Origin of the sequence: Streptomyces sp. NBRC 110035, from assembly GCF_000829695.1 — a bacterium.
In the GTDB taxonomy this organism is placed as follows: Bacteria; Actinomycetota; Actinomycetes; order Streptomycetales; family Streptomycetaceae; genus Streptomyces.
This window is the reverse complement of the sequence record NZ_BBNN01000035.1, coordinates 1-41,110: the sequence shown is the minus strand read 5'-3', so window position 1 is coordinate 41,110 and position 41,110 is coordinate 1. Positions and strand designations below refer to the sequence as shown.

32 protein-coding genes are annotated in these 41,110 nt (G+C 73.1%); 14 read left to right on the top strand and 18 right to left on the bottom strand.

The genetic code is table 11. The features are described 5' to 3' along the window. Positions 1-162 precede the first annotated feature (162 nt). The gene (locus TU30_RS24010; protein WP_042173468.1) at positions 163-1,065 is read right to left on the bottom strand and encodes a TIGR01777 family oxidoreductase; all 903 of its coding nucleotides are present in this window, start codon (positions 1,063-1,065) and stop codon (positions 163-165) included. Positions 1,066-1,112: 47 nt separating this feature from the next. After that, a complete protein-coding gene (locus tag TU30_RS24005; RefSeq protein ID WP_042173466.1) occupies positions 1,113-2,297 on the bottom strand; it encodes a MarP family serine protease in 1,185 nt (394 codons plus the stop codon). Positions 2,298-2,485: 188 nt separating this feature from the next. Here TU30_RS24005 and TU30_RS24000 point away from each other — a divergent pair, with 188 nt between their 5' ends. Continuing rightward, complete coding sequence (locus TU30_RS24000) at positions 2,486-3,415, top strand: peptidoglycan recognition protein (RefSeq protein WP_078878473.1); 930 nt, start codon at positions 2,486-2,488, stop codon at positions 3,413-3,415. Here the strand turns inward: TU30_RS24000 and TU30_RS23995 are convergent. The 7 genes from TU30_RS23995 to TU30_RS23965 form a co-directional block, all read right to left on the bottom strand. After that, positions 3,382-3,900 carry a DUF4240 domain-containing protein gene (locus TU30_RS23995; protein ID WP_042173464.1) on the bottom strand — a complete coding sequence of 173 codons (519 nt, stop codon included), beginning with the start codon at positions 3,898-3,900 and terminating at the stop codon, positions 3,382-3,384. The genes TU30_RS24000 and TU30_RS23995 overlap by 34 nt on opposite strands. A gap of 44 nt (positions 3,901-3,944) precedes the next feature. Further along, positions 3,945-4,943, bottom strand: a complete 999-nt coding sequence (locus TU30_RS23990; RefSeq protein WP_042173612.1) for a YafY family protein — start codon at positions 4,941-4,943, stop codon at positions 3,945-3,947. 103 nt (positions 4,944-5,046) lie between these two features. Then, positions 5,047-7,749, bottom strand: a complete 2,703-nt coding sequence (aceE, locus tag TU30_RS23985) for a pyruvate dehydrogenase (acetyl-transferring), homodimeric type (RefSeq protein ID WP_042173462.1) — start codon at positions 7,747-7,749, stop codon at positions 5,047-5,049. A gap of 269 nt (positions 7,750-8,018) precedes the next feature. Further along, the gene (locus TU30_RS23980; protein WP_042173460.1) at positions 8,019-8,642 is read right to left on the bottom strand and encodes a GntR family transcriptional regulator; all 624 of its coding nucleotides are present in this window, start codon (positions 8,640-8,642) and stop codon (positions 8,019-8,021) included. A gap of 505 nt (positions 8,643-9,147) precedes the next feature. Further along, positions 9,148-10,953 carry a 2-oxoglutarate dehydrogenase, E2 component, dihydrolipoamide succinyltransferase gene (sucB, locus tag TU30_RS23975; protein ID WP_042173458.1) on the bottom strand — a complete coding sequence of 602 codons (1,806 nt, stop codon included), beginning with the start codon at positions 10,951-10,953 and terminating at the stop codon, positions 9,148-9,150. A gap of 60 nt (positions 10,954-11,013) precedes the next feature. Beyond that, positions 11,014-12,402, bottom strand: coding sequence for a dihydrolipoyl dehydrogenase (lpdA, locus tag TU30_RS23970; protein ID WP_042173456.1), 1,389 nt, complete (start codon positions 12,400-12,402; stop codon positions 11,014-11,016). A gap of 510 nt (positions 12,403-12,912) precedes the next feature. Then, complete coding sequence (locus TU30_RS23965; protein ID WP_042173454.1) at positions 12,913-14,460, bottom strand: leucyl aminopeptidase; 1,548 nt, start codon at positions 14,458-14,460, stop codon at positions 12,913-12,915. A gap of 294 nt (positions 14,461-14,754) precedes the next feature. On the opposite strand from TU30_RS23965, the gene TU30_RS23960 reads away from it, so the two are divergent. Then, positions 14,755-15,597: an endo alpha-1,4 polygalactosaminidase gene (locus tag TU30_RS23960; RefSeq protein WP_042173452.1), complete on the top strand. Its 843-nt coding sequence runs from the start codon at positions 14,755-14,757 to the stop codon at positions 15,595-15,597. 39 nt (positions 15,598-15,636) lie between these two features. Here TU30_RS23960 and TU30_RS23955 read toward each other — a convergent pair whose 3' ends face one another. Next, positions 15,637-16,497, bottom strand: a complete 861-nt coding sequence (locus TU30_RS23955) for an adenosylcobinamide-GDP ribazoletransferase (RefSeq protein ID WP_042173609.1) — start codon at positions 16,495-16,497, stop codon at positions 15,637-15,639. Here TU30_RS23955 and TU30_RS23950 point away from each other — a divergent pair. After that, the gene (locus TU30_RS23950) at positions 16,489-17,253 is read left to right on the top strand and encodes a hypothetical protein (RefSeq protein ID WP_042173450.1); all 765 of its coding nucleotides are present in this window, start codon (positions 16,489-16,491) and stop codon (positions 17,251-17,253) included. The two genes, TU30_RS23955 and TU30_RS23950, sit on opposite strands and share 9 nt — an antisense overlap. Before the next feature lie 290 nt (positions 17,254-17,543). On the opposite strand, the gene cobT is transcribed toward TU30_RS23950, so the two are convergent. Beyond that, entirely contained in the window at positions 17,544-18,788 is a 1,245-nt protein-coding gene (gene cobT, locus TU30_RS23945; protein ID WP_042173448.1) for a nicotinate-nucleotide--dimethylbenzimidazole phosphoribosyltransferase, read from the bottom strand. Positions 18,789-19,045: 257 nt separating this feature from the next. On the opposite strand from cobT, the gene TU30_RS23940 reads away from it, so the two are divergent. Continuing rightward, positions 19,046-20,179, top strand: a complete 1,134-nt coding sequence (locus TU30_RS23940; RefSeq protein ID WP_063837656.1) for a class I SAM-dependent methyltransferase — start codon at positions 19,046-19,048, stop codon at positions 20,177-20,179. A 39-nt stretch (positions 20,180-20,218) separates the two neighbouring features. Here the strand turns inward: TU30_RS23940 and TU30_RS23935 are convergent, their stop codons facing one another. Continuing rightward, the gene (locus tag TU30_RS23935; RefSeq protein ID WP_042173446.1) at positions 20,219-21,418 is read right to left on the bottom strand and encodes a bifunctional adenosylcobinamide kinase/adenosylcobinamide-phosphate guanylyltransferase; all 1,200 of its coding nucleotides are present in this window, start codon (positions 21,416-21,418) and stop codon (positions 20,219-20,221) included. A gap of 162 nt (positions 21,419-21,580) precedes the next feature. On the opposite strand from TU30_RS23935, the gene TU30_RS23930 reads away from it, so the two are divergent. Beyond that, the gene (locus TU30_RS23930; RefSeq protein ID WP_042173605.1) at positions 21,581-21,793 is read left to right on the top strand and encodes a hypothetical protein; all 213 of its coding nucleotides are present in this window, start codon (positions 21,581-21,583) and stop codon (positions 21,791-21,793) included. A 57-nt stretch (positions 21,794-21,850) separates the two neighbouring features. On the opposite strand, the gene TU30_RS23925 is transcribed toward TU30_RS23930, so the two are convergent. Continuing rightward, positions 21,851-22,570: a bifunctional 2-polyprenyl-6-hydroxyphenol methylase/3-demethylubiquinol 3-O-methyltransferase UbiG gene (locus tag TU30_RS23925; protein WP_042173603.1), complete on the bottom strand. Its 720-nt coding sequence runs from the start codon at positions 22,568-22,570 to the stop codon at positions 21,851-21,853. A 128-nt stretch (positions 22,571-22,698) separates the two neighbouring features. Further along, entirely contained in the window at positions 22,699-23,373 is a 675-nt protein-coding gene (locus TU30_RS23920; RefSeq protein WP_078878472.1) for a DUF3043 domain-containing protein, read from the bottom strand. Positions 23,374-23,588: 215 nt separating this feature from the next. On the opposite strand from TU30_RS23920, the gene TU30_RS23915 reads away from it, so the two are divergent. From TU30_RS23915 to TU30_RS23895, 5 genes are all read left to right on the top strand, one after another. After that, the gene (locus TU30_RS23915) at positions 23,589-24,383 is read left to right on the top strand and encodes a PspA/IM30 family protein (RefSeq protein ID WP_078878471.1); all 795 of its coding nucleotides are present in this window, start codon (positions 23,589-23,591) and stop codon (positions 24,381-24,383) included. A gap of 69 nt (positions 24,384-24,452) precedes the next feature. Further along, positions 24,453-24,740, top strand: coding sequence for a hypothetical protein (locus TU30_RS23910; RefSeq protein ID WP_042173439.1), 288 nt, complete (start codon positions 24,453-24,455; stop codon positions 24,738-24,740). 73 nt (positions 24,741-24,813) lie between these two features. Next, positions 24,814-26,082, top strand: a complete 1,269-nt coding sequence (locus tag TU30_RS23905) for a sensor histidine kinase (protein ID WP_042173436.1) — start codon at positions 24,814-24,816, stop codon at positions 26,080-26,082. 52 nt (positions 26,083-26,134) lie between these two features. Continuing rightward, positions 26,135-26,821 carry a response regulator transcription factor gene (locus tag TU30_RS23900; RefSeq protein ID WP_042173434.1) on the top strand — a complete coding sequence of 229 codons (687 nt, stop codon included), beginning with the start codon at positions 26,135-26,137 and terminating at the stop codon, positions 26,819-26,821. A 208-nt stretch (positions 26,822-27,029) separates the two neighbouring features. Continuing rightward, entirely contained in the window at positions 27,030-30,188 is a 3,159-nt protein-coding gene (locus tag TU30_RS23895) for an efflux RND transporter permease subunit (protein WP_042173433.1), read from the top strand. Between the two features lie 81 nt (positions 30,189-30,269). Here TU30_RS23895 and nadA read toward each other — a convergent pair whose 3' ends face one another. Further along, positions 30,270-31,454 (bottom strand): quinolinate synthase NadA, encoded by a 1,185-nt coding sequence (gene nadA / locus TU30_RS23890; protein WP_042173431.1) that lies wholly within the window; start codon positions 31,452-31,454, stop codon positions 30,270-30,272. 327 nt (positions 31,455-31,781) lie between these two features. Between nadA and TU30_RS23885 the strand changes: the two genes are divergently transcribed. After that, positions 31,782-32,138 carry an iron-sulfur cluster assembly accessory protein gene (locus TU30_RS23885; RefSeq protein ID WP_042173429.1) on the top strand — a complete coding sequence of 119 codons (357 nt, stop codon included), beginning with the start codon at positions 31,782-31,784 and terminating at the stop codon, positions 32,136-32,138. Between the two features lie 113 nt (positions 32,139-32,251). Here the strand turns inward: TU30_RS23885 and TU30_RS23880 are convergent, their stop codons facing one another. Then, positions 32,252-33,769 carry a hypothetical protein gene (locus tag TU30_RS23880; protein WP_234307976.1) on the bottom strand — a complete coding sequence of 506 codons (1,518 nt, stop codon included), beginning with the start codon at positions 33,767-33,769 and terminating at the stop codon, positions 32,252-32,254. Between the two features lie 1,245 nt (positions 33,770-35,014). Continuing rightward, the gene (locus TU30_RS23875; RefSeq protein WP_042173427.1) at positions 35,015-35,224 is read right to left on the bottom strand and encodes a hypothetical protein; all 210 of its coding nucleotides are present in this window, start codon (positions 35,222-35,224) and stop codon (positions 35,015-35,017) included. Positions 35,225-35,354: 130 nt separating this feature from the next. Between TU30_RS23875 and TU30_RS23870 the strand changes: the two genes are divergently transcribed. Next, on the top strand, positions 35,355-36,329 hold the full coding sequence (locus tag TU30_RS23870) for a carbohydrate kinase family protein (protein ID WP_042173425.1): 975 nt from the start codon (positions 35,355-35,357) through the stop codon (positions 36,327-36,329). Positions 36,330-36,623: 294 nt separating this feature from the next. On the opposite strand, the gene TU30_RS23865 is transcribed toward TU30_RS23870, so the two are convergent. Further along, the gene (locus TU30_RS23865) at positions 36,624-38,069 is read right to left on the bottom strand and encodes a cysteine desulfurase/sulfurtransferase TusA family protein (RefSeq protein WP_042173423.1); all 1,446 of its coding nucleotides are present in this window, start codon (positions 38,067-38,069) and stop codon (positions 36,624-36,626) included. Positions 38,070-38,418: 349 nt separating this feature from the next. On the opposite strand from TU30_RS23865, the gene coxB reads away from it, so the two are divergent. Both coxB and ctaD read left to right on the top strand, forming a co-directional pair. Continuing rightward, a complete protein-coding gene (coxB, locus tag TU30_RS23860; RefSeq protein WP_042173421.1) occupies positions 38,419-39,411 on the top strand; it encodes a cytochrome c oxidase subunit II in 993 nt (330 codons plus the stop codon). Beyond that, a partial coding sequence (ctaD, locus tag TU30_RS23855) for a cytochrome c oxidase subunit I (RefSeq protein ID WP_042173600.1) occupies positions 39,408-41,110 on the top strand: 1,703 nt, incomplete at its 3' end. The genes coxB and ctaD, both read left to right, overlap by 4 nt.

Sequence of the window (41,110 nt, the reverse complement as noted above, 5' to 3'; positions counted from 1 at the left end):
GGCGATCGGCGTTCTTCATCCTCCGTCCGGCGTCCGGTGTCCTCAGCCCGGTGCTCGGCGTCCGGTGCCCGGCGTCCGGTTGCCGATGGCCTCCGCACGGCTGCCCGGCGCTGTCTCCCTTTGAAGGGCGTCGACGCCGGCACCCGCCGGGCCCCCGCCCCGTCACAGGGCCGCGCGGATCGACCCCTCGATGTCCGGGAACGCGAACCGGAACCCCGACTCCAGCAGCCGCGTCGGCAGCACCCGAGCGCTGCCCAGCACGTCCTGGGCCATCTCGCCGAGCACCTTCCGCAGCACCGGCGCCGGTACCGCGAACACCGTCGGCCGGCGCAGCACGCGCCCCATCGCCTCGGTGATCTCACGGTTGGTCGCCGGGTGCGGCGCGCTCAGGTTGAACGGCCCGGACAGCCCGTCGGTGTCGAGCAGATGGCGCAGGGCGGCCACCTCGTCGTGCAGGGCGATGTACGACCAGTACTGGCGCCCGTCGCCCAGCCGCCCGCCCAGCCCGGCCCGGAACAGGGGGAAGAGCCTGCCCCACGCACCGCCCCCGCGGGCCACCACGAGCCCCGTCCGGGCGAACACCGTCCGCACGCCCGCCTCCTGGGCCGGTGCTGCGGCGGCCTCCCACTCGACGCACAGCTCCGGCAGGAAACCCGAGCCCGCCGGCGCGCTCTCGTCGACCGCCCGGTCACCGGTCTCGCCGTAGTAGCCGATGGCGCTGCCGTTGACGAACACCCGCGGCCGTACGTCCCGCTCCAGACCGGCGACCGCCTCGGCGAGCGCCGCCGTGCCCCGCACCCGGCCGGTGCGGATCCGCTCCTTGTACTCGGGTGTCCAGCGGCGGTCGCCCACCCCGGCACCGGCGAGATTGACCACGGCGTCGCACCCGGCGAGCCCGGCCGCGTCCACGGACCCCTGTTCCGGGTCCCACCGCACCTCGTCCTCGGTGCGGGGTGTCCTGCGCACCAGGCGCACCACCGTGTGCCCGTCGGCGGTCAGGGACCGTACGAGTGCGCCGCCGATGAGGCCGGACGCACCGGCCACCGCGATTCGGGAAGGTTCCATGGGTCCATCCTGCCCCGCGGCCCGGACATCACGGCGGACCCGCCGCCCTACGACGTCACGAGCTCCCCGGTGCCCACCGGTGCCGTCGCGCCGGCCGCGCGCTCCGCGTCCTCGGCGACCTCGGCCGCGGTCAGGACGTAGCCGGTCTCCGTGTCCGAGGTGGACCGGGCGAACACCACGCCGAAGACCCGGCCGTCGGTGGTCAGCAGCGGTCCGCCGGAGTTGCCGGGGCGCACGGTGGAGCGGATGGAGTAGATCTCGCGGGTGACGACCCGGTCGCCGTAGATGTTCTGCCCCCTCGCCTGCACCCGGTTCGCGACCGTCGCCGCCTGGAGGTTCAGGTCGCCGTCCTGCGGGTAGCCCGCGACGACCGCCGAGTCGCCGCGGCCGGCGTCCTCGACGAACCGCAGGACGGGCGCCCGCAGTTCGGGCACGTACAGCACGGCCACGTCCTTCTGCGGGTCGAACAGCACCACCCGGGCCTCGTACGCCCGCCCGACGCCGCCGACCCGCACGGTCGGCTCGTCGATGCCGGCGACCACATGGGCGTTGGTCATCACGCGCTCCGCCGCGTACACGAAGCCGCTGCCCTCGCGGCCCTGGAGACCCGCGACGCCCTCGACCTTCACCGTGCTCCGCTGGGCGGCCCGGGTGGCGGCCGCGGTGACACTGTCGCCGGAGGGCTCGGCGACCTCGGCCGTCGACTCGTTCTCGAACGGGTTGAAGACCTGGGGGAAGCCCGCCTCGGTCAGCGCCGAGGTGGCCCGCGAGAACCACGCGGGGGTGGTGTCCGGCATCACCTCGTGGACCGCGCCGAGCAGTCGCGAGTCCCGGATCGCGGAGGTGATCAGCGGGGACGAGGAGGCGCCGAGGACGGACGCGAGCACCCAGGCCACGATCAGCACGGCCACCGAGTTGGCCGCCGCCCCGCCGACCCCGTCCACCACCCGCAGCGGCCCCCGGTCCAGCTCCCGCCGCAGCCTGAGCGCCAGCCGGCCCGCCACTTCATGGCCCACGGCCGCCGGCAGCAGCACCGTGAGCAGGGCCGTCACCGTCGCCCCGGTCGTCCCCGGGGTCACCAGATCCATCACCCAGGGCAGAATCCACACGCCGACGACCGCACCGCCCACGAAACCGGCCAGCGACACGCAGCCGGCCAGCAGGCCGCGCCGGTAGCCGGACGCCGCGTAGGCCAGGACGACCAGCAACAGCAGGATGTCGAGCAGGTCCACGCACGCCGCCTTTCTCTCGGGCCCTCTCCTACGTGGGGGAGGGGCCCGGTGATCAGCCACGCGCGAGTGACCACCGGGAAGCGGCCGCGCGCGCGTGTACCCGGAAGAACGCCGGAGACCCGGACGATGGTTCCACCGGTCGGCACGGCCACGTCGCGGGGCGGCCCGATCCGACCCACAGTGAAGCCATGCGTGCCCTCACGAGACCGAGGGGAGCGCGGCTGCGCCGTGCTCCCCGGATACCCGGCGGAGCCGGCCGCACGGGCCTGCCCCAAGCCGTCAAAGTGCTGCTCGGCTGTCTGCCGGGCGTCGCCGCGGCGGTCGCCCTGGTGCTGTGCGCGTACGGCGTCGAACGGGCCGCGGAGCCCTCGTCCGCCGCGGTCACCGCCCGCGAGGCGGCCGCCCACACGGCGCCCAGGCCGCCCATCGTGTCGAGAGCGGCCTGGGTGGGCGACGCCGGCCGCGAACAGCCGCCCCCGCGCTACGACGACGAGGTCGTCGCCGTCTTCGTCCACCACACCGACTCGCCCAACGACTACGACTGCGCCGAGGCCCCCATCCACATCCGCAACGTCTACGAAGGGCAGACCAGCGCCCGGGAGTGGGACGACATCGGCTACAACTTCGTCGTCGACCGGTGCGGCACCATCTACGAAGGCCGCGCCGGCGGCACCGACCGCCCCGTCACCGGCGCCCACACGCAGGGCTTCAACCACCGCACCACGGGCATCGCCGCGCTCGGCACCTTCACCGCCGGGGTGCCCGTGCCGCACGCGATGGAGCGCGCGATCGCCGAGCTGGCCGCCTGGAAGCTCGGCCTGTCCGGCACCGACCCGCGATCCGACGTCCGGCTGGTCTCCAGCAACGGCCGCAGCAGGTACGCGGCGGGCACCACCGCCATGCTGCCCGCCCTCGCGGGCCACACCGACGGCTTCATGACCAGTTGTCCGGGCGCCGCCCTGCAGGCCCGCCTGCCGAAGATCAGGGAGATGGCGGCGGAGCTCCAGAGCCGCGGGCCGGACGCCGGACACCGGCAGGAGAAGCAGCAGCAGGAGGAGGCGCAGGAGAAGGCGCAGGACCGGGCTCAGGGCCGGAACCGGTCCCAGAGCCGGGGATAGCGTTCGGCGAGCCGGGAGTCGTCCTCGAAGTCGACCGGCGTGCCCTCGGGCTCGACCGGGCCGGCGGGGAGATCCAGGTCGGGGGCCACGATGCCGGTGAGCTGCTCGTACGCCTCGTCCGCCGCGTAGCCGAGCTCCTCGCCGTCGCCGTCGATCTCCTCGTCGAAGTCGTCCAGCAGACCGGCCAGGGAGTCCGGGTCGTGCAGCGCGCCCTCGAAGACCTCACGGCCCTGGCCGATCAGCCAGCACCGGAAGAAGTCGAAGGCGTCGTCGCTCGCCCCGTCGAGGAGCACCCAGGCGGCGCCCCACAGGTCCCAGCGGTAGGCGCGGTGGTAGCGGGACTCGAAGTGCCGGGCGAAGTCGAGGACCGCCTCCGGGTCCAGCCGCGCGAGCCGCTCCACGAGCAGGTCGGCCTGCTCCTCCGGATCACCCTCGGCGTCCTCGCGAGTGGTGTCGACCAGCTCCCAGAACTCCGTCTCGTCCATCACGCGTCAAGCATCGGCCCTGGAACCACCGGACGCACCCCGGATCACGCGGATCGCCCCGGTCCGTACAGCAGGGCCAGCCGTACGGCCTGGGCGGCGAACCACTCCCGCAGCGACGCCGGCGCCAGCACCTCCGCCTCGGGGCCCAGCGCCGTGAGCTGGGTGCGGGCGACCTCCTCGGACTCCACCGGCAGGGTCACCGTCACCCATCCGTCGCCGTCCCCCTCGCCGTCGGCTCCGGCCGCCTCGGCCAGCGCCTCCCGGGCGGCCACCGGGTCCACGGCGTGCGGCAGCGCGCGCCTCCCCTCGGGCGACAGCCGCACCACCACCTCCGTCCGCAGGATCGAGCGCGAGAACTGCTCCGCCCGCTCCTCCCAGAACGCGGGCAGATCGAACTCCGGGTCGCGCTCGAAGCGTTCCGTGCCCGCCCCGACCAGCGCGAACCGGTCGACGCGGTACACCCGGAAGGCCCCGTGTCCCGGCACCCGCGCGCACAGGTACCAGACACCCGCCTTGAGCACGAGCCCGTACGGCTCCAGCTCCCGCTCCACCTCGGTGGCCCCGCGCCGGTAGCGCGCGACGACCCGGCGGTCGTCCCACACCGCGTCCGCCACGGCCGGCAGCAGCTCGGGCGCCGGCGCCTCGCGGAACCAGTTCGGGGCGTCCAGATGGAAGCGCTGGGCCGCCGTCCGCGGAGCGTCCCGCAAGGACGGCAGCAGCGCCGCCGACACCTTCAGCCGGGCCGCGGAGGCCGTGTCCTCCAGCCCCATCTCGCGCAGCGCGCCCGGCACCCCGGACAGGAACAGCGCCTCCGCCTCACCGCGGGCCAGCCCCGTCAGCCTGGTCCGGTAGCCGCCGACCAGCCTGTACCCGCCGACCCGTCCCCGGTCCGCGTACACCGGCACCCCGGCCTCGGACAGGGCCTGCGCGTCCCGGGTGACGGTCCGCTCCGACACCTCCAGCTCGCGCGCCAGCTCGGCGGCGGTCATGGAGGGCCGGGACTGGAGCAGCAGCACCATCTTGATCAGCCGGGCAGCGCGCATGGCGCCCATGATGCAGCAGGAGGCCCCCGCCGCGGCGGGGGCCTCCTGCCGTCGAACCCGAGGCCCCCCCCGGTCCCACGGGGTCCTGCAGGTCCCGCGATTCCTACAGGCCGTACTTCTCGCGTGCTTCCTTCACGGCCGTCACCTGTACCTCGCCGCGCCGGGCCAGCTGTGCCAGCGCCGCGACGACGACGGACTCGGCGTCGATCCCGAAGTGGCGGCGGGCCGCCTCGCGGGTCTCGGAGAGGCCGAAGCCGTCGGCGCCCAGCGAGGTGTAGTCCTGCTCGACCCACTGCGCGATCTGGTCGGGGACCTGGCGCATGTAGTCGGACACCGCCAGCACCGGACCCTCGGCGCCCTGGAGCGTCTGCCGGACGTACGGCACCCGCTCCTCGCCGCGCAGCAACGCCTCGTCCGCCTCCATGGCGTCCCGGCGCAGCTCGGTCCACGACGTCGCCGACCACACGTCGGCCGCCACGCCCCACTCCTCGGCGAGCATCCGCTGGGCCTTCAGCGCCCAGTGGATCGCCGTACCGGAACCGAGCAGCTGGATCCGCGCCGCGTTGGCCGCGGGGGTGAGCCCGGCCGACTCCGCCGTGTTGAAGCGGTACAGGCCCTTGAGGATGCCCTCGTCGATCCCGGCGGCCGACGGCTTGGCCGGCTGCGGGAGGGGCTCGTTGTAGACCGTCAGGTAGTAGAAGACGTTCTGGTCCTCGCCCGGGGCCGCCTCGCCGTACATCCGGCGCAGACCGTCCTTGACGATGGTGGCGATCTCGTACGCGAAGGCCGGGTCGTAGCTCAGCGCGGCCGGGTTGGTCGCCGCGATGACCGGCGAGTGGCCGTCGGCGTGCTGCAGGCCCTCACCGGTGAGCGTGGTGCGGCCGGCGGTGGCACCGACGAGGAAACCGCGGCCGAGCTGGTCGCCGAGCTGCCACATCTGGTCGGCCGTGCGCTGCCAGCCGAACATCGAGTAGAAGATGTAGAACGGGATCATCGCCTCGCCGTGCGTCGCGTACGACGTGGAGGCGGCGATGAAGTCGGCCATGGAACCGGCTTCGGTGATCCCCTCGTTGAGGATCTGGCCGTTCTCGGCCTCCTTGTAGTACATCAGCTGGTCGCGGTCGACCGGCTCGTACGTCTGGCCCTTGGGCGAGTAGATGCCGAGCGACGGGAAGAGCGACTCCATGCCGAAGGTGCGCGCCTCGTCGGGGACGATCGGCACCCAGCGTCTGCCGGTCTCCTTGTCGCGGACCAGGTCCTTGACCAGGCGGACGAAGGCCATGGTGGTGGCCACGTTCTGCGAGCCGGAGCCCTTGTCGAAGGCGGCGAACGCCTTGTCCGCCGGGGCCGGCAGCGGGGCGACGGGGTGCACACGGCGGGCCGGGGCCGGACCGCCGAGGGCCGCGCGCCGCTCCTGGAGGTAACGGACCTCGGGGGAGCCGGCGCCCGGGTGGCCGTAGGGGACCACGCCGTCGACGAAGTCGCTGTCCTTGATCGGCAGTTCGAGGCGGTCGCGCATCGCCTTGAACTCGTCCACCGACAGCTTCTTCATCTGGTGGTTGGCGTTCTTCGACGCGAAGCCCTCGCCGAGCGTGTGGCCCTTGACCGTCTGGGCCAGGATCACGGTCGGCGCGCCCGTGTGGGAGAGTGCGGCGCGGTAGGCGGCGTAGACCTTGCGGGCCTCGTGGCCGCCGCGCGAGAGGTGGAAGCACTCGACGATCTTGTCGTCGCTCAGCAGCTTCGCCATCTCGACGAGCGCCGGGTCCTTGCCGAAGAAGTCCTCGCGGATGTAGGCGGCGTCGCGGGTCTGGTACGTCTGGACCTGCGCGTCGGGTACCTCGCGCAGGCGGCGGACCAGCGCGCCGGTGGTGTCCAGCCGGAACAGCTCGTCCCAGGCGGTGCCCCACAGGCTCTTGACCACGTTCCAGCCGGCGCCGCGGAACTGGGCCTCCAGCTCCTGCACGATCTTGAAGTTGGCGCGGACCGGGCCGTCGAGCCGCTGCAGGTTGCAGTTGATGACGAAGGTCAGGTTGTCCAGGCCCTCGCGGGAGGCGAGGGTGAGCGCGGTGGTGGACTCCGGCTCGTCCATCTCGCCGTCGCCGAGGAACGCCCACACGTGGGAGTTCGACAGGTCCTTGATGCCGCGGCTGGTCAGATAGCGGTTGAACCGCGCCTGGTAGATCGCGGAGATCGGGCCGAGGCCCATCGACACCGTGGGGAACTCCCACAGCCACGGCAGGCGCCGCGGGTGCGGGTAGGACGGCAGTCCGTCGCCGCCGGCCTCGCGGCGGAAGTTGTCGAGGTGCGCCTCGGTCAGCCTGCCGTCGAGGAAGGCGCGGGCGTAGATGCCGGGGGAGGCGTGGCCCTGGATGTAGAGCTGGTCGCCGGAGCCGTCACCCTCCTTGCCGCGGAAGAAGTGGTTGAAGCCGGTCTCGTAGAGCCAGGCCGCGGAGGCGAAGGTGGCGATGTGGCCGCCGACGCCGTACTTGCTGCCGCGGGTCACCATCGCCGCCGCGTTCCAGCGGTTCCACGCGGTGATGCGGGACTCCATCGCCTCGTCGCCGTCCACGGCGGGCTCGGCGGCGGTGGGGATGGTGTTGACGTAGTCGGTCTCGAGAAGCTGCGGCAGCGCCACGCCGGCGCCCTCGGCGCGCTCCAGCGTACGGCGCATCAGGTACGCGGCCCGGTGCGGTCCGGCGGCCTTGGCGACGGCGTCGAGGGAGGCCTGCCATTCGGCGGTCTCCTCGGGGTCGCGGTCCGGGAGCTGGTCCAGCTCGCTCGGCTGGATGGCCTTGGGGTCGGTCATGTCGCCGCCTTCCTCAGTCGAAGGGGGTTCCCTCATCGGTAAGGGTTCGGGGGTGCCCTTGGTCTTTGGCAGGACAGGGCGGGGGGCTCTGGTGGAGAGCCCGCAGGCGACCATAACCCGCTGATCGATGATCGATCAAAGGGTTCGGGTGAAAATCTCTTGATTTCAAGAAAGTCGGCACGCGGTGCCCGGGCAAGTGGCACCGAGTGACGCGAAGGAGAGGATGTTCTCGCAGGTGAGCAAGGGTCTCCGCAGCTCCCTCGACGGGCTCACGCCCGGGGCGCGCACCCCAGCACGTGGGCCTTCACGATCTCCGGGATCCGGGGGTCACGGCGGCGGAACGCGGCCACCAGGTCCTGGTGCTCCTCCGCGTACGACTGCTGGACCGTGCCCAGCCAGCGGATGGACAGGGCGGTGAAGACCTCGATGCCCAGACCCTCCCAGGTGTGCAGCAGCACCGAGTTGCCGGCCGCGCGGACCAGCTCGCGGTGGAAGGCGACCGTGTGCCGCACCTGGCCCGTGCCGTCGGCGACGCGGTCGGCCTCGTACAGCGCGGCGACGTGCGGCTCCAGCGCCGAGCAGTCCTCCGCCAGCCGCTCCGCGGCCAGTTCCGCGGCGATCGCCTCGAGACCGGCCCGCACCGGGTAGCTCTCCTCCAGGTCGGTGGCCGAGAGGTTCCGCACCCGGACACCCTTGTTGGGCGCCGACTCGATCAGTCGCAGCGACTCCAGCTCGCGCAGCGCCTCCCGCACCGGCGTCTGGCTGACCTCGAGCTCCGTCGCGATCCGTCGCTCCACGATCCGCTCGCCCGGCTGCCAGCGCCCGCTGATGATCCCTTCCAGGATGTGCTCGCGGATCTGCTCGCGCAGCGAGTGGACGACGGGCGCGGTCATGAGGGCTCCTTGAACAGGACTCGTGAATCCGAGACAGCCGCCCGACGAGCCCCGTCGAGGGGCGGCGGACGGGCGACGGACAGGACCCTTGAGGGCGATTGACCCTTAGACAATACGGCTGTGACGCCGTCCGGGAGGGGCGCACAGGGCGCTTTCGAGCAGGTGAGACGAGGCTTACACAGCGCACACGCTCCAGCCCGCTACGGATGCGCCCGGACCCGCCCGGCCCGCACGACAGGGCCCGCCGATCCGGCCCTGCGGAGCCCGCCCGGCCTGCGCGAACCGGCCCGCCCGCCCGGTTCGCGGCACCGGACCCGCCTGCCGGACCGCTGCCCCCAGGGGCCGGGGCGGCGTGACCCGAGCTCCCACGGCTCGAGCCGCCCGGACGCGAAGCCGCGTACCGGGTACCGCCCACCGAGCCCCGCACACGACGGTGCCCCCGCCCGGAGACTTCCGGACGGGGGCACCGGTGACCGGGGTCGGCGCCCCGGTCAGCGGCCGTGGATCACAGGCCGAGCTCGACCTCGAACTCGCCCGCCTCCAGGATCGCCTTGACCGAGTTCAGGTAACGGGCCGCGTCGGCACCGTCCACCAGACGGTGGTCGTAGGAGAGGGTCAGGTACGTCATGTCGCGGACGCCGATGACCGTGCCCTCCTCCGTCTCGATGACGGCCGGGCGCTTGACCGTGGCACCGATGCCGAGGATCGCGACCTGGCCCGGAGGCACGATGATCGTGTCGAACAGCGCGCCGCGCGAACCGGTGTTGCTGATGGTGAAGGTCCCGCCGGACAGCTCGTCCGGAGTGATCTTGCTCGCCCGGACCTTGCCCGCGAGGTCGGCCGTGGCCTTGGAGATACCGGCGATGTTGAGGTCACCGGCGTTCTTGATGACCGGGGTCATCAGGCCCTTCTCGGAGTCCACCGCGATACCGATGTGCTCGGTGTCGAAGTAGGTGATGGTCCCCTCGGCCTCGTTGATCCGGGCGTTGACGGCCGGGTGGGCCTTCAGCGCCTGGGCCGCGGCCTTGACGAAGAACGGCATCGGGGAGAGCTTGACGCCCTCACGGGCCGCGAACGCGTCCTTGGCCCGCGTACGCAGCTTCATCAGCCGCGTGACGTCGACCTCGACGACCGAGGACAGCTGCGCCTGCTCGCGCAGCGCCTTGACCATGTTGTCGCCGATGACCTTGCGGATCCGCGGCATCTTCACGGTCTGACCGCGCAGCGGCGACGCCTCGAGGACCGGGCCCCGCTTGGCGGCCGGGGCGGCCTGCGGCGCGGGAGCCGCCGCCGGGACGGCCTGCGCGGCCTCGGCCGCGGCGACCACGTCCTGCTTGCGGATCCGGCCGCCGACGCCGGTGCCCTTGACCGTGGACAGGTCGACGCCGTGCTCGGCGGCGAGCTTGCGCACCAGCGGGGTCACGTAGGCGCCCTCGTCGGTCGGCTGGGCGGCGGCGGGAGCCGCGGCCGGAGCGGGGGCCGGGGCAGCCTGCTGCGGAGCCGGAGCGGCCTGCTGCGGGGCGGGGGCAGGCGCCGGAGCGGCCTGCTGCGGCGCCGGAGCCGGGGCGGGAGCCGGGGTGGGCTCGGGCTCCGGCTCGGGCTGCGCCGGGGCGGCCGGAGCCTGCTCGGCAGCCGCCGGAGCGGCTCCCGGAGCGCCGATGACGGCGAGCTTGGCGCCCACCTCGGCGGTCTCGTCCTCGCCGACCGTGATCTCCAGCAGCACACCCGAGGTGGGCGCCGGGATCTCGGTGTCGACCTTGTCGGTGGAGACCTCGAGCAGCGGCTCGTCGGCCTCGACGCTGTCACCGACCGACTTCAGCCAGCGGGTGACGGTGCCCTCGGTGACGGACTCGCCGAGCGCGGGCAGGACCACGTCGGTGCCCTCGGCGGAGCCGCCGCCGGCGGCGGCCTCGGGGGTGGGAGCGGGCGCCGGGGCGGTCTGCTCGGTGGACGGGGCGGCCTGGGCCGGCTCGGGAGCCGGTGCGGCGGGCTGTTCGGCCTGCGGGGCCGGCTCGGCGGGCTGCTCGGCGGCGGGCGCCTCGGCCGCCGCCGGGGTGGCGTCGGCCGTGCCGGTGCCGTCGTCGATCAGGGCCAGCTCGGCACCGACCTCGACGGTCTCGTCCTCGGCGACCTTGATGGAGGACAGCACGCCGGCGGCCGGAGAGGGGATCTCGGTGTCGACCTTGTCGGTGGAGACCTCGAGCAGAGGCTCGTCGGCCTCGACGCGCTCGCCCTCGGCCTTCAGCCAGCGGGTGACAGTGCCCTCGGTGACGCTCTCGCCGAGCGCCGGAAGGGTTACGGAAACCGCCATGGTTTCGGTTGCTCCTTAGAAGTGCGGAAGTCTGTGTCGTCGCGCCCGTGACCGAAGACGTCAGTCGTGGGAGTGGAGGGGCTTGCCCGCGAGGGCAAGGTGAGCCTCGCCGAGCGCCTCGTTCTGCGTCGGGTGGGCGTGGACCAGCTGGGCGACCTCGGCAGGCAGCGCCTCCCAGTTGTAGATCAGCTGCGCTTCGCCGACCTGCTCGCCCATACGGTCGCCCACCATGTGGACGCCGACCACCGCACCGTCCTTGACCTGGACGAGCTTGATCTCGCCCGTGGTCTTGAGGATCTTGCTCTTGCCGTTGCCCGCCAGGTTGTACTTCAGGGCGACGACCTTGTCCGCACCGTAGATCTCCTTGGCCTTGGCCTCGGTGATGCCGACGGAGGCGACCTCGGGGTGGCAGTACGTCACCCGGGGCACGCCGTCGTAGTCGACCGGGACGGTCTTCAGACCGGCCAGCCGCTCCGCCACCAGCATGCCCTCGGCGAAGCCGACGTGCGCGAGCTGGAGCGTCGGGACGAGGTCACCGACCGCGGAAACGGTCGGGACGTTGGTCCGCATGTACTCGTCGACCAGGACGTAACCGCGGTCCATGGCGACCCCGGCCTCCTCGTAGCCGAGGCCCTGCGAGACCGGGCCGCGGCCGATGGCGACGAGCAGGACCTCGGCCTCGAACTCCTTGCCGTCGGCGAGGGTGACCTTCACGCCGTCCTGGGTGTACTCGGCCTTCTCGAAGAAGGTGCCCAGGTTGAACTTGATGCCCCGCTTGCGGAACGCCCGCTCCAGCAGCTTCGAGCTGTTCTCGTCCTCGACCGGGACGAGGTGCTTGAGGCCCTCGACGATGGTCACGTCGGTGCCGAAGGACTTCCACGCGGAGGCGAACTCGACGCCGATGACGCCGCCGCCCAGCACGATCGCGGACTTCGGCACACGGTCCAGGACGAGGGCGTGGTCGGAGGAGATGATCCGGTTGCCGTCGATCTCCAGGCCCGGCAGCGACTTCGGCACGGAGCCGGTCGCCAGCAGGACGTGGCGGCCCTGGACCCGCTGACCGTTCACGTCGACGGAGGTCGGCGAGGAGAGCCGGCCCTCACCCTCGATGTAGGTCACCTTGCGGGAGGCGATGAGACCCTGCAGGCCCTTGTACAGGCCCGAGATCACGTCGTCCTTGTACTTGTTGACGGCCGCCATGTCGATGCCCTCGAAGGTGGCCTTCACACCGAACTGCTCGCTCCCGCGGGCCTGGTCGGCGATCTCGCCCGCGTGCAGCAGGGCCTTGGTGGGAATGCACCCGTTGTGCAGGCAGGTACCGCCGACCTTGTCCTTCTCGATCAGGGCGACGTCCAGGCCCAGCTGCGCCCCGCGCAGGGCCGCGGCATAACCACCGCTGCCACCGCCGAGGATCACTAGGTCGAAAACAGTGCTGGCGTCGTTCGCCACGTCACGTCCTCCATGCATGTGCGCCACGCCGGTCTCCAGTGACCGGTCGGCGGCTGGTGTCCGGCCGCTCTTTTGCCTTCGGCCCTTCGGTGGGGCCCTGTCCTGCCGAGCCCTATCCTCGCACTTGTCGACGCGGAACGAGACGCGGGGCGGCGGTGTGAGACGTCCCACGTTCGAACGTCCGCCCGCCGCAGGTGTGGTGAGCACGTGCGAGGCCCGGCACGACACGCCCCGAAGCGCCCGGGCCGGCCTGGAGGGGCCGGCCCGGGCGCCGGTCCGGGGGACCCGCGCGTGACGGCGGGGCCCCGTCCCGCTCGGGACGCTGCCTGCGCGTTCCGTGACGGGCCACGAGGGGCGCGCTCGTCCCACCGGAACGCCGCCCGGGCGGCGTGCCGCCGGGACGGACGTCCCCGTCGTGTCCTCGGGGCCGGCCGATGCCGGCCGGTCCGCCCAGAGCGTCCGCGCGGGCACGGGGCCCGCCGGCGACCGGACCGGCGACGGAGCGCCGGCTCAGCCCAGTTCGCCGGCCGCCGTCTGCTCCGCGAGGCGGACCAGCGTCCGTACCGCCGAGCCCGTACCGCCCTTGGGCGTGTACCCGAAGGGGCCGCCCTCGTTGAAGGCCGGCCCCGCGATGTCGAGGTGGGCCCAGGTGATGCCCTCGCCGACGAACTCGCGCAGGAAGAGACCGGCGACGAGCCCGCCGCCCATCCGCTCGCCCATGTTCGCGATGTCGGCGGTGGCCGAATCCATCCCCTTGCGCAGGTGCTCCGGCAGCGGCATCGGCCAGGCGGGCTCGCCGACCTCCTCGGCGGCCTCCAGCACCGCGGCGCGGAAGGTGTCGTCGTTCGCCATGATGCCGAAGGTGCGGTTGCCCAGTGCCAGGACCATCGCACCGGTCAGCGTCGCCACGTCCACGATCGCGTCCGGCTCGTCCTCCGAGGCGGCCCACAGCGCGTCCGCGAGGACCAGACGGCCCTCGGCGTCGGTGTTGAGCACCTCGACCGTCTTGCCGCTGTACATGCGCAGCACGTCACCCGGGCGGGTGGCGGAACCCGACGGCATGTTCTCGGCCAGCGCCAGCCAGCCGGTGACGTTGACCGCGAGGCCGAGGCGGGCGGCGGCGACGACCGCCGCGAACACGGCGGCGGCACCGCTCATGTCGCACTTCATCGTCTCGTTGTGCCCGGCCGGCTTCAGCGAGATGCCGCCCGAGTCGTACGTGATGCCCTTGCCGACGAAGGCGAGGTGCTTCTTCGCCTTCGCGGAGGTGTACGACAGCTTCACCAGCCGCGGACCCGACGCCGAGCCGGCGCCCACCCCGAGGATGCCGCCGTGGCCGCCCTTGGCCAGCGCCTTCTCGTCGAGCACCTGCACCTTGATGCCGTGCTCCTTGGCCGCGGCCTGGGCGACGGCGGCGAAGGCCTCGGGGTCGAGGTCGTTGGGCGGGGTGTTGACCAGGTCACGGGCCCGGTTGAGTTCCTCGGCCACCGTGGTGGCACGTGCGACGGCCGCCTTGAAGGCCTTGTCGCGGGACGGCACGCCGGCCAGCACGACCTCGGCGAGCGGCGCCTTGCGGGCCTTCTTCCTGCCCTTGCCGCCGTTGTCGGCGGTGTTCTTGTAGGCGTCGAAGGAGTACGCGCCGAGCAGCGCGCCCTCGGCGACCGCGCCGGCGTCGGCGGCGTCCGTCATCGGGAGGGCGAAGACGGCCTTCTTGGAGCCGGACAGGGCGCGGGCGGCCACGCCGGCCGCCCGGCGCAGTGCCTCGGTGTCGGGGGCGGCGTCCTTCTCGGGCCGGGTGCCCAGGCCCACCGCGACCACGAGCGGCGTCTTGAAGCCGGTCGGCGCGGGGAGCTTCGTCACCTCACCCTCGGCGCCGGACGCGCCGAGGGTCTCCAGGACGCCGGCGAGCCTGCCGTCGTAGGCCTTGTCCACGGCTTCGGCGCCCGGTACGACGACCGGGCCACCGGCCGCGGACGCAGTGCCCTTGGCGACACCGATCACGATCGCGTCGGCCCGCAGGCCGGGCAACGCGGCGGTGCTGAGAGTGAGAGCAGTCACGGTGGTGATTTCTCGCTTCCGATGTGAAGTTGCTGTGGCCGAAAGGTGTGGGTCGACCGAACCCGGCGCCGACCCTAACGGCGACCTGACGGTACGGTCTCGGCGGGGCCTTCCCCGGTACGGCGACACTCCGGACGAGACTACGCGCGTCTGCGTGTCCACTCCCTCACGCGGGTCTTTATCGATCGGTGATGTGCCGGCCGTCTCCGGGACCCGGCCGCGGACCGCCGGACGGCGGCGACGGCGGAACACCCCGAGACGCAGCCCCGTGACACGACCTCTGAGACGAGACCCATGAGACGACACGCAGGACCGCTCGGCACGCCCTTCGCTCTCACCCTCGCTCTCGCTCTGTGCGCGCTGCTGCTCGCGGGCTGCACCGGCTCCGGAGCCCCCGCCGGCTCCGGCGGGGGCTCCGGGCGGACCGGGGACCCCGGTCCGCGCTGGCAGCCGCGTCCCGGTACCGACTGGCAGTGGCAGCTCAGCGGGCGCCTCGACACCTCGGTCGACGTGCCGGTCTACGACATCGACGGGTTCGACCACTCCGGGGACACGGTCGCGCGGCTGCACCGCGACGGCCGGAAGGTCATCTGCTACCTGTCCACGGGGGCCTGGGAGGACTTCCGCCCCGACGCCGGGGACTTCCCCGACGAGGTGATCGGCCGCGGCAACGGCTGGGAGGGCGAGCGCTGGCTCGACATCCGGCGTACCGACGTCCTGGAACCGATCATGGCCGAGCGGTTCGACATGTGCCGCGACAAGGGCTTCGACGCGGTGGAGCCGGACAACATGGACGGTTACCGCAACCGCACCGGGTTCCCGCTCACCGCAGCCCACCAGCTCCGCTACAACCGCCTGATCGCCCGGCTCGCCCACGAACGCGGCCTGGCCGTCGGCCTGAAGAACGACCTGGACCAGATCCCGCAGCTGGTCGGCGACTACGACTTCGCGGTCAACGAGCAGTGCGCCCAGTACGGCGAGTGCGCGCGGCTCACCCCGTTCGTCGAGGCCGGCAAGGCCGTCTTCCACGCCGAGTACGAACTGCCCACCGACCGCTTCTGCGCCGACTCCCGGCGGCTGAAGCTGAGTTCCCTGCTGAAGAAGTACGAACTGGGGGTCTGGAGGCAGGCCTGCTGAGGCCGGTGCCGGGCGCGCCGGGTGTCCGGCGGGGGCCGCTCAGGCCAGCGCCGCGACGACGAGGGCGGTCGTCGCCGCGGTCTCCGTCAGCGCACCGAACACATCGCCGGTTACCCCGCCGAAGCGGCGTACGCAGTGCCGCAGGAGGAGTTCCGCGGCCGCGGCCGCCAGGAGTACTGCGAGGACGCCGCGGACGGCGCCGTCCGCGCCGAGGAGGGCGCCCCCGGCCGCCGCCGCGCCGGCCACCGCGAGCGCGACGGCCGCCGCCCCCGGCCGCGGCACCACCCCGGCGACCGCGGCGCCCAGCCCTTCCGGACGGGCGGGCGGCACCCCGGTCCGGGCGGCGAGGGTGAGGGCGAGTCGGGCCGTGACCGCCGCGACCACGGCGGCGAGCGCACCCCGGGTCCAGGAGCCGTCGTACGCCCGGGTCAGTGCGGCCACCTGGGCCAGCAGCACGAGGACGAGGGTGAGTACGCCGAACGGGCCGATGTCCGACTGCTTCATGATCCGCAGCGCGTCCTCGGCCGGCTTGCCGCTGCCGAGCCCGTCCGCGACGTCGGCCAGCCCGTCGAGATGCAGCCCTCGCGTGAGCACGGCGGGTACGGCGACGGTGGCGACGGCGGCGAGGGGCGCGCCCGCGCCGAGAAGCAGCAGCAGGAGTCCCGCGGCGGCCGCCGCGGGGCCCACCACCAGTCCGGCGAGCGGGGCGCACAGCATGCCGCCGCGCGCGGCCGGGCGGTCCCATCGGGTCACCCGGACCGGGAGCACGGTCAGGGTGCCGAAGGCGAAGCGGAGACCGTCGGACAGCGAGGCCGGGAAAGGTGCGGACACCGGCGCAGGGTACCCGGTGGCCGACAGGGCGCCCCGGGCAGCCGTGGATAAAGTGCGCTTATGGGACATTGGTTGGAGCGGAACATCATCGAGCCGGGGAAGCTGCCGCTGCTCCTCGCCCTCACCGCCTTCGTCCTCACCTTCGTGATCACCCGGGCCGTCACCCGGCGGATCCGGGCCGGCAAGGGCCCCTTCGGCAACGTGAAGGCGGGTGGCCTGCACATCCACCACGTCGTGCCCGGCGTGATCCTCACCGTCGCCGGCGGCTTCGGCGCGGTGGCGGGCGGCCGGCACGGCTTCGGGTCCGCGCTCAGCGCGGTCGTCTTCGGCGTCGGCGCCGGTCTCGTCCTGGACGAGTTCGCGATGATCCTGCACCTCGACGACGTCTACTGGACCGAGGCGGGCCGGCAGAGCGTGGAGGTGGTCGTCCTCACCGCCGCGATGGTCGGGCTGGTGCTGTCCGGGTTCTCGCCGTTCGGCGTCGACGACCTGAGCGAGGACGAGCTCCAGAACCGCGCGGGCGTCGCCCTGAACGTCGCGGTCAACTTCCTCTTCTCACTCATCGCCCTGAGCAAGGGCAAGACGCGGATGGCCGTGTTCGGCGTGATCGTGCCCCTCGTCGCCGTGGTCGGCGCGCTGCGTCTGGCCCGCCCCGGCTCGCCCTGGGCGAGACGCTTCTACCGGCACAGGCATCGCGCCCGCGCCCGGGCCGTCCTCCGCGCCTACCACCACGACCTCCGCTGGTCGGGGCCCCGCCGCGCCCTCCAGGACTGGATCGGCGGCACACCCGACCCGGACCCGCCCCCACCACTCGAACGCGGCTGACGGGACGGGGGCTTGCTCCCGGCACGGCGCTCCGGCCGGTGCGGGTGCGCGCTGCCCGGGACGTGCCCCCGGGGCGAAGCCGGCTGCGCCCCCGTTACCGGCGCGGCGTCCGCGGTGCCGGGGCTGCCGCCGGGTTGCTGCCGGGGCCGGCGAGCGCCCGGCGGAAGGGCTCCCGCCGCCCCGGCGGTCGGCTCGCCGCGTCCGGTGCGGGGTCGGGCTCGCGCCCCGCCTCGTGGGACGCGGGTGACGCGGCGGGGTGTTGCTCCGGATGATCGCTCGGGTGCGGGGGGCTACTCGGGCTTCGGCGTCGGGGCCGGCTCCGGCTGCCCGTCGGTCGTCGGCTGCCCGTCGGCCGCCGACGGCTGTGAGGTCTCCGGCGTTCCCGAGGTCTCCGGCTGCCCGGGCCGGTCCGCTTCGGCCGGTCGGTCCGCTTCGGCCGGACGGTCAGAGGGCGCCGAGGCGTCCGGGGTCCCTGAGGCCTTCGACTCCTCGGGGTGCTCCGGGAGTTCCGCGGCCAGGGCGGCCGCCGCCTGGACCAGGGGGAGGGCCAGGAGGCCGCCCGTGGCCTCGCCCACGGTGACGCCGTGGGCGAGGAGAGGCTCCAGCGCCATCCGGTCCAGCGCCTTCGCCTGGCCCGGCTCACCGCTGTCGTGCGAGGCCAGCCACCAGTCCGGCGCCCGGAACGCGATCCGCTGGGCCACCAGCGCGCACGACGCCGTCACGACCCCGTCGAGCACGACCGGCATCTTCCGTACCGCGGCCTGCAGCAGGAAGCCCGTCATCGCGGTGAGGTCGGCCCCGCCCACCGTCGCCAGCAGCCGCAGCTGGTCGCCGAGCACCGGCCGGGCCCGCCGCAGCGCGTCACGGATCGCCGCGCACTTGCGCATCCAGGCCAGGTCGTCGATCGCCACGCCACCGCGCCCGGTGACCACGGACGCGTCCGTCCCGCACAGCGCGCCCACCAGCACACCCGCCGCCGTGGTGCCGCCCACGCTCACATCGCCGAGCACCACCAGATCCGTACCGGAGTCGGCCTCCTCGTCGGCCACCGCGACCCCGGCCCGGAACGCCGCCTCGGCCTCCTCCGGCGTCAGCGCGTCCTCGACGTCGATCCGTCCGCTGCCGCGCCGCACCCGGTGCCGTACGACGTCCTCGGGCAGGGCGTCCGGTTCGCAGTCCAGGGCCATGTCGACCACCCGCACCGGCACCCCGAGCCGCCGGGCCAGCACGGACACCGGGCGGCCGCCCTCCAGCACCTCGCGCACCAGGTCCCCGGCGCTGCCCGCGGGCCGCGCCGAGACCCCCAGCCGGGCGACCCCGTGATCTCCGGCGAAGAGGACGACCCGCGGCCGTTCGACCGGCCGCACCGGCACCGCGGACTGCGCGGCGGCCAGCCACTCACCCAGCTCGTCGAGACGGCCCAGCGCCCCGGGCGGCACGATCTGGCGCTCGCGGCGAGCCTCCGCGTCACGGCGTACCCCGCCGTCCGGACGCTCGATCAGATCGGTGAAGTCGTCGAGATTCAGCGCGCTCATTCGCCGAACAGTACCGGCCCGGATCGAACACGCCGGAGCCCTGGGGCCCGTCGTCGGCATCACCCGGGCCGCGTCGCCGGCATCCCGCCCGACGGACGACGCCACCCCGGCGTCATTGCGCCCGGGATCGCCATCCGATCCGTAACGTTTTGCAAGGGAATGTCATCACCCGGACCTTCGAACCCTTCCCGCCCGCACCTCTCCTCGCCCGCCGGCCCGCGCCCCTCCCCGCCCGCCCCACTCACCCGGAGCCGCCCATGTCCGTGCCCGACGCCCCCGACGCACCCGCCGCCCCGCCGCCCGTCGCCCCGGTCGTTCCCGCACAGCAGGCCGCCTCCGTACGGGTGCACGAGGCGCGCCGCGCGGACTGCCCCTGGTGCGGCTCGGCGCGGCTGCGCAACCGGCTGCGCACCGGCGACCTGCGGCGGCACCGGCCGGGCCGGTTCACCGTCGACGCGTGCCGGGACTGCGGGCACACCTTCCAGAACCCCCGCCTCACCGCCGAGGGGCTGGCCTTCCACCGGCGGGCGCTGCGCGGGGCGCCCCGGGACACCGTCACCGACGCCGTCCTCGCGCTGCGCGACGCCCCGCGCCGCCGCCGGGCCACGGCCCGCGCGATGCTGCGCTTCGGTGAACCGGAGAGCTGGCTGGACGTCGGCACCGGACACGCCCGTTTCCCGGACACCGCACGGGAGTTCTTCCCGTACACCGCCTTCGACGGCACCGACCTCACCGCGCGCGTCGAACGCGCCCGCGTCCTCGGCCGTGTCGAGGAGGCCCACATCGGCGCGCTGACGGACCCGAAGGTGCGGGCCCGGGTGGAGGCCCGCTACGACGTCGTCAGCCTGCTGCACCACCTCGAACACACCACCGACCCGCGGGCCGAACTCCACGCCGCCCTGGACGCCCTGCGCCCCGGCGGCCTTCTGCTCATCGAGACCCTGGACCCCGGCAGTGCGTTCGCCGCCCTGTTCGGCAGCCGGTGGCTGTCCTACGACCAGCCCCGGCGGCTGCATCTGCTGCCACCGCGCAACCTCCGGGCCGAACTGGAGTCGCTCGGCTGCACGATCGTCACCACCGGCTCCGGTGGGTCCGGGTCCGGACCCACCGGAGCCGGCGCCAAGCACCGTCCCGTGTACGTTCCGTACGACCTGGCCGGCGCCGCCGCGCTGGCCCTCTCCCACGCCCTGCCCGCCCCGGACGCCCCCTGGCGCGCGATCCCGCCGACCCCGTTCCAGCAGCACACACGCGCCGTACTGCTGCGCGCCGGTGCCCCGCTGGTCGCCGTCGCGGCGCTGGCGGACCTGGCACTGGCGCCCGTCCTGCGGCACACCCCGTTCGCCAACGCGTACCGGATCGTCGCGCGCAAGCCGGCGAAGCCGCCGAACTGACCCCGCTCCCGGCCTTCTTCAGGCTCCGGCCGTCGTGGTTCACTCCCGGAGCACCAGTGTCTGGCCTGCCACCGCCAGTAGTACCTGCTCGCACTCCTGCGCGAACGCCGCGTTCAGCCGCCCGAGTTCGTCCCGGTACCGGCGGCCGGACGCGGTGGCGGGGACGATGCCCGAGCCCACCTCGTTGGACACGGCGACCACGGTCCGCCGGGTCGCGCGCACCGCGTCCGTCAGCTCACGCACCCGCTCCCTGAGCGCCCGTTCCCCGCCGTCGGCCCACTGGGCGTCGTCCCACGCCCCCACGGAGTCCATGGCGTCCGTCAGCCACAGCGACAGGCAGTCCACCAGCAGCGGCGGACCGTCGACCCCCAGCAGCGGCACCAGATCGCAGGTCTCCACGGTCCGCCACGACCCCGGCCGCCGCTCCTGGTGCGCCGACACCCGGGCCGCCCACTCGGTGTCCCCGTTGCGGGACCCGCCGGTCGCCACGTACAGCACCCGGGGCAGGGACTCCAGCCGGCGCTCGGCCTCCACCGACTTGCCGGACCGCGCCCCGCCCAGGACCAGCGTCCGGCGCGGCAGGTCGGGCACGTCCTCGTAGGCACCCACCTCCAGCGTGGTCCCGTCCGGCACGGCGCGCGCCCCGGCCGCCGCGAGCCGGCGCCGCTCCTCCGCACCCGGCGGCACGTCGTGGTCGAGGTGTACGGCGATCACGTCCGTCGTCGCGCCCACCGCGCCCACCGCCCGCAGCCGTGCCAGCGCGTCCGGACGCCCCACGACGTCCAGCAGCACCATGGCGTACGGTTCGGCCGGCTCCTCCAGGCCGGCCGGCGCCGTGCCCGGCGGCAGGTACAGCAGCCGTTGCCCGTCCGGACCGGTCACCGCGTACCCGGTGCCCGGCGCGTCCAGCGCCGTCGCGCGCACCCGATGGCCCGTCAGCAGCGCCAGCTCCCGCCCGTCCGGCACCCGGCCGGGCTGCGGCAGCCCGGCCGGCACCTCGACCGCGGGGCCGTCGTGCGGATGGGAGAGCAGCACCTGGCGCACACCGCCCAGCGAACGCCCCGCGCGGGCGGCGGCGAACGCCACGCCCGGCATCAGGTCCAGCAGCAGCGAGCCGTCCACGAGCAGCGAGGTCGCCGCGCGCGCGTACGGTCCGGCGGCCAACGCGCAGGCGGCGCAGGGACAGTCGGGGCGGGGCAGGCCCGCGGGGGCACCGGTGCCGAGCAGAGTGAGTTCCACGGACCCGATTTTCGCCCCTCCCCACGCCTCCTGCGCGCCCGACCGGGCACTGTCACCGATGATCCACCGAATCATCCGCCGGACAGGCTCTAGGCTCTGCTCCAGGAGCCGGACCATGATCCGGCTCCTGTCGTGCAGGTGCTCATACCCACGGAGGCGTACATGGCGGCATGGACGTGGCGGTTCGAGAAGGCCGACGGGACGCAGGTCGAGCCCGCGGTGACCCCGGAGGACTTCACCACGCAGGGGGACGCCGAGTCCTGGATCGGGGAGAACTGGAAGGCCCTGGTGGAGGGCGGCGCCGACCAGGTGCGGCTGCTGGAGGACACCACGGAGATCTACGGGCCGATGAGCCTGCACGCGGAAGAGGCGTGAACCCACGGGCGTGGGAACCCGGGCGAGGGCTCCGGCCCTCGCCCGTCACCCGGCCGCTCAGCCCCGTACGCCGCACAGGTGGAGCAGCGACGCCACCCCGCGGTAGGGGTCCGTCCGGCCGGCCCGCTCCTCGACCGCGAGGAGCGCCGCCAGGTCGTCGGGACGGCCGGCGGTGTGCGCGACCCGCGCTCCGTCCACCGCCGTGTCCGTGAAGACCCGGACCCCGTACCAGGTGTGCAGCGGCGCACCGAGCCCCGCGAGGGTCGCCGTCAGGTCCGTCAGCCGGTCGGCCCGCACCTCGAGCCCCGAGCCGTCCAGGTGGCACGCCGAGTCGAACGCGGTCAGCGCCCCGGCCCAGTCGCCGCGCAGACCGGACCGCATCGCCGGCGCGTCGCCGTTGCGCACCAGGAGCGACAGCAGGCCGCCGGGAGCGAGCATCCGGGCCAGCCCCGCCACCAGCGGGTCCGGCTCCGCCACGTACATGAGCACGCCGTGGCAGAGCACCACGTCGAAGCTGCCCGGCAGGAAGTGCACCCCGGTGTCCCGGCCGTCGCCCTCGATGATCCGCACCCGCTCGCGGATGCCCTCGGGCTCCCCGGCGAGCACCGCGCGCGCGGCGGCGATCAGCTGCGCGTCCCGCTCCAGACCGGTCACCTGGTGGCCCGCCCGCGCCAGGCGCAGCGACTGCGTGCCCCGGCCCGTGCCGACATCCAGCACGCGCAGCCGCCGCCCGACCGGAAACCGCCCCACTATCTGTTCGTCGAGCTGCCGGGCCACCAGCTCCTGCTGCACGACCTCCCGCAGACTCCCGGGCGGCCCGGCCGCCCCGTTCACCCCCGGAGCGGAGGGCGGGGCCTGCGCGGGCACCGCGGCGGGTGCCGCGCCCTCGGCGAACGGCGTGGTGCTCAGGGCCGTTCCCCGCGCTTGACCTGGGGCTTGGGCAGGCGCAGCCGGCGCATCTGCAGCGAGCGCATCAGCGCGTAGGCGACGGCGCCGCGGCGCTTGTCGTCGGGGAAGCGCTCGGCCAGCCGCTTCTTCAGCCGGAAGCCGGTCACGAGGGAGTCGAGCACGATCATCACGATCACGACGAGCCACAGCAGCAGCGCCACGTTCTGCAGCTGGGGCACCTGGATCATGCTCAGCACCAGGATGACCACCGCCATCGGCAGGAAGTACTCCGCGATGTTGAACCGCGAGTCGACGTAGTCGCGCGCGAACCGGCGCACCGGCCCCTTGTCACGGGCGGGCAGGTAGCGCTCGTCGCCGCTGGCCAGCGCCTGGCGCTGGCGCTCCATCGCGGCCCGGCGCTCGTCACGCTGCCGCTTGGCGGCCTCCTTGCGCGTCATCGACGTATTGGCCACGCTGCGCCGCTGGGTCTGGGCCTGGCTGCGCTTGGGCGTGGGGCGGCCCTTCGGGGCCTCCGGGTGGCGGGTCTGAGTGGAGTCGGTCACCGTCGCCTTGTCGGCGTGGGCCTTCTCTTCCTTGGCACGGCTACGGAACACAAAACCCAAGGGTACGGGGTGTACGGGGCAGGGTCCCAGTCCCGGGGGGAACGATCCGGCAACACCACGCGTCTGCAGAAGTACAGAAGGGGCGTTGTGTGCGACGTGGGTGCGTTGTCCGCCGGCACCCGGGGATCACCTACTCCCTGCGCCGGATCGGGAGGAGACGCAGTCGTCCTTGGGGATGAGCACATCCGCCCCCGGACAGTGCGGTAATGGATGCAGGGCCCGTACTGTGGGTTCTGTCGCAGAAGTGTGAGCCGGAGTCCGTCAGAAGGGGGCGCGCGAAGCCCATGAGCGGTGTCATGAAGCGTATGGGGATGATCTTCCGCGCGAAGGCGAACAAGGCCCTGGACCGGGCCGAGGATCCGCGCGAGACCCTCGATTACTCGTACCAGAAACAGCTGGAGCTGCTCCAGAAGGTCCGCCGGGGTGTCGCCGACGTGGCGACCAGCCGCAAGCGCCTGGAGCTCCAGCTCAACCAGCTGCAGTCCCAGTCCTCCAAGCTGGAGGACCAGGGCCGCAAGGCGCTGGCGCTGGGCCGGGAGGACCTCGCCCGCGAGGCCCTCTCCCGCCGCGCCGCCCTCCAGCAGCAGGTGACGGACCTGGAGACGCAGCACGCGACGCTCCAGGGCGAGGAGGAGAAGCTCACCCTCGCGGCCCAGCGGCTCCAGGCCAAGGTCGACGCCTTCCGTACGAAGAAGGAGACCATCAAGGCCACGTACACGGCGGCCCAGGCGCAGACCCGGATCGGCGAGGCCTTCTCCGGCATCTCCGAGGAGATGGGCGATGTCGGGCTGGCGATCCAGCGGGCCGAGGACAAGACCGCCCAGCTCCAGGCGCGGGCCGGCGCCATCGACGAGCTGCTCGCCTCCGGTGCCCTCGACGACCAGTCCGGCATGCGCAAGGACGACATCCAGGCCGAGCTGGACCGGCTCTCCGGCGGTACGGATGTGGAGCTGGAACTGCAGCGCATGAAGGCCGAGCTGGCCGGCGGCTCCTCCACGGAGAAGCAGGCCATCGAGGGCGGCAGCGAGCAGTCCCGGTCGCAGCAGCCGCAGGACACCCCGAGGTTCGACAAGCAGTGACCGCCGCACGGGACACCGACCCGTGCCGATGACGAGTGAGGCCCCCGCGCGGGTGCCCAGGAGGCCGACATGATCGTACGGATCATGGGGGAGGGGCAGGTGGCTCTGGCCGAGAGCCACCTCGCCGAGCTGGACAAACTCGACGAGGAACTCCTCGTCGAGATGGACAACGGCGACGGCCCCGGCTTCCGCCGCACCCTCACCGCCCTGCTGAACAGGGTCCACGAGCTCGGCGAGCCGCTGCCGGACGACGCGCTGGAACCCTCCGACCTCATCCTCCCCTCCCCGGACGCGACCATCGAGGAGGTCCGGGAGCTGCTCGGCGACGACGGCGACGGCCTGATCCCCGGCACATGACACCCCGGCCCGCCCGGCCGCCCGCATCCGTACGTTCCCCGTGCGCCTCCGCGACGCCGTACGGTGAACGGCTGTGAGCACCTTCCAGCGGGCCCGGCGCCGACTGCGCGCGCACCCCTTCGCTCTGGACACGGCCCTGGCCGCGGGCGTCCTGACGTGCATGCTGGCCGGCTCCCTCGTCGACCCGCACGGCCCTGACGGCGTCACCTGGACGCTGCGCGCCCCGGACCTGCTCAGCCTGGTCCTGATGGTGTTCGCCGGCGCCGCGCTCCCCTTCCGGCGCCGCGCGCCCCGCGCGGTCCTCGGCTTCACCGGCGGCGCCTCCCTGGTGGAGTCCGTCACCGGCGACCCCCGCGCCCCGGTCGCGATGTGCGTGGTCGTCGCGCTCTACACCGTCGCCTCCACCACCGACCGCCCCACCACCTGGCGGGCCGGCCTGCTCACCATGAGCGTCCTCACCGGTGCCGCCATGATCGCCGGCCCGCTGCCCTGGTACGCCCAGGAGAACCTGGGGATCTTCGCCTGGACCGGGATCGGCGCCACCGCCGGGGACGCCGTCCGCAGCCGTCGCGCCTTCGTCCGGGCCATCAGGGAACGTGCCGAGCGGGCCGAACGCACCCGGGAGGAGGAGGCCCGCCGCCGCGTCGCCGAGGAGCGCCTGCGCATCGCCCGCGACCTGCACGACGTCGTCGCCCACCACATCGCGCTGGTCAACGTCCAGGCCGGGGTCGCCGCCCATGTCATGGACAAGCGGCCCGACCAGGCCAAGGAGGCCCTCGCCCACGTACGCGAGGCCAGCCGTTCGGCGCTCGGCGAACTGCGCGCCACCGTCGGCCTGCTGCGCCAGTCCGGCGACCCCGAGGCCCCCACCGAGCCCGCCCCCGGCCTCGACCGCCTCGACGAACTCGCCGGCACCTTCCGCAGCGCCGGCCTGCGCGTCCTGGTCGCCCGCGAGGACCAGCGCCCGGACCACGTCCCCGCGCTGCCCGCCGCCGTCGACCTGGCCGCCTACCGGGTCGTCCAGGAGGCTCTCACCAACGTCCAGAAACACGCCGGCACCGAGGCGAAGGCGGAGGTCAGCGTCGTCCGGGTGGGTCCCCACCTCGAGGTCACCGTCCTCGACGACGGCACCGGCGCGGTTCACCCCGACGCCTCCGCCTCCGTCTCCGCCACCTCCGCCCCCAACGGCGACGGCGGCGGCCACGGCCTGCTCGGGATGCGGGAACGCGTCACCGCCCTGCGCGGCACCCTCACCACCGGCCCCCGCTACGGCGGAGGCTTCCGCGTCCATGCGATCCTGCCCGTCGAGACCCGCACGTCCGCGGCCCGGGGCGGTTCGTGACCCGTCCGCAGCGTGGGACGGCTGCCCGTGACCAGCACTCCTGGGGGAACCCGTGACCATCCGCGTCCTGCTCGCCGACGACCAGGCCCTGCTGCGCAGCGCCTTCCGCGTGCTCGTCGACTCCGAGCCGGACATGGAGGTGGTGGGCGAGGCCTCCGACGGCGCCGAGGCGGTCCGCCTGGCCCGCGAACAGCGCGCGGACATCGTCCTGATGGACATCCGGATGCCCGGCACCGACGGCCTCGCGGCCACCCGCCTGATCAGCGCGGACCCCGAACTCGACGGGGTCCGCGTGGTGATCCTGACGACCTTCGAGGTCGACGACTACGTGGTGCAGTCGCTGCAGGCCGGCGCCTCCGGCTTCCTCGGCAAGGGCTCCGAACCCGGCGAACTGCTGAACGCCATCCGGATCGCCGCCGAGGGCGAGGCGCTGCTGTCCCCGGCCGCCACCAAGGGCCTGATCGCCCGTTTCCTCGCCCAGGAGGGCACGGCCGACGGCGCCGGCCGCGACCCGGCCCGCGCGCAGCGGCTCGACTCACTGACCGTGCGGGAACGCGAAGTGCTGGTCCAGGTCGCCGGCGGCCACTCCAACGACGAGATCGCCCAACGCCTGGAGGTCAGCCCGCTGACCGTCAAGACACACGTCAACCGGGCCATGTCCAAGCTCGGCGCCCGCGACCGGGCCCAACTGGTCGTGACCGCCTACGAGTCCGGCCTGGTCCGCCCGAGGACGGACTGAACGCGACCGCGTGTACTGCGGCGGGAGTACTCGGCGCCCGGAGGAACGGGACCTCGGGCCTACGGATCGACCCCGCCGATGCGCCACTGTGTAGAGCGCGCACCCGGCTCGGCCCGGCCGTGCCCCGCCCGTGCCCGTGCGTCGGACGGTGCCGGTGACCGCACTTCCGACCGCTCACAGACGCCCACAGAAGAGAGATCCGTAACCCATGTCCTGGCTGGCCAGATTCAGCCTCGCGCAACGCGCGCTGATCGGTCTCATGTCGATCGTCGCGCTCGTGTTCGGGGCGATCGCGATACCTCAGCTCAAGCAGCAGCTGCTGCCCACCATCGAACTGCCCATGGTCTCCGTGATCGCCCCCTACCAGGGTGCGTCCCCGGACGTGGTGGAGAAGCAGGTCGTCGAGCCCATCGAGAACAACCTGGAGGCCGTCGACGGCATCTCCGGTGTCACCTCGACGGCCAGCGAGGGCAACGCCGTGATCATGGCGTCCTTCGACTTCGGCAACGAGACCGAACAGCTCGTCGCCGACGTCCAGCAGGCCGTCAACCGGGCCCGCGTCCTGCTTCCCGACGACGTGGACCCGCAGGTCGTCGCCGGCAGCACCGACGACATCCCGACCGTGGTCCTCGCCGTCACCTCCGACGAGGACCAGCAGGCCCTCGCCGACCGGCTCGACCGGACCGTGGTCACCGAACTCGAGGGCATCGACGGCGTCGGCCAGGTCACCGTGGACGGCGTCCGGGACCTCCAGGTCACCGTCACCCCCGACGACGCCGAGCTCGCCGACGCCGGTCTCACGGCGCAGGCGCTCGCCCAGGCCCTCCAGGCGGGCGGCGCGACCGTCCCGGCCGGTTCCTTCGACGAGGACGGCGCCAACCGCACCGTCCAGGTCGGCGGCGGCTACACCTCGCTCGAGCAGATCGAGGACCTGATGGTCACCGGACAGCCCGGTGAGGGCAAGCCGGTCCGCCTCGGCTCCGTGGCCGAGGTCGAGCAGCAGGAGGCCAGGGCCGACTCCCTCACCCGCACCAACGGCGAGCCCAGCCTCGCCGTGGTCGTCACCATGGACCACGACGGCAGCGCCGTCGCGATCTCGGACGCCGTCGAGGAGAAGCTGCCCGACCTGCGCGAATCCCTCGGCTCGGGCGCCGAACTCACGGTCGTCAGCGACCAGGGCCCGGCCGTCGCCAAGGCCATCGAGGGCCTGACCACCGAGGGCACCCTCGGTCTGGTCTTCGCGGTCCTGGTGATCCTGGTCTTCCTCGCCTCGATCCGCTCGACCCTCGTCACCGCGGTGTCCATCCCGCTGTCCGTCGTGCTCGCGCTGATCGTGCTGTGGACGCGCGACCTGTCGCTGAACATGCTGACCCTCGGCGCGCTGACCATCGCGGTCGGCCGGGTCGTGGACGACTCCATCGTCGTCCTGGAGAACATCAAACGGCACCTCGGCTACGGCGAGGAGCGCCGTGAGGCGATCCTGGGCGCCGTCCGCGAGGTGGCCGGCGCGGTGACGTCCGCGACGTTCACCACCGTCGCCGTCTTCCTGCCGATCGGCCTGGTCGGCGGCATGGTGGGCGAGCTGTTCGGCTCCTTCAGCATCACCGTCACGGCGGCGCTGCTCGCCTCCCTGCTGGTGTCGCTGACGGTCGTCCCCGTCCTGTCGTACTGGTTCCTGCGTCCCCCGAAGGGCACCCCCGAGGACGCCGAGGAGGCCCGCAGGCTGGCCGAGGAGAAGGAGGCGAAGAGCCGCCTCCAGAAGTTCTACGTCTCCGTCCTGCGCTTCGCCACCCGGCGCAGGCCGGCCAGCATCGCCATCGCGGTCGTCGTCCTGATCGGCACGTTCGGCATGACCCCGCTGCTCAAGACCAACTTCTTCGACCAGGGCGAGCAGCAGGTCCTCACGGTCCGTCAGGAGCTGGAGCCCGGCACCAGCCTCGAGGCGACCGACGCGCAGGCCAGGAAGGTCGAGAAGCTGCTCGGCGACACCGAGGGCGTCAGGGACCACCAGGTCACCATCGGCTCGTCCGGCTTCATGGCGGCCTTCGGCGGCGGCACGGACACCAACCAGGCCAGCTACCAGGTGATGCTGGAGGACTCCGCGTCCTCCGAGGACGTGCGGGAGCGCCTCGAGAAGGGCCTCGCCGGACTCGACGGCATCGGCACCACCACCATCGCGGGCGGCGACGGATTCGCCAGCCAGGACCTGAGCGTCGTCGTCAAGGCGGCCGACGCGCAGGTGCTGCGCAAGGCGGCCGACCGGGTACAGGAGGCCGTGGCCTCGCTGGACGACGTCACGGACGTCACCAGCGACCTGTCGCAGAGCGTTCCGCGGATCTCCGTGGAGGCCACCTCCCGTGCCGCCGCGGCCGGGTTCGACAGCCGGACGCTCGGCGCGGCCGTCGCCCAGGCGGTCCGGGGCACCCCGGCGGCCAAGGCGGTCCTCGACGACACCGAGCGCGACGTCGTCATCCGCTCGGCCGAACCGGCCACCACCCTGGCCGAGCTGAAGAAGCTGCGCCTGGGCCCGGTGGAGCTGGGCGACATCGCCACCGTCGAGCTGAAGGACGGCCCGGTGTCCATGACCCGGATCGACGGCCAGCGCTCCGCCACCGTCACCGCCCGCCCGACCGGTGACAACACCGGCGCGGTCAGCGCCGAGCTCCAGACGAAGATCGACGCGCTCGCCCTCCCGGCGGGCGCGACGGCCGAGATCGGCGGCGTGTCCGAGGACCAGGACGAGGCGTTCGCCAACCTGGGCCTGGCGATGCTCGCGGCGATCGCGATCATCTTCATGCTGCTCGTCGGCACCTTCCGGTCGCTCGCCCAGCCGCTGATCCTGCTGGTGTCCATCCCCTTCGCGGCGACGGGCGCGATCGGCCTGCTGATCGTCACGGGCACCCCGATGGGCGTCCCGGCGATGATCGGCATGCTGATGCTGACCGGCATCGTGGTCACCAACGCGATCGTGCTGATCGACCTGATCAACCAGTACCGCGCCCAGGGCCACGGCGTCGTCGAGGCCGTGATCGAGGGCGGCCGGCACCGGCTGCGCCCGATCCTCATGACGGCCCTGGCGACGATCTTCGCCCTGCTCCCGATGGCGCTCGGCGTCACCGGCGAGGGCGGCTTCATCGCCCAGCCGCTGGCCGTGGTGGTGATCGGCGGTCTGATCACGTCGACGGTGCTGACCCTGCTCCTGGTGCCGACGCTCTACGCGATGCTGGAGCTCCGCAAGGAGCGGCGCGCGAAGAAGAAGGCGCTGAAGAGGGGCACGGCGGACGAGGAGCCGAAGACGTCGGAGACGTCCGGGGAATCCGGCGGGTCCGCCGGACCCGCGGGCGACCCGGAGCCGGCGCAGGTCTGACCTGTTCCCGCCCCGCACAACGGCGACGGCCCGCCCGGAACCCCGGTTCCGGGCGGGCCGTCGCCGTCACCGCACCGCGCGTCACGGCAGTGCGAGCATCCGCTCCAGGGCCAGCTTGGCGAACTCCTCGGTCTCCTTGTCCACCTCGATGCGGTTGACCGGGTTGCCCTCCGCCAGCGACTCCAGGGCCCACACCAGGTGGGGGAGGTCGATGCGGTTCATCGTGGAGCAGAAGCAGACCGTCCTGTCCAGGAAGACGATCTCCTTGCCCTCGGGAGCGAAACGGTTCGCCAGCCGGCGCACCAGGTTCAGCTCCGTGCCGATCGCCCACTTGGAACCGGCCGGGGCGGCCTCCAGCTTCTTGATGATGTACTCGGTCGACCCGACGTGGTCCGCCGCGGCCACGACCTCGTGCCGGCACTCGGGGTGCACCAGGACGTTGACGCCCGGAACGCGCTCGCGCACGTCGTTGACCGAGTCCAGGCTGAAGCGGCCGTGCACCGAGCAGTGGCCGCGCCACAGGATCATCTTCGCGGCCCGCAGCTCGTCCGCCGTCAGTCCGCCGTTCGGCTTGTGCGGGTTGTAGACGACGCAGTCCTCCAGGGACATCCCCAGGTCCCGCACCGCGGTGTTGCGGCCGAGGTGCTGGTCGGGGAGGAAGAGGACCTGCTCGCCCTGCTCGAAGGCCCAGTCGAGGGCGCGCTTCGCGTTGGAGGAGGTGCAGATGGTGCCGCCGTGCCTGCCGGTGAAGGCCTTGATGTCGGCGGAGGAGTTCATGTACGAGACGGGCACGACCCGGTCGGACATCCCGGCCTCGGTCAGCACGTCCCAGCACTCCGCGACCTGCTCGGCGGTGGCCATGTCCGCCATGGAGCAGCCGGCCGCGAGATCCGGCAGGACCACCTTCTGGTCGTCGCCGGTGAGGATGTCCGCGGACTCGGCCATGAAGTGCACACCGCAGAACACGATGTACTCGGCCTGCGGGCGCGCGGCGGCGTCCCTGGCCAGCTTGAACGAGTCGCCCGTGACGTCGGCGAACTGGATGACCTCGTCGCGCTGGTAGTGGTGGCCGAGCACGAAGACCTTGTCCCCGAGCTTCTCCTTGGCGGCGCGGGCGCGCTCCACCAGGTCAGGGTCGGACGGTGAGGGGAGGTCACCGGGACACTCCACACCGCGCTCGCTCCTCGGGTCGGCCTCCCGGCCGAGGAGCAACAGGGCGAGGGGCGTCGGCTGTACGTCGAGCTCCTGGGTCTGGGCGGTGGTCACGACACGCACCCTTTCTGTTCTGCGGTCGGCCGGGCCCGTGAGGACCGGACCGGCGGGACAAGCGGGACACCGGTTCGACTTTTCGTCGAATTGACACTATCTATCATAACCGGCTCGCGTCGGTTTGACGACGGCCATAGCGTCCATGTGACGTGAATCCCGGCGGCGGCCCGCGCATTCCCCGTCCGGGCCGTTTTCCGCTCGCCGGGGCGTGTGCGAGCATGAAGACGGAGCCGAGAGAACACGTTCCCGGCCCGGAATGAATCCGCGGCCCCGTCGGTTGCAACCGTCGGCAAGCAGTCTCCGTACAACCCGGGAGAGATGTAGATGTCCGTATCGGACGAGACCACCACCGCCACCGACGGCATCATCGTGACCGAAGCCGCCGCGGCCAAGGTCAAGGCGCTGCTCGACCAGGAAGGCCGTGACGACCTCGCCCTGCGCGTCGCCGTCCAGCCCGGCGGCTGCTCCGGCCTGCGCTACCAGCTCTTCTTCGACGAGCGTTCCCTCGACGGCGACGTGGAGAAGGACTTCGACGGCGTCAAGGTCGTCACCGACCGGATGAGCGCCCCGTACCTGGGCGGTGCCACCATCGACTTCGTCGACACCATCGAGAAGCAGGGCTTCACCATCGACAACCCGAACGCCACGGGCTCCTGCGCCTGCGGCGACTCCTTCAGCTGAGCGGTCCCCGACTCCGCTTCGGGACCCGTTCCCGGGCGGCACGGCGCGCCGGCACCACGGAGGCGGCGGTCCCGTCCGGACGGGACCGCCGCCTCCGGGCCTTCAGCCCTTCGTCACCCCTTCGAGGGCGGCGCGGGCAGCCGCGCGCCGTCCTTGCGCAGCGGCACCGGCTCACCGTCGGCGTCCACCACCTCGCGGGCACCCAGCGGCGCGTCGAGCCGCACCGTCTGCTGGTACTGCTTGGCGATCAGGATGCAGACCTTGTCCGGCCAGGGCGTCTCGGTCACGGTGACCGTGACCCGGCCGCCGCTCTCGCTCGCCGCCGCCTCGTAGTCGGCGCACACCCCGCCGGTGAAGGTCACCGTCAGCTCGTCGCCCTCGGCGGTGTAGCCCTCGACGGCCACCTCGCGCGCAGTCGGCGACGAGGTCGGCCGGTCGCCGTCCCCCGGCTTCGCCGGTTCCGTGCTCGATTCCCCGGACGACGCCCGCGGGGCGAGGTATTCCGGCTCGACCGCCGGATACGTCACCGTGCCGCCGTCCTGCGCGTCCGTCGGCCGCACCTCGAACAGCCAGGACGGCACGAGCGCCTGCTGCCCGTCCACCGCGTGCGCGGCCAGCCCGAACACCGCCCCCTCGACCACGACCGTGTCCTTGGCGGGCAGGGGCGACACCGTGACGCACGGCTCCTGCCGCTCCTGCCGGTCACCGTCCTCCAGCGGTACGGGAGTGGCACAGCCGCCGATCTCCGCGCGCCCGCCGGCGCCGGGTGCCGTGTTCAGCAGCTCCAGCGCCTCCTCGGCGCCCACCACGGGGTACGTGTCCGCCTTCACCGGCGTCGACAGCCGGCCGCTGCCGCCGACCACCTCGCCCCCGGCGCCGACGACCACGCCGGTCGTCCAGCCGTGCGTCGGCAGACCGCCGACCTCCGGTTCCGCGTTCACCACCCGTTTGACGCCCGTGACCCGGCCGGCGTCGAGTTTCGCGTCGTCCTGGCCCAGCGCCTTCAGCACGGGCGCGGCGGCCTTCTTCGCGGCCTCCTCGCTCACCGCGGGGGCGTCGCCGGCCGACGGGGCCTTGCACGTCCCGCCCTTGCCCGTACAGGCGTCGGGGCCCGGCGTGTACCGGCTGAACGTCCAGGTGCCGGGGGCGCCGCGGTCCACCCGCAGGGTGGGCCCACTGCCGTCCTTGCCGCCGATCCGCCAGGCCTCGCCCTCCGCCACCGGCTTCCCGTCGATCCCGAGCGCCTCCGCGAGCCCGGCCACCTGCGCCTCGGTGACCTGCCCCCGGGTGCGGTACACCGGCGCCGCGTCGGGACCGTCGGGGAGAGGGCCGTCCGCGCGGTAGGCGGCGCCGTACGGGTTGGGCTCACCCGGCGCGATGCCGTGCGTGCCGCCCCCGGCGTAGGCGTCGAGGGCGAGCGGCGGGGGAGTGCCCCCGCCGTTGGCCCCCGGAGTCGTACCGCCGCCGTCCGGCCCGCCGGAGGCACTGGCGGCGAGATACGCCCCGCCGCCCCCGACCAGCAGCACCGCCGCGGCCACCGCCGCCACCAGCCCCGGCGACCGCCGCCGCCCGGCTCCGTGCCCGTCACCACCGTGTACGCCGGCGGGGGTCGCGCCGGCACCGTGGCCCACGCCGGCAGGTCCCTCGTCCGCGCCCGGCACCGGACCGTCGTCGGCGGCTGCCCCTACGGGTGAGGCCCCGGCCGTGCCGGTCCCGTGTTCCCCGGCCGCTGCCCCTCCGGGTGCGGGCGCGTCGGGCCCGGAAACCCCGGTGGCCGAGGATCCGGCCTCCGGTTCTTCGGCCACCGCGGCCCCGCCCCGAGGGGCGTCCTCCACGGACCCGCTCCCGGCGGCCCGGTCCACGCCGCCGTCCGTCTCCGCGGTGTCGGTCTGTGCGCCTCCGGTGGCCGGAGTCCCGGCCTCCGGGCTCCCGGCCCCGCCGCCGTGCGGCCTCCCGGGCGTGCTCTTCGATGCCTGGTCCCCGGCTTCGCCGGCCTGCGCGGCACCGCTCGCGGCGGCGGCGGAATCCGACGTCGGGACCTCGGCGTCGTCTGCTTCCGGCGCCTCGGGCGCGGTCGCGTCCGTGTCCTCCGAGGCCGCCGACGCGTGGGCGTCGGCGCGTACGGAACCGGACTCCCCGGCCCGGGTTCCGGAGACGTCCGCCCGCGGTGCCCCGGATTCCGCGCGGGGGACGCCCGCGTCCGTGTCCACAGGTTTCGGCGCGGACGGCGCGGACGGCGTGGACGCCGCGGACGCGTCGGCGGACGAGGAACCGGCCTGCGCGTCCCCGGCGGGCGGAGATTCGGGCGCGGGGTCTTCGGGTGCCGGCTGCTCACCCCGGGCCCGGGGGGCCGCCGTGGATCCGCTCTCCGGGCCCCCGCCTCCGGCGTCCCCCGTCGCCGCGCCGGCTGTCATGCCGGTCGTCGTGTCCTCGGGCCGCCCGGGGGTGGTACGGGATTCCGCCGCTTCCGGGGCCCCTTCGTGCTCGCCCTCCGGCGCCCCGCCGCCCTCCGCCCCGGTGTCCCCGGTGCCCTCCCCCTGCTCCCCGGCCACGGCAGCGGGAGCTTCGGGGGCGGGGCCGGGCGCGGCGGCGTCCCGGGGCCGCGCGCCCCGCGGGGTGTCCGCGCCGTCGGCCGAAGCGCCCCCGGTGTCGCGCGCGCTGCCGAAGGCCCGTGCCTCGGCGTCGTCGTTGTCGGGTCGCTCGGTGTTCACCGCATCGCTCCTTCGGCTGCACAGCTGTCCCTGAAGACCCTGCCCGGTCGCACCCGGACTGCTGAGGGGTCGTATCCCGCGTCCCCTTTACGGGGGACAGCGATGGGACGCAGCGGGGGAGCGCACGGTTCCCCGGGCGCCGGTCCGGCCGCGGAGGAACCCGGCTCAGTCCCCGTACTCGGACATCGCGTCCAGCAGCCGGGCGGAGGACGAGGGCACGGACACGCCGTGGATCAGGGACGGAGGGACCGGGCGGGCGGCGCCCCGGTCCGGTGCCGTCCAACGGGGAGCCATCCGGGCGCAGTCGCCGCGCAGCGACGCCAGGCCGCCTTCCAGGTCGGCCTGAGTGGGGGCATGGACCCTGAGGTTCGTCATGTCGGCACCGTACGCAGGCCGCGGGTCACGGCGAAAGATCTACTATCGGGTAGTTTTGTCGGTCTTCAACGAGCGGCTCCCACCCGATAGCGTGGACCGTCAATCCCCCTCCCCCAGGAGAGTCCACGCCGTGCGCATCGCAGTCACCGGCTCCATCGCCACCGACCACCTCATGACCTTCCCCGGCCGCTTCGCCGACCAGTTCGTCGCGGACCAGCTGCACACGGTCTCGCTGTCCTTCCTGGTCGACAACCTCGACGTACGCCGGGGCGGCGTGGGCGCGAACATCGCCTTCGGCATGGGGCAGCTCGGCACCCGGCCGATCCTGGCCGGCGCCGCGGGCTTCGACTTCGACGACTACCGGGCCTGGCTGGAGCGGCACGGCGTCGACACCGGCTCCGTCCGTATCTCCGAGACGCTGCACACCGCCCGCTTCGTGGTCACCACGGACGCCGACCACAACCAGATCGGCTCCTTCTACACGGGCGCGATGAGCGAGGCCCGGCTGATCGAGCTGAAGGCCGTCGCCGACCGCGTGGGCGGCCTCGACCTGGTCCTCATCGGCGCCGACGACCCGGAGGGCATGCTCCGGCACACCGAGGAGTGCCGCACCCGGAACATCCCGTTCGCCGCCGACTTCTCCCAGCAGATCGCCCGGATGAACGGGGAGGAGATCCGGATACTGCTGGACGGGGCGACCTACCTCTTCTCCAACGAGTACGAGAAGGGGCTCATCGAGAGCAAGACCGGCTGGTCCGACGCCGAGATCCTCGGCAAGGTCGGCCACCGGGTCACCACCCTCGGCTCCCGCGGGGTGCGCATCGAGCGTGCGGGCGAGGACCCCATCGAGGTCGGCTGCGCCCAGGAGGAGCGCAAGACGGACCCCACCGGAGTGGGCGACGCCTTCCGCGCCGGGTTCCTGTCCGGACTGACCTGGGGCGTCTCGCTGGAGCGTGCCGCGCAGGTCGGCTGCATGCTCGCCACCCTGGTCATCGAGACCGTCGGCACCCAGGAGTACGAGCTGAGCCGCGCCCACTTCATGGAGCGCTTCGCCCGGGCCTACGGCGAAGAGCCCGCGGCCGAGGTGAAGAAGCACCTGGCCTGAGACACCGGGGATGCACGACCTCCGGCGGGTCACCGGGCCCCGGGGCCACCGGCTCCCGGGGTTCCGGGTCCCCGCGGCCGCCGCTCCTTGAGGGCCGGTGTCCTCGGGGCCGCTGTCGGTGCATTCCGTGACGGGCCGTGAGGGGCGCGTTCGTCCCACCAGGACGCCGCTCGGGCGGCGTGCCGCCGGGACGGACGCCCCCTCACGGCCTCGGGGCCGGCCGGCACCGGCCGGCCGACGCGTCAACAGCGTCCCCCGGGGGTTCCGGGTCCCCGAGGGCCCCGGCCCCGTCGTTCACGAGACCCGGCGGACCACATGGGCCGAGCCCCGGTCCGCCGGCTCCTCACCCACGTACTCCTGCCCCCGCATCTCGCACCACGCCGGGATGTCCAGCCGGGCGGCCTCGTCGTCCGCGAGGACCCGCACCGTGCCGCCCACGGGCACGTCGCCGATCACCCGGGCCAGCTCGATCACCGGGACCGGGCACCGCCGGCCCAGCGCGTCCACGACCAGCGCACCGGCGGCCGCGGCCTCGCCGGCCGGCGCGTCCACGAGCGGGGCGCCGCTCCCCTCGCCGTCCCGCTCCGCGCCCCGTACGCCCCCGGCCGTCACCGGTGCCCCCAGCTTCTCCCGCACCCCCGCCACCACCCCCGGCAGGACCGTCAGGAACCGCTCGACGTCCTCGGCCGGTGTCCCCGGCGGCAGCGAGACGCGGACGTTGCCCTCGCTCAGCACCCCCATCGCCCTCAGCACATGGCTCGGGGTGAGCGTGCTGCTCGTGCACGACGAACCCGACGACACGGAGAAGCCGGCGGCGTCCAGCTCGTGCAGCACCGTCTCCCCGTCGACGTAGAGGCAGGAGAAGGTGACGATCCCCGGCAGCCGCCGCTCCGGATCACCGGCCACCTCCGCCTCCGGCACCAACGCCGGCACCCGCGCCCGGATCCGCTCCGTCAGTTCCCGCAGACGCGCCGCCTCCTCGGCCGCCTCGGCGCGCACCGCCCGCAGCGAGGCCGCCGCGGCCACCACCGCCGGGATGTTCTCGAACCCGGCCGCCCGCCCCGACTCCCGTTCGTCCGCCGGCCCCTGGGGAGCGAACCGCGTCCCCTTGCGCACCACGAGCAGTCCGACACCCGGCGGGCCGCCCCACTTGTGGGCGCTCGCCGTGAGCAGCGACCAGCCGCCCGCCACCGGCCCCCAGCCCAGTGACTGGGCCGCGTCCACCAGCAGCGGCACACCCGCCGCTCGGCACGCCCCGGCCACCTCGGCCACCGGCTGCACCGTCCCCACTTCGTGATTGGCCGACTGGAGACAGGCCAGCGCGGTGTCCGGCCGCAGCGCCCCGGCGAACGCCTCCGGGGCCACGGCACCCGTGCGGTCCACCCCGACCTCGGTGACCGAACCGCCCCGCGCCTCGTGGACTTCAGCTGTATGGAGGACAGAGGAATGTTCGACCGCTGACACGATCAGGTGGCGCCCCACGCGTCGGCGCCCGGCCAGCGCCCCCTCGATCCCGGTGTGCACCGCCCGCGTGCCGGACGGCGTGAACACCAGCTCGTCCGGACGGCATTCCACCACCTCCGCCACCGCCTCGCGCGCCGCGTCCAGCAGCAGCCGGGCCCGCCTGCCCTCCCGGTACAGCCGTGCCGGATCGGCCCACCCCTCGTCCAGCGCAGCCAACAGGGCCTGACGGCCGACGGGATGGAGCGGAGCGGCGGACGCGGCGTCGAAGTAGGACATACGGCAACGGTAAGCCGCGGGCCCGGCCGGGAGAGGTGAGGGGAGGGGAGGGGAGGACAGGGCGCGTGGAAGGTGCGGGGGCGTGCGCGCATCGGAGCCCTCCGTGCCCGCCGGGCTCGGCCGTTACCGCCGCACAAGCCGCACTCCCGGCCATTGGGCGCGCCTTCCCACCCCTTCGGGGTGACGGGCGGCGCGTATGCCCCCCTCCCCGCGAGCCCCCGAGAGGCGTCGGCTAGGGTTTGGTCCGCATAAACATCCAAACCCCTGCCCGACGCAGGGCGGCGACCGACCAGCGAGAAGGCCAGGCCGCAGCCGTACAGCGCGGGCGAGACTCTCGGGAAGGCGCTACGTGAGTCCCAACGGCTCCGACCTCCCCCACTGCCTGAAGGGCGTGGGAGGTACCCCCAAGCTGCGGCGCCCGATGCGGCGGAAGCTGCTGCAGGCACTGACCGCGGGCCTGGTCCTGGCAACCGCCACCGGTTGCACGTGGGAGGACTTCCCTCGCCTTGGTATGCCCACCCCCACCACGGAAGAGGCTCCCCGGATCCTCTCCCTCTGGCAGGGGTCCTGGGCCGCCGCGCTCGCCATCGGCGTGCTGGTGTGGGGTCTGATCCTGTGGAGTGCTTTCTTCCACCGGCGCAGCCGCACCAAGGTCGAGGTACCTCCGCAGACCCGGTACAACATGCCCATCGAGGCGCTGTACACCGTGGTTCCGCTCATCATCGTCTCGGTCTTCTTCTTCTTCACGGCCCGTGACGAGTCCGAGCTCCTGAAGCTCCAGGCGAAGCCGGACGTCACGGTGAACGTCGTCGGCTTCCAGTGGAGCTGGTGCTTCAACTACATCGAGAACGTCGAGGGTTCCACCGGCGACGCCAGGACCGCCAAGGAGCTCGACGGGGTCCCGGACCGTTACAAGGAGGCCTTCCCGGCCGACGCCGGCGGTGTCAACGACTGCGGCACCCCCTCCACGCGGAACCCGCAGACCAACAACCCGGGCCCCACCCTGTGGCTGCCCGAGGGCAAGCGGGTCCGCTTCGTCCTGACCTCGCGGGACGTCATCCACTCCTTCTGGGTGGTGCCGTTCCTGATGAAGCAGGACGTCATCCCGGGTCACCCCAACGCCTTCGAGGTGACCCCCAACCGTGAGGGCACCTTCCTCGGCAAGTGCGCCGAGCTCTGCGGCGTGGACCACGCCCGGATGCTGTTCAACGTGAAGGTCGTCTCCCCCGAGCGCTACGAGCAGCACCTCCAGGAACTCGCGGAGAAGGGGCAGACCGGTTACGTGCCCTCCGGCATCGAGCAGACGAGCCACGAGAAGAACCGGGAGGCGAACATCCTGTGAGCATCCTCAATGAACCCCAGGGTGCCGCAGCGTCTGTGGGCTCCTACGAGAGCGAGCAGCCGGTCCGGCGCAAGCAGCCCGGCAACGTGGTCGTCAAGTGGCTCACCACCACCGACCACAAGACGATCGGCACGCTGTATCTGGTGACGTCGTTCGTGTTCTTCTGCATCGGCGGCGTGATGGCGCTCGTCATGCGCGCCGAGCTGGCCCGGCCGGGCCTGCAGGTCATGTCGAACGAGCAGTTCAACCAGGCGTTCACGATGCACGGCACGATCATGCTGCTGATGTTCGCGACGCCCCTGTTCGCCGGCTTCGCGAACTGGATCATGCCGCTCCAGATCGGCGCGCCCGACGTCGCCTTCCCGCGGCTGAACATGTTCGCCTACTGGCTCTACCTGTTCGGCTCGCTCATCGCGGTCGGCGGCTTCCTCACCCCGGACGGGGCCGCCAGCTTCGGCTGGTTCGCCTATTCCCCGCTGTCGGACGCCATCCGCTCGCCGGGTGTCGGCGCCGACATGTGGATCATGGGTCTGGCGTTCTCCGGCTTCGGCACGATCCTCGGTGCGGTCAACTTCATCACCACGATCATCTGCATGCGCGCTCCCGGCATGACGATGTTCCGCATGCCGATCTTCACCTGGAACGTGCTGCTGACCGGTGTGCTGGTCCTGCTCGCCTTCCCGGTGCTCGCCGCGGCGCTGTTCGCGCTGGAGGTGGACCGCAAGTTCGGGGCGCACATCTTCGATCCTGCCAACGGCGGGGCGTTGCTCTGGCAGCACCTGTTCTGGTTCTTCGGCCACCCCGAGGTGTACATCATCGCGCTGCCGTTCTTCGGCATCGTCTCCGAGATCATCCCGGTCTTCTCCCGCAAGCCGATCTTCGGCTACATGGGTCTGATCGGCGCGACCATCGCGATCGCGGGCCTGTCGGTGACGGTGTGGGCGCACCACATGTACGTCACGGGTGGTGTGCTGCTGCCGTTCTTCTCGTTCATGACCTTCCTGATCGCGGTCCCCACGGGTGTGAAGTTCTTCAACTGGCTGGGCACCATGTGGAAGGGGTCGCTGAGCTTCGAGACACCGATGCTCTGGTCGGCGGGCTTCCTGGTGACCTTCCTCTTCGGCGGTCTGACGGGTGTCATCCTGGCCTCGCCGCCGCTGGACTTCCACGTCTCGGACTCGTACTTCGTGGTGGCGCACTTCCACTACGTGGTGTTCGGCACGGTCGTCTTCGCGATGTTCGCCGGCTTCCACTTCTGGTGGCCGAAGTTCACCGGCAAGATGCTCGACGAACGGCTCGGCAAGATCACCTTCTGGACGCTGTTCGCCGGCTTCCACGGCACGTTCCTGGTCCAGCACTGGCTGGGTGCCGAGGGCATGCCGCGCCGCTACTCGGACTACCTGGCCGCCGACGGCTTCACCGCGCTGAACACGGTCTCCACCATCGCCTCGTTCCTGCTCGGCATGTCGATGCTGCCGTTCCTCTACAACATCTGGAAGACGGCCAAGTACGGCAGGAAGGTCGAGGTCGACGACCCGTGGGGCTACGGCCGTTCGCTCGAATGGGCGACGTCGTGCCCGCCGCCGCGGCACAACTTCACCTCTCTGCCGCGGATCCGCAGCGAATCCCCGGCGTTCGACCTGCACCACCCGGAGATCGCCGCGCTCGACCAGCTCGAGAACACCGGTCACGGTGAGAA

Bases quoted from the DNA above. Each gene is read 5' to 3' on its own strand.
- TU30_RS24010 (WP_042173468.1), bottom strand. From the start codon at position 1,065: ATGGAACCTTCCCGAATCGCGGTGGCCGGTGCGTCCGGCCTCATCGGC.
- TU30_RS24000 (WP_078878473.1), top strand. From the start codon at position 2,486: ATGCGTGCCCTCACGAGACCGAGGGGAGCGCGGCTGCGCCGTGCTCCC.
- TU30_RS23995 (WP_042173464.1), bottom strand. From the start codon at position 3,900: ATGGACGAGACGGAGTTCTGGGAGCTGGTCGACACCACTCGCGAGGAC.
- TU30_RS23990 (WP_042173612.1), bottom strand. From the start codon at position 4,943: ATGCGCGCTGCCCGGCTGATCAAGATGGTGCTGCTGCTCCAGTCCCGG.
- aceE (WP_042173462.1), bottom strand. From the start codon at position 7,749: ATGACCGACCCCAAGGCCATCCAGCCGAGCGAGCTGGACCAGCTCCCG.
- TU30_RS23980 (WP_042173460.1), bottom strand. From the start codon at position 8,642: ATGACCGCGCCCGTCGTCCACTCGCTGCGCGAGCAGATCCGCGAGCAC.
- sucB (WP_042173458.1), bottom strand. From the start codon at position 10,953: ATGGCGGTTTCCGTAACCCTTCCGGCGCTCGGCGAGAGCGTCACCGAG.
- TU30_RS23960 (WP_042173452.1), top strand. From the start codon at position 14,755: ATGAGACGACACGCAGGACCGCTCGGCACGCCCTTCGCTCTCACCCTC.
- TU30_RS23950 (WP_042173450.1), top strand. From the start codon at position 16,489: ATGGGACATTGGTTGGAGCGGAACATCATCGAGCCGGGGAAGCTGCCG.
- TU30_RS23955 (WP_042173609.1), bottom strand. From the start codon at position 16,497: ATGTCCCATAAGCGCACTTTATCCACGGCTGCCCGGGGCGCCCTGTCG.
- cobT (WP_042173448.1), bottom strand. From the start codon at position 18,788: ATGAGCGCGCTGAATCTCGACGACTTCACCGATCTGATCGAGCGTCCG.
- TU30_RS23940 (WP_063837656.1), top strand. From the start codon at position 19,046: ATGTCCGTGCCCGACGCCCCCGACGCACCCGCCGCCCCGCCGCCCGTC.
- TU30_RS23930 (WP_042173605.1), top strand. From the start codon at position 21,581: ATGGCGGCATGGACGTGGCGGTTCGAGAAGGCCGACGGGACGCAGGTC.
- TU30_RS23915 (WP_078878471.1), top strand. From the start codon at position 23,589: ATGAGCGGTGTCATGAAGCGTATGGGGATGATCTTCCGCGCGAAGGCG.
- TU30_RS23910 (WP_042173439.1), top strand. From the start codon at position 24,453: ATGATCGTACGGATCATGGGGGAGGGGCAGGTGGCTCTGGCCGAGAGC.
- TU30_RS23895 (WP_042173433.1), top strand. From the start codon at position 27,030: ATGTCCTGGCTGGCCAGATTCAGCCTCGCGCAACGCGCGCTGATCGGT.
- TU30_RS23885 (WP_042173429.1), top strand. From the start codon at position 31,782: ATGTCCGTATCGGACGAGACCACCACCGCCACCGACGGCATCATCGTG.
- TU30_RS23875 (WP_042173427.1), bottom strand. From the start codon at position 35,224: ATGACGAACCTCAGGGTCCATGCCCCCACTCAGGCCGACCTGGAAGGC.
- TU30_RS23865 (WP_042173423.1), bottom strand. From the start codon at position 38,069: ATGTCCTACTTCGACGCCGCGTCCGCCGCTCCGCTCCATCCCGTCGGC.